The sequence below is a fragment of the Allobosea sp. BH3 genome, from assembly GCF_025499465.1.
GTDB lineage: Bacteria > Pseudomonadota > Alphaproteobacteria > Rhizobiales > Beijerinckiaceae > Allobosea.
Window position 1 is genome coordinate 1 of record NZ_JAIMCA010000008.1, and the last position, 56,613, is coordinate 56,613.

The window sequence follows — 56,613 nt, forward strand, 5'->3', positions numbered from 1 at the left end:
GGTGGTGCCCGCGACCAGCAGATGCGGCATGCGGGCGAGATCGGCGATGACCGGCTCGCCGCCGATGGTCTTGCCGAGGCAGAGCGCCAGCTTGTGCTTGGTCGATTCGAAATCCTGGCTCGCGATCAGCTCGCGCAGGAAGACGGTCTCGCGCTTGTTGTTGGGCAGCTCGATGCCGATGGCGTTCTTGCCCTGCACCACCGCGACGCGCGCCGAGATCGCGCTCATCGAACGCGCGATGTCGTCGGCCAGTGAAATCACCCGCGAGGACTTCGTGCCCGGAGCCGGCTCAAGCTCGTAAAGCGTCACAACCGGGCCGGGGCAAGCCTGAACGATCTCGCCCCTGATATTGAAGTCTTCCAGCACGCCCTCGAGCAGGCCGGCATTCTGCTGCAGGGTCTCGATCGAAACCTCGATGCCCTCCTGCTGCTGCGGCTCGGCGAGAAAGGTGATCGGCGGCAGCTCGAATTCATGGGACGGCGACGAGACGGGAACGATCTCAGCCAGACGGGGCCTGACATGGGTCGCGACGGGGTGAGACGCGGGGGCGGCTCCCGGCTCCTCGGCGGGGAGCGCAGGCTCGACCACGGCCCTTTTCCGGACGAGCACGCCTCTTTTCTGCGCCGATACGCGCTGGGCAACGGCTGCGGCGGGTTCCGGCGGCGGAGCGGTCTCGGCCGGCACCTCGACGCCGCGCGTCGGCTCGCCCAAGCCGCCAAGCGAGACCCTCAGGCTTACGCTGTAGGATTGCGTCCAGGCAAAGCTCGGAGCCACAGGAAGCCGCGTCCCGCGCGGCGTCGCGGCAGCGGGCCTCGGAGCGATCTGTTCCGTCTGATCGGAACCGTCGTCACGCCATTCTTCCACTGCCTCGAAAGGCCGGGCGTCTTCCGCGCGGCCACCCGGCGCGAGATCGGCGCCTTCGATGACGGGATCCGGCCCGAGTTCCCAGAATGCGTGATCCGAGATGAAGGCGAAGGGCTGGCTGGCAGGGTCGGCGGCCTCGTCCGGGCCAAGACTCGCTGCCTCATCCCACGCCTCAACGTCCGACGCTTGTTCGAATTCTGCGAACGGCTGCTCGTTCTCCGCATCGGCGTCCGGTTGCGCATGCCCGCTGACCGGTGCGGCCTCCGACTGCCCGTCGCCCCAGACCTGCTTGAACAGATGGTTCGGCGTGCGGGTATAGCGCACGCGGCTCGGTGCCGCGGAAGCCGGTTCCGCGGCAGCCTCGACCGCCGGCTCGCTCGCCGGCGCGCGCTGCGACAGGCGGGCCTTGTCGGGCGTCCGGGTGAAACGCACGTTCGGCGCGAGGTAGAAGGCTGAATTCTGGGCGGCTTCCACCCCTGCGGAGACGGAGCCGCGCGCCTGCCGAGACAATGTCGGCGGCTGCTCCGCTTCATCCGATCGGCCGTGATTCTGACTATCGCCGACTATTCGCAGACCAGATCCAAGATTACGCATAGAAATCCACAAATACTGATGGTCATCGACGGCGGCGCCCAATTCCTAGTCCGGCACGGTTAAGAGGGTATGAACCCGGCCACCGAAAGGCGCCCGCGCCACCGGCCATCGGGCGGCAGGACGCGCCCGAGAGGCCGAAATGCCATGCGCTATCACCGCTTGACCGGCCTCGCCGTTCTCCCGTTAGATTTGCGCGGGGGGCGTCGTAGGGCCATTCATGCTACGCGCCATCGCACTCGTCGTCGCCATCCTCACGCTCTCGGCACCAGCCAGAGCCTATGAGAACCCTCTCAGCCGGGCGCTGTCGGACTTCCTGAACGTCTTCAGCGAACAGGCGATCCCGCGCCGGACTGTCCCGTGGAGGGGCCGGGAGACTCCCGGCACCATCGTGATTTCGACCAGCCAAAGGAGGCTCTACTACATCCTGGGAGACGGGCAGGCGCTGCGCTACGGCGTCGGCGTCGGGCGGCGCGGCTTCAGCTGGTCCGGCACCAAGACCGTCACGATGAAGCGCGAATGGCCGGATTGGCGGCCTCCCGCGCAGATGCTCAAGCGCCGCCCCGATCTGCCGCGCTACATGCGTGGCGGGATCGAGAACCCTCTCGGCGCCAGGGCGCTCTATCTCGGCTCCAGCCTCTATCGCATTCACGGCTCCAACGAGCCGGACACGATTGGCGCAGCCGTCTCCTCGGGCTGCATCCGCATGACCAACCGGGATGTGACCGACCTCTACGATCGCGTCAGAATTGGAACCAAGGTCATCGTGCTGGGCTGATCCGCGGCTGCGAATCCTGAAATTGAGGCTCAGGATCCGCGCGCCCCATGAACATGGCTGTCGCGCTTGATGCCGGCGCGGTTAATATCGCCCACCGCGGCAGCGATTGGGGGGGCGGCGCATGACGTCTCAAGCAGTGGGTCGGTCTCCTGCGGGCGCGATCACGGTCCTGCTCGTCGAGGACGACGCGCCGACCCGCTGGCGGCTGCATGATGCCCTTGCCGCCGCGCCGGAGTTCGAAGTCGTGACTGCGGCGACGCTGGCCGAGGCCCGCGCCGCGCTGGTGGCCGCTGCGCCTCAGGTGCTGCTGAGCGATCTCCAGCTTCCGGACGGCCACGGCTCCGAACTCATCCGCGAGACCCGCCAGCGCTACCCCAAGACCGAGATCATGGTGATTTCGATTCTTGGCGACGAGGAGAGCGTCATCTCCGCGATCATGGTGGGTGCCACGGGCTACCTGCTCAAGGACGCCTTCCCGACCGACATCGCCGCCACGGTGCGGGATCTGGTCGCAGGGCATTCGCCGATCTCCGCCTCGATCGCGCGCTTTATCGTGCGGCGGACGCAGGGGCAGCCGGCGAGCGCGCCGGCACCGGCGCTCAACACCGCCAGGCTGACGCCCCGCGAGATCGACATCCTCTGGGGGATCGCCAAAGGCTTCAGCTATGCCGACATCGCCGAGCATCTCGGCCTGTCGCGTCAGACCGTGCCCGGCCATATCAAGAACATCTACCGCAAGCTCGAGGTCAACACGCGCGGCGAGGCGGTGTTCGAGGCGCTCCAGCAGGGTTTGATCCGGCTGTGACGGCGGGCACGGCCGAAGGCATTCCGAGCGTGGCAGGCAACCGGGTCTACCGCGCCGGCGGCTACGTTCTGGTCCAGGCGCTGATCGCCCTCTGCTGCGTGCTCCTGCTGCGCCAGTCGCCGCCCGAGGCGCCGGCACGCTACCGGCTGACCGAGGCGATGCTCGTCGAAGCCGGCGGCACTCAACCTGCCAACCTGCCGCATCACTATCCATCCCGCTTCACGCTGAACGATCCGCCGCTCTACCGCCTTACATTCGAGCGGCAGGCGGGCGAGGCGGGGCAGGCCTGGTCCGTCTTCCTGCCGCGCTTCACCAACGGCGTCGAGGTCGCAGTGAACGGCGCCGTCGTCCTCGACAGCCGGCGAAATCCCGATGCGAACCGGCCGGATCGCAACACGCCGGAGATCGCCTCCATCCCGGCGCCTCTCCTGCGCGAAGGCGCCAACGAACTGACGGTCAGGCTCTTCGTCTGGGGGCCGCTCACCGGCTTCCTCGACCGCCTCTATGTCGGCCCCGACGAAGCGCTGCGTCCCGCCTATAGCCGGCGGGCTGCGCTGTTTTTGACCCTTCCGGTGGTGTTCTCCTCCTGGCAGGCGATCCTCGCCGTGATCCTCGGCATCATGTGGCTGAAGCGACGTCATGAGCCGGCCTATGGCATCCTCGCTGCGGCCATGGCGCTCGGCACTGTCCAGGCTTTCGTCTCGGCCCCGATGGGGCAATCGCTCTTTGCCGGGCTGAATGCCCTCCTGGTCGCCTCGGCGCCACTGGAAAGCGCCTTCGTGCTGGTCTTCGTCCTGCTCTTTCTCGGGCTGAAGCCGCCGCCTTACGTGGCGGCGATCTTCATTCCCGGGTTGCTGATCGTCGCGATCGGCCTTCTTGGCTCGCCTGACATGGTGCGCCGCGCCTATCTTCTGCTCGGCCCGCCGACGGTCGGCTTCTGCCTCGTCGCGGTCGCGGTCGTCGTCGCCCGCTCGGCCACGACGCGGCGCGATGCGGTGAGCCTGTTCCTCGGCAGCGCCATCACCGTCGTGATGACCTGCTGGGTCCACGACATGCTCTCGGTGCTGAACATCCTGTCGGATCGGCGCATCTTCATTGCCCGCCTGTCATATTCGGCCCTGCTGGTCGCGATTGGAGCCGGGTTGACCTGGCGCTTCGCGAGCGCCCTTAACGAGGTCGACAGCTTTGCCGGCCGCATGGTCGGGCTGGTGCGCGAGGCCGAGGACAAGCTCAGGACGAGCTTCGCGCGCGAGGAGGAGCGCGCCCGCGCCGCCGCGCTCGCCGCCGAGCGAACGCGGCTGATGCGCGATCTTCATGACGGGCTCGGCGGGCAACTCGTCAGCATCGTTGCGCTCAGCGAACGCAACGGGCCGGGCGGCGAGACGATCGGCGAAGCTGCGCGCGGTGCGCTCAGGGATCTTCGCCTCGTCATCGACGCCATGGACGAGATCGATGGCGACCTGATGCTCGCGCTCGGCTCCTGGCGCGAGCGCACCGAGGCCCGGCTGCGGCCGCATGGCATCGTGCTGGACTGGCGCGTGCTGACGCCGGAAGGGCTGCCGCTCCACCCGGAACTGAGGCCCTGGCAGGTCATCCAGATCCTGCGGCTGCTCGACGAGGCGGTCACGAACGCGGTCAAGCATGCCGGGGCACGGCGGATATTCGTCGGTCTGGAAACCGTCGCGCCTGCAGGCGAGCCGGCCTATGGCCGCATCACCGTGGAGGATGACGGCCACGGCTTCGTCCTGTCGCCGGATGGCGAGAGCGCCGCCAATGCGCCGAGGTCGGCCCGCGGCCTGACCAATATGCGCAAGCGCGCCGCAACCTGCGGCGCGCGCCTCGCATTCGCCTCGGGGCCGGCGGGAACGCGGCTCAGGCTCGATCTCCCCCTGCGCTTCCCCGATGCCGAGGAACCGGTTCGCTAGCCTCGGAAGGGAGGCGCGTTCAGCGCCGTCCGACGCGGTTGACCGGGCCGCCGCGGTTCATCGGCGTTCCGGCACGAACGCCGACGCCCGGCGCGCCGACGCCGGGTGTCACGACGGCGGCACGCGCCACCGGAGCGCGGACGACCGGGGCAACAGGGCGCGCGACGCAGCCCTTCGGCACGCCGACCGTCTTGCAATAGACGACGGCTTCGGCCGGCGAGGCGCCGAGCGAAATGGCTGCGAGCGCCGAGAACCCGGCAAGCGCCACACCGGCGCGCGTGAGACCGACATTACCAACCATCGCATGTCCTCCGAATAAGCACGAAGGCCGTCCGGCACGACCGGGCGGCCGCCGTCGCCAACGCGTGACGATCCTGAGGCGAATGCAAGCGAAGCTGTATACCATGAAGATGGGGTGATGGCCGGCCGATTTCCGGGAATGGTGGGCTCGGCCATTTCGTTCCAGGCAGGCATGGAGAACGCAAGATGCAGCTGGGCCAGACCGCCGCACCGACCGTGTCAGCGCCGGGAACCAGCGTGGCGTCGTCGATCGACGCCTTCGAGCGGCTCGCCGGGCAAGCGGAAGGCGAGGCGCTCACGATCATCGCCGCCGCCCCGCGGCTTCCGGGAGCGCTTTGGCAGGTGCTGCCGGGGAATGCAGGCCCGCTGCTGCCGGAGATCGGCCGTGGCCTGTCTGTCGCCGCCGCGGTGGTTCTGGCCTATTGCCTCGTGCGCTATCTGAGCCGAGGCCGCCGCGCCCGGGCAGCGAAGGCGCGCCATGCTCTGGCCGGCATGGTGGTGCTGGCCGGTTTCGAACTGCTCGCCGTGGTTGCCGCGGGCGTGACGGCTCGCGGGTTGCTGGTGCGCGGGCTGGGCATCGCGCCTGGAAGCGGGGGCTTCGCGCCGGAGCTGGCCATCGCGACCGTGCGCTGGCTGCTGGGGCTGACACTGGCGCTGATCCTGCTCCAGCCGACCGTCCCTCGGTTTCGCCTGGCGGAACTCGACGACGAGGGCGCGCGCAAGGCGGTGTGGCGCATCGCCGTCCTCTTCGCCATCGGCCATGCCCATGTCGTGCTGCTGAATGCGGCGCAGCGCGCCGGGCTGGAAGCGCCGATGGTCAGGCTCCTGTCCTGTATCGTCGCCATCGGCATGGCGGCGAGCGCGCTGCGGCTGCTCGGCCGCCTCAGGCGCCACGGGCTGCGGCCGGCCACGCACGGAATCGCGGCCACGCTGGTGTCGGCCGCGCTGATGCTCTGGATCTGGGGGTGGCTGACACACGAATTCGATCTGTACTATGGGGCGATCGGCACGATCACCGTCATGCTGCTCGCAATCGCGCTCGACCGCGCGATCGTGGTCAGCATCCGCGATTCGCGCCGCCGTTCGGCCATGCGTCTGCTTTTCCTGCTGCGCGTCGTGGTCGACGCAGTAGCAGCCGCTTTCGTCATCCGGATCCTCGTCGACTTCTGGGCGATGGATACGTTCGGCCTGATCTCCGCGGCGGAATGGCCGGGCTTCGCGCGCCGGCTGAACTTCGCCTCCTTCGTGCTCGTCCTTGGGATCACGCTCGCGGCGGCGATTCACGCCTGGACGGAGGAGAGGCTGACTCCGCCAGAAGCCGGAATGAGCCTCGATGAGCGCCAGCAGCGGGCCGCGCGGCTCTCGAGCGTCCTGCCGATCCTGCGTTTCGTCGCGATCGGGCTGATCGGCGTCGTCTTCTCGCTCGTTGCGCTGTCCGCGCTCGGCATCGACACGACGCCGATCATGGCCGGCGCCGGCATCGCCGGCCTGGCGATCAGTTTCGGCTCGCAGACCCTGGTCAAGGACGTCGTCTCGGGCGTGTTCTACATGGTGGATGACGTCTTCCGCCTGGGTGAGACGATCGAGGCCGGCGGGCGCTCGGGACGGCTCGAACGGATCAACCTGCGCAGCGTGCGCCTGCGCGACGATGCCGGGCGGGTGCACACCATTCCGCTCGGCGATCTCGGGGCGGTGACCAACCACAGCCGCCGGCTGCTGCGGCTCACGGTCAGCGTTCCGCTCGAGGCCATGCCAGAGCAGGCCAAGTTCGCCCGCTTCAGCCGCAACGCAGCCGCGGCGCTGCGCAGCGAGCCGATGATCCATGCAGCCATCGCCGGCGACATCGGGGTGAAACTGCGCGAGCCCGGCGAGGACGCCGGCGGCGAGATCGTGCTTTCCTTCAACATGGCCGCGGCGGCGGCCGGCCACGCCCAGGCGTTGGTTCAGCGCCTGGTCGAGGAGGCTATCGAGGAGGCGAGGCTGCCAGCGGTCCCGCAGGCGGTCAGCGTCGCCGTCTCCGATCCACCGGGCGCGCCGGCTCAAGCGCCTCAAGCGGACGGTCCAGCCGCGGCGGCGCAGCCGCAAGCGATGCCATGAACATGGCATAGGCCGCGGCGCCATCTTCGCCGATGGTCGGCTCGCCCATGGCCGAACCGATGCCGGGGCGCGAGGCACTCCCATGAAAGGATCAGCCATGAACAGGTCGCTTCTCCTGGCGTTCGCGCTCGTCGTCGCGAACGGCTCCGCCGCCCTGGCGCAATCGGGGCCGAGCTCGGACGAGCGGGCCGCCTGCCGCTCCGACGCGGGCAAGTTCTGCTCCTCCTTCGTTGGCAAGCCGGCGCAGATGAACGGCTGCCTGCGCGACAACAAGGCGAAGCTCTCCGAAAATTGCCGCAAGGTCGTCGAGGCGCGCGGCGGCTGAAGCTGGCGGCGGCCGGGAGGGCGGATCGAGGCGGGATCATCATGGCCTATGCGACGAAAGGCACCGGCGCGGCGGTTCTGCTCGTCGCAGGCTTGCTCATGGCCGGCTGCGTCGGCCCGGGGAGGGGGCTGCTGGTTCCTGTCTACGATGCTGGTGCAGGGCAGAAGCGCACCATCCTGGCCGTGACGACCCGGAGCCCGGCCCCAGAGCCGCCAGGCCATCTCTTCTCGGGCGAGCGGGCCGAACGAGCTCGCTTCGCCAGCCTGACCCTGTCACTGCCGCCGGATCGCGCGCCGGGGTCGGCCCCGGCCGATGCCGACAGCCCCGACCCGGCCAGGCACATCGTCCTGATCTCCTCGCACGACCTCGACCAGGCCGGCTTTGCCGCACAGGTCCGAGCTGCCGGGCCGGGGAGGCGACGGGCGCTCGTCTTCACCCATGGCTACAACACCGCGTTCGATACAGCCGTGATCCGTATGGCGCAGATCGCCGAGGATACCGGCTTCAAGGGGGTGCCGATCCTGTTCAGCTGGCCCTCGCGCGGCGGGATCGCCGATTACGGCTACGACAAGGATTCCGCCAATTACAGCCGCGACGCGCTGGAGAAGCTGCTCGCGACGCTGGCGCGCGAGCGCTCGATCGAGGGCATCGACATCTTCGCCCATTCGATGGGCAACTGGCTGACGATGGAGACTCTGCGCCAGCTCGCCATCGCCGGAGATCGCAAGACGCTCGGCCGGCTTGGCAGCATCGTTCTCGCCGCGCCCGATGTCGACATGGATGTGTTCCGCACCCAGATCGCCCGACTTGGTCCACTCGCCGCGCATATGACCGTCTACGCCTCGAAGGACGACTACGCGCTGCAGATCTCGCGCCGGCTGTTCGGCGGCAAGATCCGGGCAGGCGAGAACACCGACCTCGCCCAGTTCCGTGCGCTCGGGCTGTCGGCGCATGACCTCTCAGCGGTCGAAGGCGGCATCGGCCGCAACCATGGCAAGGCCTTCGGCGACGGGGCGACCATCGCCGCGATAGGCAAGGCGCTCGCGAATGGCCAGGAGAAGGGGCAGAATAGCGCGCTTCTCGCCGGCAGCCTGCAGCAGCTCGGGCAGTCGGTTTCCACTTTCGGGGAGGCCCTGCTTCCTTTGCCAATGCCGGGGAGCCTGCGCTGATGGCCGGATCGACGACTCGCAACCTCGCGGCCCTGCTGGGTCTGACGTCAGCCCTGCTGGGCTGCAACGACAAGCAGGCCTATCAGCCTCCTCCGCCGGCCGAGGTTGGAGTGGCGCTCCCGGTGCAGCGCAATGTCACCAGATGGATCGAGGTGACCGGCCAGACTAATGCCGCCAAGCGGGTCGACCTCGTCGCCCGTGTTCAGGGCACGCTGACCGAGATCCGCCACAAGGACGGCGACGCCGTGAAAAAGGGCGACGTGCTCTTCGTCATCGAGCAGGACAATTACAGGCTCAACCTGCAACTCGCCGAGGCTTCCGAGGCCCAGCAGAGTGCTCTTCTCGCCCAGGCCGAGGCCGACCTCGCCCGCCAGCGGCAGCTCGCCAGCCGGCAGGCCGCCTCGGAAGCGGCGCTCGACAATGCTCTCGGCAAGCGCGATTCGACCGCCGCCGCGCGCGACCAGGCGGCGGCGCAAGTGGCGCAGGCCAGGCTCAACCTCGCCTATACAGAGGTGAAGGCGCCATTCGACGGCATCGTAACGGCGCGCAAGGTCGATGAGGGCGCGCTGGTCGGCGTCGGTGGGCCGACCCTGCTCGCGGCTGTCGTCCAGAGCGATCCGATCCAGGTGAAGTTCTCGCTCGATGAGCAAATCGTGCTGCGCATCCGCGAGGCGATGCGCCAACGCGAGCTGACCCTGGCGGGTCTGGGGCAGATTCCGGTGGAGATCGGGCTGAACACGGATAAGGGCTATCCCTATCGCGGCCGGCTCGATTATGTCGCGCCCGAACTCGACGGCGCCAGCGGCACGCTCGGCGTGCGGGCCGAGATCCCGAACCCGGACCGGGCGCTTCTGCCCGGTCTGTTCGTGCGCGTGCGGGTGCCGCTGCAGCGGGACGTGCCCGCACTGCTCGTCCCGGACAGCGCGCTCGGTGCGAGCCAGGCCGGCCGCCATTTGCTCGTCGTCAACGATCAGGATGTCATCGAACTGCGTCCGGTCGAGACCGGTGATCTCGCCGAGGGCGGACTCAGGGTGATCGCCTCCGCCATCACGGCTCAGGATCGCGTCGTGGTCGGCCAGGCCGACCGTGCCTTGCCCGGCGCCAGGGTCCGGCCGGTGACGGCGGCGGCCGCGACGGCGAGGCATTGATGACGCGGTTCTTCATCGAGCGGCCGGTGCTGGCCAACGTCATCGCGGTGCTGACCGTCATCCTCGGGCTTGTGGCGCTGCTGGGCCTGCCTGTTTCGCAATATCCGAATGTGGTGCCGCCGACGGTGCAGGTCACGGCGCGTTACCCCGGCGCGAGCGCGGCCGTGATCGCGCGCGAGGTGGCATTGCCCGTCGAACAGAAGGTCAATGGCGTCGAGGGCATGATCTACATGTCCTCGACCTCGACCAGCGATGGGCTGTACACGCTGACCGTCACCTTCCGTATCGGGACGGACGCGGACAAGGCGCAGATCCTGGTTCAGAACCGGGTCGCCTCGGCTCTTCCGCAACTGCCCTCCGTGGTCCAGAGCCAGGGCGTCCAGACCAACAAGCGCTCGACAGCGATCCTCGAGATCGTGGCGCTGACCTCCAGCGACCCGCGCCATGACAGCCTGTTCCTGTCGAACTATGCGACGCTGAACCTGCTCGACGAGATCGCGCGGCTGCCGGGCGTCGGCAATGTGAGCGTCTTCGGCGCGGGCCAATACGCGATGCGCCTTTGGCTGGACCCGCAACGGCTGCAGGCGCGCGGTCTGCTGCCGGTCGACGTGATCAACGCGGTCAACCAGCAGAACCGCTCGGTCGCCTCCGGCCAGCTCGGCATGCCGCCGACGGCAGGAGAGCAGGCCTTCCACTACACGCTGCTCACGCCCGGCCGGCTGGACGAGGTCGCCGATTTCGAGAGCATCATCGTCAAGGCAGACGGCACGAATGGCGGCCGCATCACAAGGCTGAAGGACGTGGCGCGAGTCGAGCTCGGCGCGCAGGCATACGGCCAGGACTTCAGGCTCGACGGGAGGGCGGCGGCCGGTCTCGCGGTCTTCCAACTGCCGGAGGCCAATGCTCTGGACGTCGCCAGGCGCGTCGAGGCGAGGATGGAGGTGCTCGCCGGGCGCTTCCCGCAAGGCATGAGCTGGAGCGTGCCGTTCGACACGACGCGCTTCGTCGAAGCCTCGATGGCGGCGGTCTACCGGACGCTGATCGAAGCGGCGGTGCTCGTCCTGCTGGTGATCCTGATCTTCCTGCAGGATTGGCGCGCGACATTGGTGCCGGCGACCACGGTGCCGGTCACGATCATCGGTGCTTTCGCGGCGATGGCGGCGCTTGGCTTCACCGTCAACATCTCGACCCTGCTCGCCGTCGTGCTCGCCATCGGCATCGTCGTCGACGACGCCATCGTCGTGGTCGAGGGGGCGACCAAGCACATGGAGCGTGGGCTGGACGCGCGCGAGGCTACGATCGCCGCGATGCAGGAGCTGATCGGCCCGATCATGGGCATCACGCTGGTGCTGATGGCGGTGTTCCTGCCGGCCGCCTTCCTGCCCGGCTTGAGCGGGCAGATCTACCAGCAATTCGCTCTCGTCATCGCTGCGACCGCGCTCATCAGCGCCGTCAATGCGGTGACGCTGAAGCCGGCACAATGCGCGCTCTGGCTGCGCCCGCCCAGGCATCTGCATGAGCGCGCGCTGGTCTTCCGCCTGTTCGAGCGCGGCTATCTCGCCTGCGAGCGCGCCTATGCTCGCCTTATCGCCGGGCTCGTCCGCCGCAGCCGGCTGGTCTTCACGCTCACGCTCATGCTCGTCGGCCTGTCGGGTTTCGCCTTGAGCCGGATTCCGACTTCGTTCCTGCCGGTCGAGGATCAGGGCTATCTGCTCGCATCGGTCCAGTTGCCGGACGGCGCTTCGCTGGCGCGCACGACGCGGGCGCTGGAGGAGGTCACAAGGCGGGCCAAGGCCGTGCCCGGCGTCGACAAGGTCATCGCCATCGCCGGTCTCTCGGCGATGAACGACAATGCCAGCCTCGCCAATGCCGGCGTCGCCTATGTCATGCTCACCGACTGGAAACTGCGGAAAAGAGGCGAGGATCTGCTCGGCCTCCACACCGCGTTGTCCGAGGCTTTGTCCGGGCTCGATGACGGCAACGTCCTGGTGTTGCCGCCCCCGCCGATCCAGGGCATCGGCAATGCTTCGGGCTTCACCATGAAGGTCGAATTGCGCGACGGCAGCTTTGACTATCAGAAGCTCCAGCGCCTTGCGGACGCGATCGCCGAGCGCGCCCGCGAACAGAACCTGTTCCAGGCGGCGCGCAACACCTTCAGCGCCAGGGCGCCCCAGGTCGAGGCGGTGATCGACCGCACCAAGGCAGAGACGCTCGGCATCTCCTTCGGCACGGCGACGGATGCGCTCGGCGCCTATATCGGTTCGGCCTATGTCGGCCAGTTCAGCAAGGCGGGCCGCGTCTTCCAGGTCTATGCCCAGGCCGAGGCCCCGGCGCGGATGGAGGCGGGCGATGTGCAGAGCCTCAAGGTCCGCAGCAAGAGCGGCGAGATGGTGCCGGTCGGCGCCTTCGCCGACATCCGCAGTACCGTCGGTCCTTCGCTGATCAGCTTCCACAACCTCTATCCCGCTGCGACGCTGATCGGCGCGCCGAACCGCGGCGTCAGCTCCGGCCAGGGCCTCGCCATGCTCGACGCAATCGCGGCCCAGACGCTGCCGCCCGGCACGGACTATGAATGGAGCGCGCTCTCCTATCAGGAGAAGGAACTCGGCGGACAGGTCTTCATCGTCTACGGCCTGAGCCTGCTCCTGGTCTATCTGGTCCTCGCCGGCCAGTATGAGAGCTGGATCGCGCCGCTCGGCGTCATCCTGTCGGTGCCGCTGGCGCTGCTCGGCACCGCGGGCGCGATGCTGGCGCTCGGCCTCTCCAGCAATCTCTACACCCAGATCGGCCTCGTGCTGCTGGTCGCGCTTTCGGCCAAGAACGCCATCCTGATCGTCGGTTTCGCCCGTGACCTGCATCTCAAGGACGGCATGGCGCTGGCCGATGCGGCGGTCGAGGCGGCACGGCTGCGTCTGCGGCCGATCGTGATGACCTCACTCGCCTTCATCCTCGGTCTGGTGCCGCTGGTGCTGGCAAGCGGAGCGGGGGCCAACGCCCAGAAGTCGATCGGCTTCGCGACGCTGACGGGGATGCTCGGTTCGACCCTGCTGACGATCGTCGTCGTGCCCTCGGCGTTCGTGGTGCTGCAGCAGCTCGAGGTACGCCTGGGCAGGGGCAGGGCGCAACCGTCGCCGCTGCCATGGGGCGGGCCTGTGCCATAGCGGCGCGGCTCCGAGTGCTCGTTCAGACGCTCTGCAAGAGGAGCTTGTCGCGAAGGGCGGCAGGCTGTCCGTCATTTGCGGCGGGCGGATGCATGAAAAGAGGCAAACTACGGTTCCGGTGGCTGCTGATTCTCATGAGGATCCAGCTGCGCAAACGGGTGCTGGCGAGCAGGAAGTCATGGTGCCGGCGGAGAGGATCGAACTCCCGACCTTCGGTTTACAAAACCGCTGCACTACCGCTGTGCTACGCCGGCCCGCTTCCGGCCTTTCGGCCGGGCCTGCCCTCTCGCGGAATTGTCGTTCCGCCAGCGGGCTGCGTTAGCGGTTAGCAGCAGGCGCTGGCGAGGGCAAGCCACTCCGGTTCGCGGCAGTGTCGGCCCTGGACGGCTTGCCACGTGAACCTCCCTTGCAGGAACGATCGTCGGCCCCAGCCGTTCTCGACCGAGGAGGGCAGGTCATGAAAGCCGCGAAGCCATCGAGTCTCTTTGCTGGGATTTGCGCCGGGATCATCTGGGGAGCGTTGATCGGGGCGCCGGGAGCACAAGCCCAGAACTCGCCTCATCCGCCGACGCGCCCATCTCCGGATAATGAGGGCCTGAACCAGGGCGGGTCCATCGGACAGGAGGGAACCGGTTCGCTGCCGCAGCAGATTCAGCCGAACCAGGACAGCCCGGTCCTGGGCCGGGGCGAGACCCCGCCCTCGAAACAGGACCCCGGCCATCAGCATTCCGGCCCTGCGCAATCGCTGGAAGAGAGCAATCCGCCCAAAGCGCCGACGCGGTAGCGCTGGCGCCTATGTCGTTTCCGCGGGCGGGCTGCAGTCCGGGCCCGCGCATGCGCGTTGCGGCTGAATTCCGCTGAACGAAAAAGGCCCCGCCTCGGAAGGCGGGGCCTCGGATGACAGACCTTCTCAGGTCAATTGTTGTCGAAGGTCATGATGTCGCGATCCTTGGTCTCGGGCACCAGCAGCAAGCCGATCACGAAGGTCGCGAGGGCAAAGACGATCGGGTACCAGAGGCCGTAGAAGATGTCGCCCGTGCCGGCCACCATGGCGAAGGAGGTGGCTGGCAGGAGACCACCGAACCAACCGTTGCCGATATGGTAGGGCAGCGACATGCCGGTATAGCGGATGCGGGTCGGGAAGAGCTCGACCAGCGCCGCCGCGATCGGCCCGTAGACCATCGTGACGTAGATGATCAGCACCGTCAGGATCGCGATGACCGTCAGCGACTGGCCGCCGAAGAGCGCGCCGAAGAAGCCGGTCTTGACGATGCGGGCGTCACCGGCGGCGGGATAGCCGGCAGCGACCGCCTCCTTGGCGATGTTCGCTGCGAAGCTGCCGTCGATGGCGACATCCTTGCCGTTGACGGTGACCTTGGCGGCGGTACCCGCCGGGGCCGGCGCCTGGGTGTAGACGATCGCCTGCGTCGCGAGCGTGCGGCGGGCGATGTCGCAAGGCTGCGTGAAGGTGCGCACGCCCACCGGATCGAAGACCGAACCGCAGGTGGCGGGGTCGGCGACGACCTGCACCTTGACGTTGTCATGCGCCGCGGCGAGGCCGGGGTTCGCTGCCCTGGTCAGCGCGCCGAACAGCGGGAAGTAGGTCAGCGCCGCGATCAGGCAGCCGGCCAGGATGATCGGCTTGCGGCCGATCTTGTCCGAGAGCGAGCCGAAGAAGATGAAGCCGCCGGTGCCGATGATCAGCGCCCAGGCGATCAGCACGTTGGCCGAGTAGAGATCGACCTTCAGGATGCTCTGGATGAAGAACAGCGCGTAGAACTGGCCGGTGTACCAGACCACGGCCTGGCCCATGGTGAGGCCGAACAGGGCGATCAGCGCGATCTTGGCGTTCTTCCACTGGCCGAAGGCCTCGGAGAGCGGCGCCTTGGAGCCCGTGCCCTCTTCCTTCATCTTCTTGAAGGCCGGCGATTCCTGCATCTGGAGGCGAATCCAGACCGAGATGGCCAGCAGGAAGATCGAGAGCAGGAACGGAATGCGCCAGCCCCAGGCGGCGAATTCCTGCTCGCCCATGTTGACGCGGATCACCAGGATGACGATCAGCGAGAGCAGCAGGCCGAGTGTCGCGGTGGTCTGGATCCATGAGGTGTAGAAGCCGCGCCGGCCGACCGGGGCGTGCTCTGCGACATAGACAGCCGCGCCGCCATATTCGCCGCCGAGAGCCAGGCCCTGCAGCATGCGCAGTGCGATCAGGATGACCGGGGCGATCCAGCCGATGGAGTTGTAGCTGGGCAGCAGGCCGACCAGGAAGGTCGAGGCGCCCATGATCACGATGGTGACGAGGAAGGTATATTTGCGGCCGATCAGGTCACCCAGGCGGCCGAAGAACAGCGCGCCGAAGGGGCGGACCAGGAAGCCGGCGGCGAAGGCCAGCAGCGCGAAGATGGCGCGGGTGTTGGCGTCGAAGGCCGAGAAGAAGTGCGCGCCGATCATCACGGCGAGCGAGCCGTAGAGATAGAAATCGTACCACTCGAAGACGGTGCCGAGCGAGGAGGCCAGGATGACCTTCTTCTCCTCCTTCGTCATCGGGCGCGGTGCCGCCTTCGAAGCCACTGATTGCGATGCCATGCTCATGGCGTGTCTCCCCTTGTGAAGCCCTGAAGCCGGGGGCCGCCCGGCTGGTTCCTCGATCTGCCTCGTCCGCATTTCTGACGTGCGGTGAACGGGCTGCCGGATGACGGACGAATCCCTTCATGCCGGCTTGCGCGAGAGGTTTGCGCGCGGATGGTTGCGGGAGCAATCAAGCACTTGGTCTTGCACCTTTCGTCTTAAGACGAACGGCGGAAGGGCCTGGGAGCTGCACGGAGAGGGCGGAAGCGGGCCGCAATGGCGGCTTCCCAGCGGGTGCGCGCTCACTATAATGATGAGTCGAAGGCCTGACGAGATGCTTTCCGAGCTTGGTCGAGGAGAAGCGCGATGCCCCGCCTGATCGTCACTCTATCCTGCATTGTTCTGGCCGTCGGCGCGGCGTCCGCTGCGAACGCCGCCGGCCGCGGCGGAGCGCCGGGAGGCTCCATGGGGTTTGGCCCTGCGCGAGGCTTCGCCGCGCCTCCTATGCGCGGGGCGCGGGCCTTTCGCGGGGAGCATCCCAGGCGCATGTTCGGACATGGCTCGCCCGGCAGGCCTCACCGCTACGCCCGCGGGGGAGGCTACGGCGCTCCGTGGCCCTGGTACGACTCCGATGCGCAGGCAGGAGGCGTCACCGTCATCGTGCGGCAAGAGCCGCCGCCGATTGTGGATCCCTATTCCTTCGAGAACCTGATCGCGCGGACCGGGATCAGGCCGGCGCCCACGCCGGAGCCCGTCATCTATCGCCTCGAAGGTCCGCGCGACCGGCCGACCACGCGCGTGATCCGGATCGGCGCCGACCTTGAGCAGTCTGGCCATGGCGAGCGTCGCGCCCGCAGCCGCGTCGGCCAGAACCGCATCGCCTCTGCCGAGACGGGCGCGGTGCTGCTGCGCGTGCCTGCGCGCTAGAGCCCGCGCCGATCAGATTGCGCAGCAATCCGATCGGGCCACGCCTTCTCTATCCATAGTTTAGAGGCGGATTCACCGATCAGGTTGATTCAACCTGATCGGATCCGGCTCCAGATTGCCGCGCGTTCCGTCAGGATGCGATAGCGTCGCTCAGCGGCGGCTGGCGACGTAGAGCGCGATCGCGGTTGCGTTCGAGACGTTGAGGCTGGTGATCGCGCCCGGCACTTCCAGCCGTGCGACATGGTCGCAGAGTTCGCGCGAGCGCTGGCGCAGGCCCTTACCCTCGGCCCCCATCACCATGACGAGCGGCCGGCGGAGCGTGACCTCGTCGAGCGCGATATCGCCGTCCGAATCGAAGCCGACGCGCAGGAAGCCGCGCTTGCCGAGCGTGTCCAGCGCGTCGCCGAGATTGCGCACGGCGATGAGCGGGACATGTTCCAGCGCGCCCGAGGCCGATTTCGCCAGGACGCCGGTCGCAGCCGGGGAATGGCGGATGGTGACGATCACCGCCGCGGCGCCGAAGGCGGCCGCCGAGCGCAGGATGGCGCCGACATTGTGCGGGTCGGTGATCTGGTCGAGCGCCAGAACGACCGCATCGTCGGGCAAGCTGTCGAGATCGGGCGAAGGCAGGGGATCGCAGACGAGATAGAGCCCCTGATGCACCGAATCGGGCGTCAGCAGCCGATCGATCTCGGAGGGGCGCACGATCTGCGCCTCCAGCGGAAGCGCGCCGACCAGCTCTTCGAGCCGTCGCAGCCCGTTCTCGGTGGCGAGCAGGCGGCGGTGGCGGCGCTGGGGGTTGCGCAGCGCCTCGACCACCGGGTGGACGCCGTAGAGCACGGCCTCGCCGATGTCGCCCGGCCGATGCGGCGGCGGCCCGTCGGGCCTGCGGCCGCCTGTGGGCCTTGTGTGCTTGGGACGGAACGGCGGGGCCATCGGTGTCTCCGGAATTCGTCCGCCTGCCGTGCCACGGCGCGGCGCGCTTGGCCAGAGCCTGCGCGGGATCGAGGCCGAAAGCCGAGTGCGATCCGATGCTTTGATAAGGGATGGTGGTGGGGGAAGCAGGACTCGAACCTGCGAAGGCATAGCCAGCGGATTTACAGTCCGCCCCCTTTGCCGCTCGGGACATTCCCCCGCCTGCGCCCGTGACCGGCTGCTGGAGCCGAGGGCTGCCGATATGTCACTTTCGCGACGAGCGGCAGGCGCGGGCGGACTTATGGGGACCGGGCCGCACCCTGTCAACGGCAAAAAGCCAGCGGAGCCGAATTCGTTCCCGAGGGCTGCCGGCGCGGCGAGGGAAACGCCTCGCCGAGGTGCGCTCTAGCGGATCATCTTCGGCAGCCAGAGCGTCAGCTCGGGCCAGATCGTGATGATGAAGAGCGAGACGAAGAGCGGGATGTAGAAGGGCATCACCGCCTTCAACACTGCCGACATCGGCGTCTTCGCGATGTCGGACAGCAGGAACAGCGCCAGCCCCATCGGCGGTGTCAGCAGGCCGATCATCAGGTTGAAGACGAAGATGATGCCGAGATGCACCGGGTCGACGCCCGCCATGGTCAGGGGCGCCATCACTAGCGGCGCGACCAGCAGCGTCGCCGTCGTGCTGTCGAGGAACATACCGACGATCAGCAGCAGCACGTTGACGACGAACAGCAGCATCAGGGGGTCTGTCGAGATCGACAGCAGGCTGCGGGTGAAGATCTGCGGCAACTGCTCGATCGTCATCACCCAGCCGAACAGCGCCGCGGCCGCGACGATGATCAGCACGGCCGAAGTGGTCTTGACCGTGTCGAACAGCGCGAAACGCAGCCGGGCCCAGCTCATGCCGCCATAGAAGACCGTCGCGATGAGGAGGATGTAGGCGACGGTGATCGAGGCGGCCTCGGTCGGCGTAAAATAGCCGAGCAGCATGCCGCCGACGAGCAGGAGTGGCGTCATCAGCGCCGGTGCCGCCGGCCAGAAGGTGTCCCAGAGCTCCTGGAAAGTGGGCCAGCGCTTCGAGCGCGGGTGGCCATATTTCTTCGCAAGCCAGGCGACCGTGAGCATCAGCAGCGCGACATAGAGCAGCGCGGGCATGATGCCTGCGATCAGGAGCTGGACGATCGAGACGCTCGTCGCCGAGCCATAGATGATGAGCGGGATTGAGGGCGGGAAGATCGGCCCGACCACGGCGGAGGCGCCGGTGATCGCCGCCGAATAGGGGCGGCTGAAGCCGGCCCGGACCATGGCGCGGATCTCGATGCGCCCCAGCCCGCCGATGTCGGCGAGCGCCGCGCCCGAGGTGCCCGAGAAGACCAGCGATCCGATGACGTTGACCTGGGCGAGGCCGCCGGGAACGCGTCCCCCCAACGTGTGGGCGAAGCGGTAGATGTCGGAGGTGATGCCGCTCTGGTTCATCAGGCTGCCGACGAAGATGAAGACCGGCACCGCGACGAGCGGGAAGGAGTCGAGCGCATAGGTCATGCGCTGCGCCACCAGCTCCAGCGGGAAGCCGGAGAACAGGACATAGAGCAGCGCTGGGACGGCGATCGCGACGACGACCGGAAAGCCGATGATGAACAGCGCGACGAAGGCGAGGATGATGGTGATGGCCATGGTCGGGCTGCCTTCTCAGTGCCGCATGTCTTCGGGCAGATCGAGCGCTTCCTCGGGCTCGTGCTCCTGCGGGAAGGTGACGTAGAGGGGGCGATCCTGGATGACCTTGACCAGCAGGATGCCGCATTCGAGCGTGCTCATCATGAAACCGAGAGCGGCCGCGCCGAGGAATATCCAGTAGGGGATGCCCAGTGTCGGCGTGGCATTGTCGAGATTGGTGCCGATGGCGATGAGGCTCGCCACCGCCATCGCCCCGAAGGTCGCCGTGGAAACCGCGGCGGCGGAGAGCTTGGCCAGGCGTGTCATGCCGGCGGGCATCAGCCCGACGAACTCGTCCATGCGGATGTTGGCCCCGGCCGAGATGACGTAAGGCAGGGCGAGGAAGGTCGAGCAGATCAGCATGAAGCGCGCGAGTTCCTCGACGCCGATGATCGGCAGGTTCAGGATTTCGCGCGAGACGACCTGGATGAAGGGCAGCGAGACCATCGCGACGAGCATGACGAGGCTGCCCCAGCGAAAGACCCAGCGCAGCGGCTCGACGGCGCGATCGATCGCATAGGTGCGGCTGTCGACGGCGCCCACCAGGATGGGCGCGTCGACGACGATATTCGGAGTGTGCACGAGGCGCCTCTCTGGCAGGTCGGGCTGTCGGATCAGTCGAGGATCGGCTTTGGCGACAGGGGGCGCCGGAGACGGGCTCCGGCGCCCCGCCCGTCACTTCACGTCGGCGATGCGCTGGGTGATCGGTCCCCAGGTCGGGAAGTCGGCATTGACCTGGGCACCGACCGATTTGCGGAACTCGTCGACCTTGAGCCCGTCCTTGTCGGTGATGAAGGTCATGCCCTTCTTCTTCAGCTCGTCGATGAGCTTGACCTCGGATTCGAGTCCGAGCTTCAGCGTGTCCTCTCCGACCTCCGCCGCGACGGCGGCGACGATCGCGCGGTCCTTCTCAGGGATGGCCTGCCAGCTGCGCTCGTTGATGAAGACCGGGAGCACGTTCTGCATGTGGCTGGTCAGCATCGCGTGGCTCTGCACCTCATAGAGCTTGTTCGCGTTGATCATGGTCAGGGGGTTCTCCTGGCCGATCACCATGCCTGTCATCAGCGCGGTCGGCAGTTCCGCCACCTCGACCGGGGTGGGGATCGCGCCCATGCCCTTGATCATCGTCGTCCAGAGCTGAAGCGGCACGCCGCGGAAGCGCTTGTCCTTCAGGTCGGCCGGAGAATAGACCGCCATCTTCGCCGTCATCTGGCGGGCGCCGCGGTAGAGGCGGCCGATGATGCGGATATTGGCCTGCTTGACCAGCTTCTCCGACATCTCCTTCATGATCTCGGACTTGTTGGGATCGGTCGCCGCCATGGCGTGCGTGCCGTCGCGATAGATGAACGGAGCGGCGAAGGCCGCGATCTCCGGCATCAGCCGCGCCAGCGAGGCGAATTCGTGATGGGCGAGCGGGATGGCGCCGCTGCGCACGCCGTCGACGGTCTCCTGCGCGCCGCCGAGCTGCGAGTTCGGGAAGACCTGGACCTTGACGCGGCCTTCAGTGCGGTCCTGCACGCGCTTGGCGAACTCCTCCGCGTACCAGTACTGGATGTCTCCTTCCGAGCCGACATGGGCGTAGCGAATGGTGACCTGCGCCGCTGCGGGCGCGGCGACGCCGAGCGAGAGCGCCAGCGCCGCTGCGCCGGCCAGACTTTTCAGTGCCTGCCTCTTGTTCATCCGTTCCTCCGTTATCGTTGCCGGCCTTATCGTTGGAATACGGGGTCACAGCCGGTAGATGCGCACCGCATTGTCGTGAAAGAGCTTGTCGCGCTCCCCTTCCGTTCGATCGGCCGTGGCCGCGAGAAAGCCTGAGAAGATCGTGTCGAAATCGCCCACCAGCCCGTCGACCGGGAAGTTGCTGGCGAACATCGCGCGATCGACCCCGAAGATGGCGATGGTATCGCGGATGACGGGGGCGTTGTCCTCGACCGTCCAGGGCCGGCCGGGCAGGCCGATGCCGGAGATCTTGATCGCGACGTTTTCCTGCTCCGCTGCCTTCTCCAGCGCCTTGCGCCAGGCGGAGAGAGCCTCCGGGCTGCGGTCGGCCGGCAGGCCGGTGTGGTTGACGATGAGCGGGGTGCGGGGGAAGTCCTTCGCCAGATCGGCCGCGGCATCGAGATGCCACCAGGGCGTCTGGAGATCGTAGGAAAGGCCGTGGCGCTCCATCAGCGCATAGCCGGCGCGCCAGTTCGGATCGTCCATCGAGCCGGGCGCGCCGCGTCGTGCTTCCTCGGGAGTCTGCGTCGCCTCCGGCTTGTGTCGGACGCCCCGCACGACCGGGATCGAGGCGTGGGAGGCGAGCAGCGCGGCGGCATTCGGTGCGGCGAAGTCGCACCAGGCGACGACCACGCTGGGTACGCCGTGCTTTGACGCCACGGCCGCGACCCAGCGGCTCTCCTCGGCGGCGAGATCGCGGTTCCACTCCGCCTCGACATAGACCGAGCCGACCACCGGCCAACCAGCCGTGTCCCTGCGATAATCGGCCGGCATGTAGTCGTGGCACATGGCCGAATAGTCGCCGTAGCGGAAGGGCTTCCGCTCTTCCTTCAGCCAGGGCAGGTCGTTGGCGAGGTCCCAGACATGGTGGTGCGCGTCGATCACGGCGCGCGGGCGAGGCGGCAGCGTGGTCATGGCCGCGTTCCGCGTTCAGCCGCCTCGTGCTCGTAGAGCTTCACCACGGCGGCGGAGTCCGACATCTCATGGCCGAGCGCGACATAGTCCTTGTAGCGCTGCACGCCCTGCTCGATGACCTTGAGGTCGAGCCCGAGATCGCCCGCGAAGGCGGAGACCGCCTTGAGGTCCTTGAGGAGCTGCCGGGCGTAGGAGGAGGGCGGCTCGAAGGCGCGCTGCTGCATCTGCGGATAGAGCCGCTGCAGCAGGCTCGAATCCGCGTGGCCACCGGCGAGGCATTGCGGCAGGCGGGCGGCGTCGATGCCGGCGGCCTCCGCCAGCATCAGCGCCTCGGCCATGAGGACATAGCCGGTGCCGACAATGGCCTGGTTCAGGATTTTCGTGGTCTGACCGGCGCCGACCGGGCCCATCAGGGTGACATTGCCGGCCATCTGCTCGAGGACCGGCTTCGCCAGCGCGAAATCGGCCTCGGAGCCGCCAGCCATCACCGTCATGCCCCCCGTCCGGGCGAGCTGCGGACCGCCGGAGACGGGGGCGTCGATCCAGCCCGCGCCGGTGAGTGCCTTGAGCTTGGCGGCGGCCTGGCGGGTGCCTTCGGGGTCGGCGGTGGAGAAGTCGATCAGCAGCGAAGGGCCGCGCCCGGCCGCTGCCACGCCATCCTCGGCGAAGACGCAGCGCTCGACGGCCTGCATATGCAGCACGCAGAGCATGACGATGTCACTCGCGGCGGCGACGGCTCGCGGCGATTCAGCCGCCACCGCCCCATGCGGGACGACGGTATCGAGCCGTTCGGGCTCCAAGTTCCAGACCGTCACGGGGAAGCCGAGATCGAGCAGGCGGCGCACCATCGCTTCGCCCATGATGCCGACGCCGATGAAACCGATGCGCGGGCGGGTGGCGGGGGAGTTCAAGAGGCTTGCCTCCGGCTGTTGCGGGACGATGACCTATCCGGCTGCGGACAATTCACGGCTGCCCCGATGAGGGGCCGGCCGTCAGTCCGCGATCAGGCGCTTGCGGTCTGGCGTGCCGGTGCGAGCAGGCCCTTGGCGACCAGTTCCGCGCGGATCTCCCCGCCATGCTGGTCGAGGAGGGGCGGCGGCAACCGGATCTGCTGCGGCGTCTCGCTGAGCTTCACCGGGAAGCCCAGCGCGCGGAATTCGCCTTCGACCGGATGCGGGACCATCTTGACCATCTCGCGCGCGACCGCCTGCTCGCTGACGACGGCCTCGCCATAGTCGAGGATCGGGGCGGCCGGCACGCCGGCCTCCAGCAGTGCGTCGATCCAGTCCTGGGCCTTGCGGGTCAGGAAGGTGGGAGCGAGGGCGTCGATGAGGGCGAGGCGGTTGACGATGCGGTTCGCGTTGGTGGCGAAACGCTCCTCCTGTTGCAGATCCTCGCGGCCGATGGCCTTGATGAGCTTGAGCCAGAGCCCCTGGTTGGCGGCGCCGATGACGAACCAATCGTCCGAGGCCTTCACCGCCTGATAGGGGGCGGACATGCGGTTGGCGGAGCCGATCGGGACGGGCGAGCGCCCGGTGCCCCAGAGCTCGGTCGTCTCCCAGACGGAGAGTGCGAGTGCGGCCTCGAACAGCGAGGCGTCGATGAACTGTCCCTTGCCGGAGTTCTGGCGCCCGATCACGGCGCTCAGGATCGCATAGGCGCTGAAAAGTCCGGCGCCGAGATCGGCCACGGGGATCGAGTTCTTGGCGGGCTCCATGTCGGCGAAGCCATTGGAACTCAGCACGCCCGATACCGCCTGCGCCATCAGGTCGAAGCCCGGCCGCTGCGACCAGGGGCCGGTCTGGCCGAAGCCGGAGATGCTGGCATAGATCAGGCGGGGATTGATGGCGCTCAGCGTCTGGTAGTCCATGCCCAGCCGGCCGGCGACGCCGGGGCGGGCATTCTCGACCAGCGCATCGGCGGTCTTCACCAGCGCGTAGAGCACCTCGCGGTCCGCCGGATCCTTGAGGTCGAGGGTGATGCTGCGCTTGTTGCGGTTCAGCGCGAGGAAGCCGGGGCTGTCCTCCCCCTTCATCCGGAAGCCCATCGACTGGCGGGTCGAATCCCCGGTGCCGGGCGGCTCTATCTTGATGACGTCGGCGCCCATGTCCGCCAGCAGCATGCAGCAGAACGGCCCGGCCATGACCTGCGAAATATCGAGCACCCGGATGCCTGCGAGAGGCAATGCCATGGTCAGTCTCCTTCGTTTCCCCCGTCCCCTGTCGTTTTTCGATGGAGACATCCCGCCATTTCGAGTGCGGGCTTTATGTTTGCAGATGACACGTCGAGGCGTTCTGCATGCTGTATACTATGTAGGATATGTTGGGCTTCGCTGTCCTGTCAAACACCGAATGGGGCGCTAAATCAGGAGGATAGGGCGAAAGCCTATCTTCCTGATTCATGAGCCGGATCAGCGAGCCCAGCGCAGGGCGAGGGGATCGAGCTGCCGGGCGAGTTCCAGCAACTGCGCACGCGTATCGGGATGCAGCGCGGTCAGCGGGTGGCGGACGGCGTCGGAGCGGATCACGCCGCCCTCCTTCATCACCGCCTTGGCCGAGCGCAGGCCGCACTGGCGGTTCTCGAAGTTGATGATGGGCAGCACGCGCGCATAAAGCTCCATCGCCTTGGCGCGGTCGCCGGCGAAGAAGGCGGTGAGGATCGGCTTGATGAGGTCGGGGATCATGCCGCTCGTCATGGTGCCGGTGGCGCCCGCGTCGAGATCGGCCATCAGCGTGATGCCTTCCTCGCCGTCGAAGGGGCCGACGACGGCGTCGCCGCCCGCCGCGATCAGCGAGCGCAGCTTGCCAGCGGTGCCCGGCACCTCGATCTTGAAGTAGCGGACGAGCGGGACCTCCTTCGCCAGCCGCACCATGAAGGGAACGGTGAGCTGCACGCCGGAAAGCGGAGCGTCCTGCAGGATGATCGGAATGCCGCAGGCATCGGCGACGATCTTGAAATGCTCGATCATGCCCTGCTCGTCGGCCTTGAGCAGCGCGCCGTGATAGGGCGGCATCATCATCAGCATCTTGGCGCCGGCCTGGGCCGCCGCCTTGGCGCGGGCTGCGGCGATGCGCGTCGAGAAATGCGAGGTCGTGACGATCACAGGCACGCGGCCGGCGACCTGCTCCAGCGAGAGGCGCATCACCTCGTCGCGCTCGGCGTCGGTGAGCAGGAACTGCTCGGAGAAATTGGCGAGGATGCAGATGCCATCGACGCCCTGGTCGACCATCAGGTCCATGACGCGGCGGTTGCCCTCGATGTCGAGATCACCGTTCTCGTGGAAGATCGTCGGCGCGATGGGCAGGACGCCCTTGTAGGGTTCGGTCATGGCGGCTCTCGTCTGCAAGGCTTGAAGAAGTCGAGTCTTAGGTCAGCGGGGCCAGATCGGCCACCGCGCGGAACTCATCCCCGCGCGGCGCGGGCGGCGGTCAGCCGCCTTGCATTGCGCCACAGCAGCTGGAGCGGATGGAGAAGCAGCAGGGCGAGGCCGATCGCCATCAGGCTCGTCACCAGCGGATTCGACCAGAAGATCGAGAGCGAGCCCTGGCTGAAGATCATCGATTGTCGGAACGCATCCTCCGCCTTGTCGCCGATGACCATGGCGAGGATCATCGGTGCGATCGGATAGTCGAGCTTCTTGAAGCCGTAGCCGACGATGCCGAAGGCCAGCGCGAGCCAGATATCGAAGGGCTTTCCGGCCACGGTGAAGGCGCCGATGAAGCAGATCACCACGATCAGCGGCCCGATGATCGAGAAGGGGATGCGCAGGATCGAGGCGAAGAGCGGCACCGTTGCCAGCACGACGACGACCGCGACGACATTGCCGAGATACATCGAGGCGATCAGACCCCAGACGAAGTCCGGCCGCTCGGTGAAGAGCATCGGGCCGGGGTTGAGGCCCCAGATCATCAACCCGCCCATCATCACCGCCGCGGTGGCGGAGCCCGGTATGCCGAGCGCGAGCATGGGCAGCATGGCGGCGGAGCCGGCGGCATGGTCGGCCGTCTCGGGCGCGATCACGCCCTCCGGCTCGCCCTTGCCGAATTTTGCCGGGTTCCGCGAGGAGCGCTTGGCCATGGCGTAGCTCATGAAGGAGGCGGCCGTCGGCCCGCCCGGCGTGATGCCCATCCAGATGCCGATGATCGAGGAACGGAGCAGGGCAAGCCAGTAGCGCGGCAGCTTGGCGGCCGTGCGCAGCACATCGCTCACCCGGACCTTGGCGGCTATGCCGTTGAACTTCAGCCCATCCTCCATGGTCAGCAGCAATTCGCCGATGCCGAACAGGCCGATCACGGCGATGAGGAAGCTGACGCCGCCGAGCAGGACGTCGAAATCATAGGTCAGGCGGATATTGCCCGAGACGGTATCCATGCCGATCGAGGCCAGCGTGAAGCCGACGCCCATGGCGACGATCGACTTGAAGGCCGAGGAGCCGCCGAGGCCGATGAAGCTCGCGAAGGTGATGAAATAGACCGCGAAGAACTCGGGCGAGGAGAAGCGCAGGGCGAACTTCGCGACCCAGCCGGACAGGGCGGTGATGAGAAGGACGCCCGCGAGCGCGCCGATGCCGGCCGAGAGGAAGGCGAAGGAGAGGGCTTCCGTCGCGCGTCCCTGCTTGGCCATCGGGTGGCCGTCGAAGGTCGTGGCGACGGAGGAAGGCTCACCGGGGATGTTGAAGAGGATCGAGGTCGTCGAGCCGCCGAACAGCGCGCCCCAATAGAGCGACGTCAGCAGGATGATGGCCGAGACCGGGTCCATCGAGAAGGTCAGCGGCAGGAGCAGTGAGACGCCGTTCGGCGCGCCGAGGCCGGGGAGGACGCCGACGAGGATGCCGAGCAGGACGCCGCCCATCATCAGCGCGACATGGTGGAAGGTGAGCGCGACAGAGAAGCCGTGCATCAGCGAGGCGAAATTATCCATGGCGCGCTTTCGTCATGGGGCCACCGAACTCAAAAGCCCAGAAAGGCTTCGAGCGGGCCCTTCATGAGCTGGATCAGGAAAATACGTTCAAGCAGGACGTAGAAGGCGACGGCGGATCCGAAAGCCGTTGCGAGCGAGGCCAGCCAGCCGAAGCCACCCTGCACGCGCATCGCGAAGAGGAGATAGAGGATCGTCGCGACATACATGCCGAGCGTGGCGCAGAGCAGGACGAAGCCGAGGATCGGGAGAAAGAAGCCGATGACGCGGCCCAAGCCGTCGCGATCGAGAATGACCGCTGACAGCGTATCGCGCCCCGTGATGCGCTTCGACCAGGTCACGACGAGGGTGCCGAGACTCGCCAGCGCAACGAGCAGGCCGGCATAGAAGGGGAAGGCGCCGGGCTGCGGCCCGGACGTGTCCCAGCCGATGCCGAACTCGGTCGCGCCCCGCACGATGATGAGCCCGTAGGCCAGCGTGAACAGGGCGATTGCTGTTTCAGCCCAGAAGCGAGTGACCATGCCGGCTGTCTCTCTTGGGTAGGGGACGTCCGGCGCAAGTGTTGCCAGACATTCCGGGACCCGTCGAACGGCAAGCCGCTGTCGACGGGCCCCGGCATTCTGCTTGCTACGGCGGGACCGTAGGGTCCCGGCGCAAACTACTTCACGACCCAGCCTTCGGCCTCGAAGACCTTGCGGTTCGCGGCGTCGTCGCGGGCGACGAACTCGGCGAATTCCTTGCCCTTCATGAAGCGGCCGGTCTGGGCGGTGCGGGCGATGAATTCCTTCCACTCATCGCTCTGGCTGACCTTCTCGAGCACGTCCTCGTAGAACTTGACGGCGTCGGCGGGCACGTCGGCAGGCAGCCAGACGGTGCGCGGCATCTGGAAGGCCTCGAGCGGCAGCCCGGCTTCCTTGCAGGTCGGGATGTCGCCCCAGCCCTTGCCGCCGTGGACCGGCTCGCTCTTGGCGAGGCGGGTCGGCGAGAAGACGCAGAGCGGCTTCACCTGCCCGGCCTTCCACTGGCCGACATTCTCGTTGGGGTTGTTGGTGTTGGAATCGATATGCGCGCCGGCGAGCTGGGTCGCCGCCATGCCGCCGCCCTGGAAGGGCACGTAGATCCACTTCGCGCCCGTCGCCTCCTGGATCATCGCCGTCAGCGTCTGGTCGGTGTCCTTCGACTGGCTGCCGCCCATCTTCAAGGTGCCGGGCTTGGCCTTGGCCGCCTCGATATAGGCCTTGGCGTCGGCATAGGGCGCCTCGCCGTTGACCCAGATCAGGAACTCGTCGAGCGCCATCGAGGCGACGGGAGTGAAATCGGCCGGCTTGAATGCGAGCTTCGCGACATAGGGCAGCAGATAGGCGTTGTTGGTGCCGAAGATAACCTTGTGGGGGTCGCCCTTGCCGGCCTTGCCGTGGACGTAACCTTCGGCGCCGGAACCGCCGCCCTTGTTGACGACGACGATGGGCTGATCGACCAGCTTGTTCTTCTGGATGATCGACTGGACGATGCGGGCGAAATTGTCGGTGCCGCCGCCGGGCCCCGAGGTCACGACGAACTCGATGGGCTTGGTCGGCTGCCAGGCGAGCGCTGCTGCGCCGGGTACGATAGCAATGGCCGCGGCGAGCGCGGCTGTGCGGAACATGGCCATAAGGCGTTCTCCCTACCTAGATTTCCAGTTTGGATGGCGCTCTTCCGGCGCCTTGATGAAGTCTTGTCAGGCCGCGGCGCGGCGCTGCGAACTGTCTCCCGCCATCTTGATGGCCAGCGCGAGCGCTGCGCGCGTCGCGCCGAGATTGGCAATGCCCTTGCCGGCGATCTCATAGGCCGTGCCATGGGCCGGCGTGCAGATCGGGAAGGGGAAGCCGCCGATCAGCGTCACGCCGCGGTCGAAGCCCATGAGCTTCATCGCGATCTGACCCTGATCGTGATACATCGTCAGCACCGCGTCGAAATCGCCGTTGCGGGCGCGCAGGAACACGGTGTCCGACGGATACGGACCCTCGACGGTGAAACCCTTGGCCTTGGCAGCCTTGACCGCGGGCTCGATGGTTTCGATCTCATCGCGGCCGAAATTGCCGCCATCGCCGCAATGCGGGTTGATGCCAGCAACCGCGATCCGCGGCGGATCGAAGCCGGCAGCGCGCAGATTGGTGTCGGCGAGCGACAAGGCCCGCAGGATGCGCTCCTGCGTGATGTTGTTCGCCACTTCCGAGAGCGGGATATGCGAGGTCACCCGCGCATTCCAGAGCTTGTCGAGAACGTTGAACTCGCTCGCCGGGCCGTCGAAGCCGATCGCGTCGCGCACGAAGCGGATCTCGTCGTCATAGCCCTGATAGGCGAAGCGCATCGCCGCCTTGTTGAAGGGCGTGAAGAACACCGCATCGGCCTTGCCGGCGCTGGCGAAACGCAGCGCGCGGCGGAAATTGTCGGTCGCGGCGCGCCCGCCGGCAAGCGTCGCGGTGGCGCGCTGGAGATCGGCCGGATCATGGTTCGCGAGGTCGACGAAGAGCGGGCGGCCGGAGAAGGCAGGCAGCGGGGCGCCCTCGGCCACGACCTCGACATCCGGGTCGACGCCGCTGTCGGCGATGCCCAGATCGAGCAGGCGCTTGTCGCCGAACACGACGAAATGAGCGGCTTCGCGCAGGTCCGGCTCGGCGAGGATGCGGGCCGTCAGTTCCGGGCTGATGCCGGACGGGTCCCCCATCGCGACCGCGATAATCGGCCGTGCGTTCTCCTGATCAGACATCGGCGTTTCCCGCTCCGTTTCGTTTCGGGACGGGTAACACGCACCTACCGACCGTGCAAGTATGCTGTATACAGAATATGACTCAGCGGTTACTCCTGCAGCTAAGAAAACCGCAATGGCGTCTCCGGGAGGAGAGGATACCGTGAATTTCCATCAGCACTATGCGCGCGTTGCGCGCCCCGTCGAAGCCTGCCTCGTCGGCAGCGGCAGTTTCGGTCGCAGTTTCCTGGCGCAGGCCGCGCGCATTCCGCTGGTGAATGCGCGCATCGCGGTCGACATGACGGCTGAGGCGGCGGCCAAGGCCTTCGCCGCGGCCGGAATCGAGGGCCGGGACATTGCCGTCTGCGCAACACCGGCCGAGGCGCGCGCCGCCTGGAACGCCGGCCAGCGCGTGGCGGCAGGCTCCCTCGACACCGTGCTCGACCTGCCTTTCGACATCCTGATCGAGGCGACCGGGGCGCCCGTCGCGGCGGCGCGTCATTCGCTTGCCGCGATCGAAGCCGGGCGGCATGTCGCCCTGGTCTCGAAGGAGGCGGACAGCGTTGTCGGCCCCGGTCTGGCGCGGCTTGCTGCCGAGAAAGGCGTCGTCGTGACGCCTGTCGACGGGGACCAGCCGAGCCTTCTGATCGGCCTCGTCACCTGGGCGGAATTGCTCGGCTTCGAGGTGATCGCGGCGGGCAAGTCGAGCGAGTACGACTTCGTCTTCGAGCCGGCTTCCGGAGACGTCATCTGCAACGGGGTGAGGCGCCCGCTGCCCGCACTCGCGAAGCATTGGCCCAGTAGCGGTGCGGATGCGGTGTCCCGCGCGGCTGCGCGGGCCGAGGTGCTTGGCTCAGCCTTCCCGCTGCGCACGGTGCCTGATCTGTGCGAAATGACGGTGGTGGCGAATGCGACGGGCCTGAGCGCCGATGTCGCGGGCTTCCATGCGCCGCCGGCGCGCATCCCCGAGATCGCGAATCTCTTCTGCGAGCGCGGGCAGGGCGGGCTGCTCGCCGGCACGCGCCGGGTCGACGTGTTCCACCATCTGCGGCTGGCCGACGAGGCGAGCTTCGCGGGCGGCGTTTTCGTGACGGTGCGCTGCGAGGATCCGGTGAGCTGGAAGCTGCTGGAAGAGAAGGGGCATGTCGTCGCCGCCGGCGGCCATACGGCCGCGCTCTATCTGCCGCGCCATCTGCTCGGGCTCGAATGTGCGACCTCGCTGCTCGATGCGGCCGGCTACGGCGTCTCCGGCTATGGCTCCGATTATCGGCCGCGGCAGGATCTCGTCGCGGTGGCCGAGCGCGACCTGCCGGTTGGTACGGTCTTGAGCATGGGCGGCCATCACCACAGCATCGCCGACGTCGGCGGCGGGATGGTGGAGGCGCGGCCGCTTGGCGAGGACGTGCCGGCTCCGTTCTACCTGGTGGCGGATGCGAAGCTCGTCCGGCCGGTCCGCGCGGGCGATGCGATCCGCCTCGGGGACGTGGCGCTGGACGAAACCTCGCCGCTGTTCCAGGCTCGACTCAAGCAGGATGCGATGTTCTTCGCCTAGTTCCCGGCGCGTTGACAGCGCCGGGGGACCGTGTCGTAACGCGGCTGAGGGTCTGCCCTCGCGGGGAGAGCCCTGAAGGAGCAAGCACAGATCATGACCGAGGCTGCCGAGGCCTATCCGCGCATCCAGCGCCGCACCCTCCACGAGGAGGTGCTCGAAAGGCTGCGCGACATGATCATCGAGGGGCGCCTCGAGCCCGGTCAGCGCATCAACGAAGGCGTGGTCGGCGCTCAGCTCGGCGTCTCGCGGACGCCGCTGCGCGAAGCCATCAAGACGCTTGCCAGCGAGGGGCTGGTCGAGATGCAGCCCGCAAAGGGCGCGGTGGTTCGCCGCTTCTCGACCCGCGACCTGCGCGAGATCCTCGAGGTGATCAAGTCTCTGGAACAGCTCGGCGGGCGCATCGCCTGCGCACAGGCGACGGACGAGCAGGTCGAAGGCGTGGTCGCGATGCATGACCGGATGATGGAACTCTACGCGGTGCGCAACCGGCTGGAGTATTTCAAGCTCAACCAGATGATCCATTCGGCCATCGTCGCGGCCTCCGGCAATGCCGTGCTGATGGAGATGCACGAGACGCTGCAGGCCCGCATCAAGCGGCTGCGCTTCATCGGCAATGAGGGCCCGGCGAAATGGGCCGGCGCCGTGGCGGAGCACGAGGCGATGATCGCCGCGCTGAAGCGGCGGGATGGCGAGGCGCTGGCTGCCGAGATCGGCAAGCACATGGACCACACGCTGGATCGTGTGAAGGACGTGCTTTAGGCCGGGGTCTCTTCTGCTATCGCTGCGCGTTCTGCAGCACGCATCGCGCGGCCCGCGCGCAGCGCGGGACGTTCAGCTCGCCGAGAAGAAATAGACGCTCAAGGCGAGCAGAAAGAAGAAGCTGATATAGCGAACCTGCATAGGCCCCCCGAGGCGTGCGGGGAAACCATGCGGAAAATCTCTCAAATCGGCTTCAATTCGATCTCTAAAATTGCGCGTAACGCGGTCTGAGATCTTCACTTTCGCGAAAGGCGTCCCGTCGACAGGGTCGACCCGTATGACGGGGCGAGGTGCCGCTGCCCTCAGGGGCGGACCACCGAAACGACGAGGTAGGTGTGCATGGCCTCGCCGTCGCTGATCGAAACATATTCGCCCGGCACGAAACGCTCCTCGCCGAGCCGGTAGCCGGCCTCATCATCGTCGCGCTCGGTGGCGTCGTAGTCGATGTACCAATGGCCGCCGGGCTTGCGGCGCAAGAGGCCGATCAGGTCTTCCTGGCCGGGCTGGAAGCGCCGGACGCGGCAGGAGGCGCGGTGCTCCTTCCATTCGGCCGGGTCGAGACGGTTCTCGTCGTCGAGCGGAACCATGAGGTCGTAGCCGTTATGGCTGTCGCCCTGAGGCGCGCCCTTTTCGCGCGCCAGCACCAGACGAACATGTCGGAAGATGCGGGGTAGAGCGTTCATGCGTTGCGGCCCTCCATTCGGTTTGCGCAATTCAGCGGTGCAGCCGCACGGCTCATCTGGCGGCGGACAGCGCCTGGCCGATGGCGTCCTTGGCCTGAAGGCGCTGCTTGCGCAGCTCGGTCTCGACGGCATGGTCCACCGGGGCGATGTTCGTCTCGGCGAGGTGCACCTTGTCGTTGATCTCGTCGTAACGGGCGAGCAGGCTCGCGAATTCCGGATCGGCGAGCTTGAGCCGATGGATGGCGTCGCCCTGTCCCGGGAACTCCTCGGCGAGGGTGTGCGGGGTGTTGGACATCTCGGTCTCCTGCTGACTGCGGATGGTCTCGTCCCGGATGTCTAGCCACGCTGCGGCAGATCGGCATTGATCTAGCCCCAGGCCGCGACAGCGCGAGGATCGCTCCGGCAAGGGCCTGCGGATTAACCGTGCCGCGGCAATCTCGCTAAAATCGTCAGCTTGTGCTTTTGTCGTGTCGCGAAATCGGTCATCGATAGCCAAGACGCCTTAACGCAATTTTTACCCTACGAGTGAATCCATGCGACCAGAGCGCGTGCGACATTTCCCGCTGCCTCCCCGCGTCTCGATTCCGGAGCGGGTGCCGCAGGCGGCGAACGACAACGAGCCGGAGATCCGGGAGAGTGCAGCCAGCCTGCTTCTGGGGCGTTCGCTGATGGTGACGGCGGTGCTGGCGACGATCGCGCTCCTGATCGCCTGGGGCGCCTGGATAGGCAGCACGATCTGGCGCAGCTTCTTCTGAGCCTCGGCCTGCGAGGCTCGTCTCAGACCTGAGATTCTGCGTTTTTGGCGAGCAGGCCCCCGGCCGAAAGGCCTAAGCATTTCCTGCCCGGCGCATCAGGCGAGCCGGTGGCGGCTTCGCCTGATGCCGCGCGATTCAGCGCGCGTTCTGGAACGCCTTCGGGCTGAAGACGGTGCGGAACAGGATCGCGAAATCGAGCCACATCGACCAGTTGTCGATGTACCAATGGTCGCAGGCGACGCGCTTGGCCATTTTCTCGTCGGTATCGGTTTCGCCCCGCAGGCCGTTCACCTGAGCCCAGCCGGTGATGCCCGGCTTCACGTTGTGGCGGCGCGCATAATTGGCGATGCGGCTCTCGAAGGCGTCGTCATGCGCCAGCGCGTGGGGGCGGGGTCCGACCAGCGACATGTCCCCGGCGAGCACGTTCAGGAGTTGCGGAAGCTCGTCGAGATTGTAGCGGCGCAGGACATGGCCGATGCGGGTGATGCGCGGGTCGTTGCGCTTGGCCTGCACGACGACCTGCCCGTCGTCCGTGGTGGTCATGGTGCGGAACTTGAAGATGCGGAACGCCTGCTGGTTGAAGCCGTAGCGCCGCTGCCGAAACAGGACGGGGCCCGGTGAGTCGAGCCGGATCAACGCCGCGACCATGACGAGGAGCGGCAGGGTCAGGATAAGGCCGCAGGAGGCCGCGACGATGTCGAAGGCGCGCTTCGCCGCGACCTCGAAGGCGGAGAGCGGCTGGCGCGTCAGGCGCAGGCTGGTCAGGGAGCCGGACTTTACGATGTGCGGGCGCTCGAAGCGCTCCATCACGGGCTCCGGAGCGAGGTGAATCGCGACCGGCAGGTTGGTGAAGGCGTCGACGCAGGCATCGATCAGTTCCTGCTCCGACCAGGGCAGGGCGATGAAAACCGAGTCCGGCCGCTTGCCACGGCAGTTCGCCACCGCGGCGGCGAGATCGGCGGCCAATGCCTTGCGGTTCGCGCTTCTGTCTGATGTCAGGAAGGCGATATCGACGATCGCCAGCCCGGCATGCCAGGGCTTATGCCGGCCGACCAAGGACATGACGTTCTCTTCCCGCCCGATCAGGAAGATCCGCTCGGCGGCAATCCGGCCGGTCTTGCCGGCGCTGGCGATGAGCCGGACGATCAATGAGCGCGACAGGGCGATCATCGGAATGCCGATGAGATAGGTCGTGAGGATGATCGCCCGCGAATAGTGTTCGGAGATCTTGGCCAGGAAGACCAGCGCCAGAAAGGCGACCATGGCCATGTTCCAGACCGCGAAGGCCGAGGCGATCTGCCGGCGGGCCGAGAGATAGTTCCCGATCTGGTAGCGGCCGCGTATCAGGTCGATGAAGACGAACAGCGTCGCCAGCATCAGCGCCAGCTCGGGTGTGGCACGCTCCAGGGTCAGTGTGCCGAAGGAGGCCAGGCCATAGGCTGCGGAGGCGAGGTGGACGATGGCCAGCACCACCAGCCCGTCGACTGCTGCGACCGCCGGCCCGAACCAGTGGCGCCAGATGCGAGACCGTCTCTCGGCGGTTCCCGGCACGATATGGCGCAGCGCGTTGGCAGTCATAGTTCACCCCAGCCTTGCAGTTCAGCCATGGCCGACACTTGTGTCCCGTTTCGGAACATTCGTGTCGATATGGCCTTACGCTCGGTCAAGGGTGGCAAGGCGCGTGCCGGCGGCGCCTGCGTCAGATCGGGCCAGACGGAAACGCGTCGCGTTCAGGCTGGGCCGCGGCGCCGGAGCATGAGTTCGAGGAGGCCGGCGAGGGTGCCGCCCAGGACCGCGCCTGCACATTTCACCAGCGCATCGCGCGGCAGCCCGTGGCGGGTCGCCTCCCAGGTCTGGAGCCATTCGAGCCCGAGCGCCAAGGCGACGATGCCGCCGAGCACCAGCCAGCGCTGGCGCGGATAGGCGAAGCTCAGCAAGGCTCCGGCGGCGAAATAGGCCAGGAAGCGCTCGCCATTGGCGCCGAGCTCCGGGATGTGGGGCCTTGCATCGATCGGTGACAACGTCGCGACCATGATCAGAAGCAGAGCGGCCCAGCCGATCACAATCGCAGCAAGACGCATCTTTTCCAGGGGGGCGTTCAAAAGGACTCCGGGAGCGCTGGCGGGACGGGCAGGCGAGGCAACAGGTAAGCGGCCATGCAGGACGCGGACCAGCGCGGAAGAATCAAGCCGCCAATGCCATGGTCGACCGTCCTATGACGTCGAGAAAATGGCAAGGCGATGACGATGGAGTTCGGGTTTCATCATGGGGCGGCGCGCTCTAGCATGCAGCTCCTGGTCTATGGGGTTGATGATGACGGTTGATTCGGCCGTGCCGGCTTCGGCGCGGATCGCCAAGGGCGGCAAGGCGATCTACGGGGCCCCGCTCGGTATCCTGATGCTGGAGGCGCGCTTTCCGCGCATCCATGGCGACATGGGCAACGGCACGACTTGGCCCTTCCCGGTGCTTTACCGCGTCGTCGGCGGGGCGAGCCCGGAAAAGGTGGTGCTGAAGGGTGCGGCAGGCCTGTTGCCGGATTTCATCGAGGCCACACGCGATCTGGTCAGGCTCGGGGCCGAGGCGATCACCACCAATTGCGGCTTCCTCTCGCTTTTCCAGCGCGAGCTAGCTGCCGCCGTCGGCGTGCCGGTCGCGACTTCCTCGCTGATGCAGGTGCCCTGGGTGCAGGCGACGCTGCCGCCGGGCAAGCGCGTCGGCGTCGTCACGGTGTCGTCCACGACATTGACCCCGGCTCATCTCGAAGCGGCGAACGTGCCGCTCGACACGCCCGTGACCGGCACGGAGAACGGCCGCGAGTTCTTCCGCGTGCTGATCAAGGCCGAGAAAGACGACATGGATGTCGAGCTCGCCCGGCAGGATGTGGTGCAGGCGGCGCTCGATCTCGTGGCGCGCCACCCCGAGGTCGGCTCCATCGTGCTCGAATGCACGAACATGCCGCCCTATGCGGCTGATGTGCAGGCGGCGACGGGGCTGCCTGTCTACGACATCTATTCGCTGATCACCTGGTTCCATGCCGGCCTGAGACCGCGCCGCTTCGGCTGATCTTATCCCCGGCGCCGAAAGCGCCGGAATAATGCGCCTCGCTGAAATCCCTGTCCGCGAGGCCCCATGACAGACACGCCCCGTCTCAGCCTGCCGCTCCTTGCGGCCGGCCAAGCGCAGAAGCACGTCACCCACAACGATGCGCTGACCCGGCTCGACGCATTGGTCCATCTTGCCGTCCAGAGCCGGACTCAAGCCGATCCGCCGGTGTCTCCGACAGAGCTTTCGGCCTATATCGTCCCGGCGGACGGCACGGGCGTCTTTGCCGGCCGGACCGATCAGCTTGCGCTCTACGAGGATGGCGGCTGGGCCTTTGTCACGCCGCGCGCGGGCTGGCAGGCCTGGGTGGCGGACGAGGCCGAGCACAATCTCTGGACCGGCACGGAATGGCGCCGCGACAGCCCGCTCAGCGGCCTTGGGGCCGAAAGCTGGGGCGTCAACGCGACCGCGGATGCGACGAACCGCCTTGTCGTTTCCGGCGAGGCGAGCCTGTTCAATCATGCCGGCAGCGGTCATCAGCTGAAGCTCAACAAGGCTGCTGCCGGGGCGACGGCGAGCGTGTTGTTCCAGTCGAACTGGTCGGGGCGGGCCGAGTTCGGGCTCGCAGGCGACGACGATTTTCGGGTGAAGGTGAGCGCGGATGGCTCCGCCTGGCACGATGCACTCGCCATCGACCGGGCTACAGGCGCGGCCGCCTTGCCCGGTTCGCCCTGGGCCTCGGGAGCGAACCTGCTCGTCAATGGCGACATGGCAATCAATCAGCGCGCCTTTGCAGGCGGTGCACTGGCGGCCGGGAGCTACGGCTTTGACCGCTGGAAGGCGGATGCGGGCGGCGCGAACCTCTCGGCTGGCAGCTTCGCGATCACGCTGAATTCGGGCGCCATCGTCCAGCCGGTCGAGCCTGCACTCTGGGGGCTCGCTTCCTTTGCGGGCGTAACGCTGACGCTTTCGGTCGAGAACCTCAGCGGCGGAGACCTTTCGGTCACTGTCGGGAGCCAGTCCGGCACCATCGCTGCGGGCTCCGGCCGCCGTTCCTTCACGCTGACGCTGGCCATGGGCGATGTCGGAGCGCTGGCAGTGAAGCTTTCGCCGAGCGCGGGGGCGGTCAGCTTCGGGCGGGCCAAGCTGGAACACGGGCCGCTTGCGACGGGTTGGACGGCGCGGCCGCTCAGCGTCGAGCAGATGCTCTGCCGGCGCTACCACACCCGGCTCGACGGGCAGATCCTGATCGATGCCTATCAGGCGGCTACGGCTGCATCCCGACAAGCCGTCGTGCTGCCGGCGCCGATGCGGACGACGCCTGTCGTGAGCTTCGCCGTTTCGTCGGAGATAAACGTGCAGGGCGTGGATCGTGGTGTGGTCGCCCAGTCGTCGCAGAGTGCCTATGCCTATGTCACGGCGCTGGCGCTCGGGCGGGTGCGGGCGGCTTTCGACGCCATCGCCTTCGACGCGGAGCTTTAAAGCGAGCCGCATTGCGATGAGCGCAGCGACGAAGCAATCCAGGTGACGTAGCGCTCTGTCGCCTCTGGATTGCTTCGCTGCGCTCGCAATGACGGCTCGGTCTCAATGGATCTCCGGCTCGGGGATCTTCGCCGTGCCTTCGAGGTAGTCGAAGTCGCAGCCCTTGTCGGCCTGGCGGATATGGGCGGCGGACATCTTGCCCCAGCCGCGGGGATAGTCGCGGTTCGGCGGAGTCCAGACGGCGAGGCGCTCGGCGATTTGCTCCTGCGTCAGGTTGACCGAGATGCTGCGGGCCTCGACATCGACGGTGATGATGTCGCCGGTCTTTACCGCGGCGAGGGGCCCCTTGATATAGGCCTCTGGCGCGACGTGGAGGATGCAGGCGCCATAGCTGGTGCCGGACATGCGCGCGTCCGAGATGCGCAGCATGTCGCGCACGCCCTGCTTCAGGAGCTTCTTGGGGATCGGCATCATGCCCCATTCCGGCATGCCGGGACCGCCGACGGGGCCGCAGTTCTTCAGCACCATGATATGGTCCGGCGTGACGTCGAGGCTCTCGTCGTTCACGGCCTTCATCATGGCGTCGTAGTCCTCGAAGACCAGCGCCGGGCCTGAATGCTTGAGCAGGTGAGGGGCGGCGGCCGAAGGCTTGATGACGCAGCCATCCGGCGCGATGTTGCCCTTGAGGACCGCGAGGCCGTTGGCGGTCGATACCGGCTTTTCGAGCGGGCGGATGACGTTGTCGTCATAGACGTTGGCGAGCGCGATGGTCTCTGCCAGCGGCTTGCCCGTGACGGTCATCGCATCGGTGTGGAGCTTGCTCTCCAGCTGCTTCAGCAGGGCCGGCAGGCCGCCGGCATAGAAGAAATCCTCCATCAGGAAATCACCGGACGGGCGCAGATTCGCGATCACCGGGACCTTGCGGGAGAAGGCGTCGAAATCGTCCGGCGTCAGCGGCACGCCGGCGCGGCCCGCCATGGCGACGAGGTGGATGATCGCGTTGGTCGAGCCGGCGACGGCCATATGGACCGTCAGCGCGTTCTCGAAGCTCTTTCGCGTGAGAATCTGGTCGGGCGTCAGGTCTTCCCAGACCATCTCGACGATGCGCTTGCCCGCGGCCGCGGCCATGCGAGGATGGGCGGCGTCCGCGGCAGGGATGGCGGAGGCGCCGGGCAAGGTGAGGCCCAGCACCTCGGCATGGCTCATCATCGTGGCGGCCGTACCCATCACCATGCAGGTGCCATAGGAGCGGGCGATGCCGCTTTCCATGTCGCGCCACTGGTCGTCGGTGATGTTGCCGGCTTCCTTCTCGGCCCAGTATTTCCAGACGTCGGCGCCGGAGCCGAGCACCTTGCCGGCCCAGTTGCCGCGCAGCATCGGCCCGGCCGGCACGAAGATGAAGGGCAGGCCGGCGCTGCAGGCGCCCATGATCAGGGCAGGCGTGGACTTGTCGCAGCCACCGAGCAGGACGGCGCCGTCGAGCGGGTGGGAGCGGATCGATTCCTCCGTCTCCATCGCCAGGAAGTTGCGATAGAGCATGGTCGTTGGCTTCTGGTATTGCTCCGAGACGGACATCACCGGGATCTCGATCGGGAAGCCGCCTGCCGCCCATACAGCGCGCTTCACCGCCTCGGCGCGGTCTCGCAGATGAGTGTGGCAGGGGTTGATCTCGGACCAGGTGTTGATGATGCCGATGACCGGCTTGCCCATGAACTCCTCATGGGCGAACCCCATCTGCAGCGCCCGCGAGCGATGGCCGAAGGAGCGCAGGTCGCTCGCCCCGAACCAGCGCTTCGAGCGCAGCGTATCGGGCGTCTTGCGGGGGCGGGGCGGCATGGGCGTGTCCTCGAATGTTCTTTGTTGATTCAACGGTCTGTCATTCCGGGGCGGCCCGCAGGCGGAGCCCGGAACCCGCGACTGGGTGAGAGGCCACCTACAGATGATGAAGGGATCGCCCGGTCGTGGGTTCCGGGTTCATCGCTGCGCGATGCCCCGGAATGACGAAGGTTACTCCGCCGCCGCTTTCGCCGCGCCCCAGCCGGAGACGATGGCGCGGAGTTCCGCCTTCTCGGCGGCGTTCAGTTCCGGCAGGCCGGGCAGGCGAACGGGGCCGACATTGGTGCCGAGCAGGCCGAGCGCCTCCTTGACCACGGTGACGTTGGCGCCGTTGCCGTATTTGGTGCGCAGCTTCTCGAAGCCGGCAATGGCGTCGACCTCGCGCCTCGCCACCTCATAGTCACCAGCCTCCAGCGCGCGCCAAACGGCGAGCGAGCGCTCCGGCGCGACGTTGATCAGCCCGGAGGTGAAGCCACGGGCGCCGAGCGCATAGAAGGGCGCCGCCCAGCCTTCAGCCAGTCCGCAGATCCAGTTGGCGCTGGTGCCCTCCGTCTCGCGGACGCAATCGGCAAGCAGCATCATGTTGCTCGAAGCGAACTTCACGCCCGCGACATTGGCATGGGTCGCGACGCGGATCAGGTCCTGCACGCCGATGGCATCGGAACGGATATAGGCGACGAGCGGGATCGGCAGCGCATCTGCGATGGCGAGGATGTAGTCGGCCTGGGATTGCGGCGCGGCGAAGGGGTCGAGCGGGTGATGCACCATCGCCGCGTCGCAACCCGCCTTGGCAGCGAGCTTGCCGGTCGCGATCGCCTCCCGCAGCGAGCGGCCGATGCCGGCGGTGACGAGCGCCTTGCCGGAGGCGGCTTCGGCCGCCGTCGCGTGGGAGCGCTCAACCTCGGCGGTGGTCATCGGGTAGAACTCGCCGGTGTTGCCGGCCGAGACGATGTTGTGGATGCCGGCCTCGGCGATGCGCCGGACGATCTTGCCGGTCAGCGCCCAGTCGGCCTCGCCATCTGCCTTCCAGGCGGTGACATGAACGCCGGAAATGCCGCGGAGGCCCGCGCGCAGCTTGTCATTCGTCATAGTCCAGTCCCTCCGCATCCGCGCCGAACACCAGCCGCACATGGGCCTTCGCGGAGCGGACGATGTGACGGCGCATCCTGAGCTCGGCCAAAGCCGGCTCTCGCGCCAGAAGCGCCTCGTAGATGGCGCGGTGTTCTTCGAAGCCCTGGCCGCGCTCGGCCGGCGCCGAATGCAGGGAGATGCGCTGGGCGTGATCGTACATGCGCTGGCCGTCGAGGCGACGCTCCAGATAGCTGCAGCCCGAGATCCGGTGGATCGCCCGGTGGTAGTCCTCGTTGCGGGTGACCAGCTCCTCGAGGTCGCCATGCAGCGTCGCGTGTTCCATCACTGCAATGAGCCGGCCGAGCTCGGCGGCGGCTGCGTCGGTCATGCGGTTGGCCGCAACATGGGTCATGACGCTCTCGATGGCCGCGCGGCCCAGCGCCATCTCCAGCGCCTGCCGGGCGGAGAACTCGACGAAGACGCCGCGCCGCGCCTCTGTCCTGACCAGCCCCTCGCTCTCCAGCTTGCGGATCGCATCCTTCACCGGGGTGGTGCTGACGCCCAGCATCTCGGCGAGGTGGCGTTCGTTCAGCCGCTCGCCGTCGCGGAAATTGCCAGCGACGATCGCGCGGCGCAGTCGCTCATGGACGTGCTCGCGCAGCGAACGCAGCAAGTGAGGGGCGACGGGTTCGACGGCCGGTTGCAACATGTTTCTTCCGTGGCTGCGAGCTGGCGAAGCCGCATTTGTCCCGGTTCGGGGCTCGTGCCTCATTGATATCAAACAGCACAATCCGCCTCGCCGAGCAATCTGAAATTTCAGATTTCAAATTCCAAATCCTGTGCTATGTCCGTCTGCAAGCGCCCGCCATGAGGCGCCAGAGCGGCCTGTCCGCGTCCCGGGAGGAATTGACGAAATGAGCATCACCCGCAGAACCATGCTTGCTGCCACCTGCCTCGCCGCGGGCTCTCTGGCCTTGGCCGGCTCGGCCTCCGCGCAGGGCGACTATCCCGGCAGCAAGGTCGTCACCATCGTCGTGCCCTTCGCAGCGGGCGGCACCACGGATTTGCTCGGCCGCATCCTGGCCGACCGGCTGGGCCAGCGGCTCGGCGGCAAGTTCATCGTCGAGAATAGGCCTGGCGCAGGTGGCAATACGGGCGCGGCCGCCGTGGCACGGTCGCCGGCGGACGGCTACACGCTGACGATGGGCACGGTCTCGAGCCATGCCATCAATCCGGGCGTCTACGCCAAGATGCCCTATGACCACATCAAGGACTTTGCGCCGATCTCGCAGGTGGCGAGCGTGCCGAATATCCTGATGGTCAATATCGACCTGCCGGCGAAGACCGTGCCGGAGCTGATCGACCTGCTGAAGAAGAACCCCGGCAAGTATTCCTTCGGTTCTTCGGGCGCCGGCACCTCGACCCATATGGCGGCGGAGCTGTTCAAGGTCTCGACCGGCACCGATATGGTCCATGTGCCGTACCGCTCCAGCGGGCAGGTGACGCAGGACCTGCTCTCCGGCCAGATCCAGATCACCTTCGACAACATCACCATCGCCTGGCCCCATGTGGAGGCGGGCAAAATCCGGGCGCTCGCCACCGCGACGCCGAAGCGGCTGGCGGTCGCTCCGGACCTGCCGGCGCTGTCGGAGTTCATCCCCGGGTACGATGCCAGTTCCTGGCACGGCTTCTTCGCGCCGTCGGGCGTCCCGAAGGAGATCGTCGCCAAGCTCTCGACAGAGACCCAGGCGATCATGAGGGAGCCGGCGGTGATCGAGCAGCTCAAGAAGCTCGGCGTCGATCCGGTCGGGTCGAGCCAGGCCGAGTTCACCGCGCATATCGCCTCCGAGACGAAGCGCTGGGCTGATGTGGCGCAGAAGGCGAACGTCAAAATTGAATGACAGAAGACTTTGCCGCTTCGCGAGCCCTCATCCTGAGGAGCCGCGGAGCGGCGTCTCGAAGGATGCTCCAGCTTGCGCAGGGAGCCTCCGGAAGCATCCTTCGAGACGTGCTCCCATGGAGCACTCCTCAGGATGAGGGCTCGTTTCCATCCAGCCGAAGGTTTGCCTTTCTCATGACATCCAATGCCCTCACCGACGAGAACCGCCGCAAGCTCAGGCGCGTCTCGACCGCGACGCTGACCACGGCCCTGTTCAAGCGCGGCTTCCGCAACCAGTTCATCCAGGATGTGCGGCCGCTTGCGCCTCTGAAGGAATCGGTCGTCGGAGAGGCCTTCACCCTGCGCTACATCCCGGCTCGCGAAGACCTCGACGTGCTCTCTTCCTTCGAGGGAACGAGCCACCCGCAGCGGCGGGCGGTCGAGGATTGTCCGCCCGGGCATGTCATGGTCATCGACTCGCGCAAGGACCCGCGGGCGGCCTCGGCTGGCGGCATCCTGGTGTCGCGGCTGATGCAGAGGGGCTGTGCCGGCGTCGTCACCGATGGCGGCTTCCGGGACAGCCCGGAGATCGCCGAGATGGGCTTTCCCGCCTATCACAACCGGCCGAGCGCGCCGACGAACCTGATCCGCCACCATGCGCTCGACATCAACGCGCCGATCGGCTGCGGCGATGTCGCGGTCTATCCCGGCGACATCGTCGTCGGGGACAGCGAGGGCGTCTGCATCGTGCCGGCGCATATCGCCAACGAGATCGCGCCCGAGGCCTATGAGCAGACGGCCTATGAGGATTTCGTCGCCGAGCGGGTGAGGGGCGGGCAGGGCATCTTCGGGCTCTACCCGGCCAATGAAGAGACCAAGGCCGCCTTCGCGAAATGGCGGCCCAGCTGGTCCTGAGGCGTTTTAGATCATCGCGCGTCCCAACGGACGCGGTCACGACGATCTACTTCGTCGTTATCGCATCGGATTTTTTCGAAAAGTGGAATCCACTTTTCGGTCCGATGCCATAGCCGGCCAGCTTGCAGAAGAGTCCGGCCCGGGCGACCGGGCCGCACGGAACGGTGCGACGCAACGACGTCGTGCCGCGATCAGTCACAACCAAATGGGAGGGAACAACATGGAGATGTCGCGCCGTCATCTGTTGGGGGGAGGGCTGGTTGCTGCCGGCTCGGCACTGGCAGGCACCGCTTTGGCACAAAGCTTTCCGTTCAAGCCGAACCAGCGCTATCCCGATCCCGCGGTCGAGATCCTGGATTCGAGCTTCGCGAAATACCGGATCTATTCGAGCACGGTCGAGCAGGTCGCCACGGGGATGCGCTGGGCCGAAGGGCCGGTCTATTTCCCTGAGGGGCGCTATGTCCTGCTGAGCGATATCCCCAACAACCGCATCATGAAATATGACGAGGTGAAGAACAGCTTCACCGTGTTCCGCGACGATGCGAACTACGCCAACGGCAATGCCCGCGACCGCCAGGGCAGGCTGGTCACCTGCGAACATTCTGTGACGCGCCGCATCACCCGCACGGAGAAGAACGGCAAGATCACCGTGCTGGCAGACCGCTTCGACGGCAAGCGGCTCAACGCGCCCAACGACATCGTGGTCCGTTCCGACGATACGATCTGGTTCACCGACCCGCTCTTCGGCATCAACGGCGAATGGGAAGGCTCCCGCGCTAAGCCGGAGCAGGCGACCACGAATGTCTATCGCATCGGCCGGGACGGCAAGCTGACGGCGGTCATCACCGATCTGGTCAATCCGAACGGCATCGCCTTCTCGCCGGACGAGAAGAAGCTCTACGTGGTCGAATGGCGCGGCACGCCGAACCGTTCGATCTGGGGCTATGATGTCGATGCCGACGGAAAGGTCTCGAACAAGGCCAAGATCGTCGATGCGGCTGATTTCGGTGCTCTCGACGGCTTCAAGGTCGACCGCGACGGCAATCTCTGGTGCGGCTATGGCAGCAACGGCGCGCTCAACGGCGAGGCGAGCGATGTCGGCGGGCGAAAGGTCTTCGGGCTGAGAGGCAAGCCGGAGGATCTCGACGGCGTCATGGTGTTCAGCCCTGCGGGCAAGCCACTCGCCTTCATCCGCCTGCCCGAGCGCTGCGCCAATCTCTGCTTCGGAGGGCCGAAGGGCAACCGCCTCTACATGGCGAGCTCCCATTCGCTCTATTCGCTCTATGTCGAGGCTCACGGAGCGGTTTAGCTGAGTCTCGTCAGAGCGTTGCGGCGCGGCGTTCAGGCCGCGCCGTAAAACGCTCGATACCATTCGACGAAGCGGGCGATGCCGGTTTCGATCGGCGTGTCCGGGTGGAAGTCCACCTTGGCCGTCAGGTCCGAGACATCGGCGTAGGTCGCCGGGACATCGCCGGGCTGGGCGGGCAGGTGGCGCTTGATGGCCTTGCGGCCGCAGGCCTGCTCGACCACCGCAATGAAGCGGTCAAGCGCGACCGGCGTGTGGTTGCCGATATTGTAGAGCCGCCATGGCGCGGAGGCGCTTGCAGGGTCTGGCGCGGCGGCGTCGAAAGTGGCGCTTGCGGTCGGCGGCTTGCCGGCGAGACGCACGATCGCCTCGCGGATGTCGTCGACATAGGTGAAGTCCCGGCTCATCTCGGATTCGGCATAGACCTCGATCGGCTGGCCTTCGAGGATCGCCTTGGTGAACTTGAAATAGGCCATGTCCGGCCGGCCCCAGGGGCCGTAGACCGTGAAGAAGCGCAAGCCCGTGGTCGGGATGCCGTAAAGATGCGCGTAGGAATGGGCCATCAGCTCGTTGGCCCGCTTGGTCGCCGCATAGAGCGAGACGGGATGGTCGGCGCCGTCATGCTCCGAGAAGGGCACCTTGGCGTTGGCGCCGTAGACCGAACTCGACGAGGCATAGACGAGATGGCCCACCGGGTTGTGCCGGCAGGCCTCCAGGATCGAGAGGAAGCCGTCGAGATTGGCGTGGGCATAGGCGCGGGGATTGTCGAGGGAATAGCGCACGCCGGCCTGTGCGGCGAGATGGATCACCACTTGTGGGCGAAAGCTGGCGAAGGCCGCCTGGACGCGGTCGTAATCGGCGATGTCCAGCTTCTCGAAGGAGAAGCCGTTGCGGGGCGTCAATCTGTCCAACCGGGCCTGCTTCAGCGCCGGGTCGTAATAGGGCGTCAGATTGTCGATGCCGAGGACGGTGACGCCGCTGTCGAGCAGGGCCTCGGTGACATGCAGGCCGACAAAGCCGGCGGCCCCGGTCACGATGGCGCGTTCGAAGGGCAAAGTCCGGTCCAAGCGCTTCCCCGCGGATCACGGGCGCGCGGCCCTTCCGTCCGGCGCCGGTAGTGGAACGCTTCGCCGGCTGTGGCAAGGGGTTTCCGGCCCTTGACCAGCCGCCCGCCCGCGCCGAGCCGTGCACATCTCGCGAGCGGGGACGACGAAATTTGCGTCTTGCAGGGAGCTTTTTGTGCCTCGCTGGGGCTTGGAGGAAGGGGGCCGCGCGTGCTTACCTCGGCCGTTCCTGAAAGGAAGCCTTGATGTCGCCCCGCATCGCCTTCGGCGGTTTTCTCCACGAGACGAATACGTTCGCGCCCAGCACCGCACCTCTGGAGGCCTTCCTGCATGGCGGCGGCTGGCCGGCGCTCTCCCGGGGCGAGGAGATCTATGCCGCGCTGAAGAACGTGAATATCGGCGCCTCCGGCTTCATCGAGAACGCCCGTGCGCGGGGCTGGGAGATGGTGCCGACGCTCTGGTGCATGGCCAGCCCCTCGGCCGAGGTCACGGCGGGGGCCTTCGAGACGCTGACCGACGAACTGGTGGAACGCATCAAGGCCGCGCTGCCGGTGGACGGCGTCTATCTCGATCTGCACGGCGCCATGGTCGCGGAGAATCATCCCGACGGCGAGGGCGAGGTGCTGCGCCGGGTGCGCGCCGCAATCGGCCCCGATATCCCGCTCGTCTCGAGCCTCGACCTGCATGGCAACATCACGCCGCTCATGATGGAGGCGGCTGACGCGCTCGTCGCCTACCGCACCTATCCGCATGTCGACGCGGCGCTGACCGGCAGCCGCGCGACCGATCTGCTCGCGAGCCTGCTCGGCACCAAGGCGCGGCCGGCCAAGGCCTTCCGGCAGGTACCCTATCTCATCCCCATCGCCTGGCAGGCGACCGCGATGGAACCCTGCAAGACGATCTATGCGGAGCTCGCGGCGCTGGAGAGCGAAGCGGTACCGACGCTCTCCTTCCTGCCCGGCTTTCCCGCCGCCGATTTCCCCGATTGCGGCGCGACCGTGCTGGCCTATGGCGCGACGCAGGAGGATGCCGACCGGGCGGCCGATGCGATCTTCGCCCGTGTCATGGCGAGCGAGGAGGCCTTCAAGGGCAAGGTGTTCACGCCGGATGACGGGGTGAAGGAAGCGATCCGCCTTTCGCAGGGCGCGAGCAAGCCGATCGTGATCTCCGACACGCAGGACAATCCGGGCGCCGGCGGCAACTCCGACACGATGGGCATGGCCCATGCCCTCGTCGGCAACGGCGCCGAGCGCGCCGCCATCGGCGTCATCGTCGATCCGGCGGCGGCCGAGGCGGCGCATGCGGCGGGCGAGGGGGCGACGATCCGCGTCTCGCTCGGGGCCAAATCCGGCATTCCGGGCGATGCTCCGCTCGAAGCCGAGTTCGTGGTCGAGAAGCTCTCGGACGGGCGCTTCGTCGCGCCGGGGCCGTTCTATGGCGGCTCGCGCATCAATCTGGGCCCCAGCGCCTGCCTCAGGATCGGCGGGGTGCGCATCGTCATCGGCTCGCGCAAGGCGCAGATGGCCGATCAGGCGATGTATCGGCAGGTCGGCATCGAGCCGACCGAGCAGGCTATCCTCGTCAACAAGAGCTCGGTGCATTTCCGCGCCGATTTCGAGCCGATCGCCGCGGCGATCCTCGTCTGCGCCGCGCCCGGCCCGATGCCGGTCGATCCCGCCTCGCTGCCCTGGCGGCGGCTGCGGCCCGGCCTTCGCACCTCGCCGCTCGGCACCGCCTTCGCCTGAATCACGCTTTCGGAGTTCCCATGCCAGTCCTGCCGCAGATCGAGTCCTTCAAGGACGACCTCACCGCGATCCGCCGCGATCTCCACGCCCATCCCGAGATCGGCTTCGAGGAGGTCCGCACCTCCGGCGTCGTCGCGGAGAAGTTGAGCGCCTGGGGCATCGAGGTGCATCGCGGCATCGGCAAGACCGGCGTCGTCGGCATCCTCCAAGGCACGGGTGGCCCCGGAAAGCGCATCGGCCTGCGGGCCGACATGGATGCGCTGCCGATCCAGGAAATCACGAACCTGCCCTGGCGCTCGACGATTCCCGACCGCATGCATGCCTGCGGCCATGACGGACACACCTCCATGCTGCTCGGCGCGGCGCGCTATCTCGCCGAGAACCGCAACTTCAAGGGCACGGCGATCTTCGTCTTCCAGCCGGCGGAAGAAGGGCTCGGCGGCGCGCGCAGCATGATCGCCGAGAAGCTGTTCGAGCGCTTCCCTTGCGACGAGATCTACGGGCTGCACAACGCGCCCAATCTGGAACCCGGCCAGATCCAGGTCTTCCCGGGCCCCGCCATGGCGGGCGCCGATTTCTTCGACATCAAGATCACGGGCAAGGGCAGCCACGGAGCCATGCCGCATATGGGGCGTGATCCCGTCATCGCGGCGCTGACGCTGGCGGGTGCGCTGCAGACCATCGTCAGCCGCAACGCCGATCCGCGCGAGGCTGCCGTGCTCTCGATCACCAAGGTCCATGCCGGCTCGGCCTATAACGTCATCCCGGAGGAAGCGGAGCTCGCCGGCACGATCCGCACCTTCTCCCAGGAGACCGGTGAGCTGGTGCGTGCCCGCATGCGCGAGATCGCGGCCGGCATTGCTGCGACCTTCGGTGTCACGGTCACGGTGGACATCCGCAACATCTTTGATGTGCTCGTGAACCATGAGGAGCAGTCCGAAGCCGCGGCGGCGGTGGCGGCCGAGATCGTCGGCGCGGAGAACGTGCTCACCGAACCCAAGCCGGTGATGGGCAGCGAGGATTTCGCCGACATGCTGCGCGTCGTTCCCGGCGCCTATGCCTGGGTCGGCCATGCCGGCAACGTGCCGGTGCACAACCCGGCCTATGTGCTCGACGACGGCATCCTGCCGGTGGGGGCGAGCCTGCTGGCGCGCCTCGTCGAGACGCGTGCGGCTGCGTGAGGATGGCCGATATGGACGTCAAGACGCTGCCGCTCGACACCGAAGCCCTGCTCGCCGGCCTGAAGCCCTGGATCGAGTGCGAAAGCCCGACCTTCGACTCCGCCGCCGTCAACCGGATGATGGACCTCGCCGCCGCCGAAACCGCGGCTGCAGGGGCGACGATCACCCGCATTCCCGGCCCGGCCGGGCTCGGAGATTGCGTGCTGGGGGATTTCCCGCATCCGCGGCGTGGCGAGCCCGGCATCCTGGTGATGTCGCATCTCGACACGGTGCATCCGGTCGGCACGCTTTCGAAGCTGCCCTTCCGCCGCGAGGGCACGCGCTGCTACGGGCCTGGCATCCTCGACATGAAGGGCGGCGCCTATGCCGGGCTGCAGGCGATCATCGCGCTCGCGAAGGCCGGCGTCGAGACGCCGCTTCCGGTCAGCGTGCTCTATACGAGCGATGAAGAGATCGGCAGCCCTGGCACGCGCGAGATCATCATGGAGGCGGCCCGCAAGCACCGCTTCATCCTGGTCCCGGAGCCCGGCCAGCCTGCGCAGGCCGGCGATAACGTCGTGACGGGCCGCTATGCCATCGCCCGCTTCAACCTGCTGGCGGAAGGCCGGCCGAGCCATGCCGGCTCGAAGCTGAAGGATGGGCGCTCGGCCATCAGCATGATGGCGCGCCAGTTGCTCGCCATCGAGGCGATGACCGACGAGGACTGCACCTTCTCGGTCGGCGTCATCCAGGGCGGGCAGTGGGTCAATTGCGTGCCGACGACCTGCCACGGCGAGGCGCTCAGCATGGCAAAACGACAGGCGGATCTCGACCGCGGCGTCGAGCGCATGCTGGCGCTGACGAGCCGCGACACGGACGGCACCGGCTTCACCGTGACGCGCGGCGTCACCCGCCCGGTCTGGGAGCCGGACGAGGCGACGCTGACGATGTACGGGCTCGCCCGCGAGATCGCAGCCGAGATCGGCTGGGAGCTCGGCCATGTCTCGTCCGGCGGGGGCTCCGACGCGAACTTCACCGGCGCGGCCGGCATCCCGTCGCTCGACGGTCTCGGCGTGCTCGGCGCCGGCTATCACACGCTCGGCGAATATATCGAGATCGAGAGCCTGCCGCGGCGCATCCGCCTGCTCGCAGGCCTGCTCTCGCGCCTCTCCGCGTGAGCGATTGACACCCGCTCCCGTTTCGCGGGAGCCTCCCGACCATGGCACGGCGCCTGCATAGGCGCCGCCGCAACAGCAGGACAGGATCGGAGCGCCAAAAAGAACGACCGACAACAGCTCACGATTGGCAACATCACGATCAGCAAAGACGGGCCGCTCGACCGGCCAGAGGGGAGATCAGCTTATGATGTCGCGTTGGACTATCGCTACCGCAGCCGCGGCCCTGCTCGCAGGCAGCAGCATGGCGCAGGCGCAGACGACCATGAAGGTCGTGATGCATTCGGACGTGAAGATCGTCGATCCGATCTGGACGACCGCCTATATCGTCCGCAACCACGGCTACATGCTCTACGATACCCTGTTCTCGATGACCGAGAAGGGCGAGATCAAGCCGCAGATGGTCGACACCTTCACGGAGTCGCCCGACAAGCTGACCTACAAGTTCACCCTGCGCGACGGCCTGCTCTGGCATGACGGCAAGCCCGTCACCTCCGAGGACTGCATCGCCTCGATCAAGCGCTGGGCGGCGAAGGACCCGGTCGGCCAGAAGCTGATGACCTTCGTCGACGCGATGACCGCCGACGACGCCAAGAGCTTCACCGTGAAGCTGAAGTCCCCGACCGGCCTGCTGATCTTCGGCCTGGGCAAGCCCTCGTCCAACGTGCCGTTCATGATGCCGAAGCGCGTGGCGGATACCGATCCCAACACGCAGATCTCGGAATTCATCGGCTCCGGCCCGTTCGTGCTCAAGACCGACGAGTGGAAGCCGGGTGACAAGATCGTCTACACCAAGTTCAAGGACTACAAGCCGCGCTCCGAGCCGGCCGACGGCCTTTCCGGCGGCAAGGTCGTCAAGATCGACCGCATCGAGTGGCTCGCGGTCACCGACCAGCAGCAGGCGGTCAATGCGCTGCTCGCCGGCGAGATCGACATGGTCGAGCAGCCGGCCTTCGACCTGATCCCGCTGCTCAAGAGCGACAGCAAGATCAAGCTGTGGAACTACAATCCGCTCGGCCTGCAGTACACGATGCGCTTCAACAGCACCCAGCCGCCCTTCGACAATGCGAAGGTGCGCCAGGCGGTGACCTATGCGCTCAACCAGAAGGACTTCCTGGAGGCCACTGTCGGCAACCCCGACTACTACCAGGAATGCAAGGCGATGTTTGTCTGCGGCTCGCCGCTCGCCACCGAGAAGGGCATGGACGGGCTGCTGCAGTCCAACTTCAAGAAGTCGCAGGAACTGCTCAAGGAAGCCGGTTATGACGGCAAGCCGATCGTGCTGCTGCATTCGACCGATCTGCAGTCTCTGACCAATCTCGGCCCCGTCGCCAAGCAGCTGCTGGAGAAGGGCGGCTTCAAGGTCGATATGCAATCCTCCGACTGGCAGACGGTGGTCTCCCGCCGCGTCCGCAAGGACCCGGTGGACAAGGGCGGCTGGAACCTGATGCAGACCTCCTGGGTCTCGGCCGACATCCTGAACCCGGTCATGGCCGGCTTCTTCAACGCGAGTTGCGACAAGGCGGGCTTCGGCTGGCCCTGCGACGAGAAGATGGAGAAGCTGCGCGACGACTTCGCCCGCGAGCCCGACCCGGCGAAGCAGAAGGCGATCGCCGAGGCGGTGCAGGTGCGCTGGGCCGAGTCGCCGACCCATGTCCATCTCGGCCAGTACAACGTGCCGATCGCCGCGCGCTCCAACATCACCGGCATCCTGACGGCGCCGGCCCCGGTGTTCTGGAACGTCGAGAAGAAGTGAGGCGGCTGAGGCCGCCCGCGGGCGGCCTCGCAGGCTCGACCCGGCTCTCTGCAAAGAGAGAGCCGGGCGGCCCAACGACATCACAATAAAGGACGCCTGATGCTCGGCTACATCCTGAGGCGCCTCATCTCGGCGATCCCCGTGCTGGTGATCGTCGCGGTGCTGGTGTTCCTGATGCTGCGTTTCACGCCCGGCGACCCCGCCGCCGTGATCGCCGGTGATAACGCGACCTCCGAGCAGATCGCGCTGATCCGCAACCGGCTGGGCCTCGACCAGCCGATCCTCACCCAGTTCACGATCTGGGCCGGCAACCTGCTGACCGGCAATCTCGGCGAGAGCTTCTTCTTCAAGAAGACGATCGTCGAGCTGATCTCGAGCCGGATCGAGCCGACATTGTCGCTCGCCTTCGCTACCATGCTGATCGCGATCTGCGTGGCGATCCCGCTCGGCGTGCTCGCCGCCTATAAGCACGGCTCCTGGATCGACCGCGTCGTGATGGGCTTCTCCGTGCTCGGCTTCTCGGTGCCGGTCTTCGTCATCGGCTACCTGATGATCTATCTCTTCGCGATCACGCTCGGCTGGTTCCCTGTGCAGGGCTACCAGCCGCTTTCGCAGGGTTTCGCCGGCTATGCACAGCGGCTGGTGCTGCCGGCGCTGACACTCTCCGTCATCTACATCGCGCTGATCGCCCGCATGACCCGCGCCAGCGTGCTCGAGGTGTTGAACGAGGACTATATCCGCACCGCCCGCGCCAAGGGGCAGGTGGAACGGAAGATCCTGTTCCGCCACGCGCTCAAGAATGCGGCCGTGCCAATCGTCACCGTCGTCGGCATCGGCATCGCCCTGCTGATCGGCGGGGTGGTCGTGACGGAGAGCGTCTTCGCGATCCCCGGCCTCGGGCGCCTCACCGTCGATGCCGTGCTGGCGCGCGACTATCCCACCATCCAGGCCGTGATCCTGCTGTTCTCCGGCGTCTATGTCGGCATCAACCTGCTGATCGACCTCGCCTACAGCCTGTTCGATCCGAGGATCAGATATTGAGCGCCGAACCGACCATTCTCGCACCCGTTGCCGCCGAGCCGCCGGCCTCGCGCCGCCGCCTCTTCGGCCGGCTGCTGACCAACCCTTCGGTTGCCATCGGCGGCTTCGTGCTGATCGTCATGGCTGTGATCGGGCTTCTCGCCCCCGTGCTGGGGACGCTCGATCCGACCGCGATCAACCCGAGCACGCGCAACCGCGTGCCCGGATTCGAGCGCACCATCCGCGCCGATGACGGCTCGAACTCCACATTCAAGCACCGGATGGGCACGGATTCGCTCGGTCGCGATGTTTTCAGCCGCGTCGTGTACGGGGCGCGCATCTCGCTGGTGATCGCGATGACCGTGGCGCTGGCGAGCGTCGCCATCGGCCTCGTGATCGGGCTCGTCGCCGGCTATGTGCGCTGGCTCGACGGGCCGATCATGCGAGTCATGGACGGGCTGATGGCGATACCGGGCATCCTGCTCGCCATCGCCGTGGTCTCGCTGTTCCGGGCGGGGCTGGCGGCAGTGGTCGTCGCGATCATCGTGCCGGAGATTCCACGCGTCGTGCGCCTCGTGCGCTCCGTCGTGCTGTCGGTGCGTGAGGAGCCTTATGTCGAGGCCGCCATCATGGCCGGCACCCGCGTGCCCCTGCTGATGGCGCGCCATATCCTGCCCAACACGGTCGCGCCGCTGATCGTGCAGGGCACCTTCATCGCCGCCTCGGCCATTCTCGTCGAAGCGATCCTCTCCTTCCTCGGCATCGGCATCCCGCCCGAGACGCCGAGCTGGGGCAACATCATGGCCGAGGGCCGCAACCTCTTCCGCGTCTTCCCGCACAACATCCTCTATCCCGGCGTCTTCCTGGGGCTGACGGTGCTGGCGGTGAACATGCTGGGCGATGGCCTGCGCGACACGCTCGACCCGAAGATGGCCGGCCGATGAACGACGCTTCCACTCCCGAAACACCCACTCCAGTCCTGGAAATCTCCGGGCTCTCCATCGCCCTGCCGGGCGGCGGCGACCGGGCGCGCGCGGTCGACAACGTCTCCTTTTCGGTGGGCGCGGGCGAGATCGTCTGTGTCGTCGGCGAATCCGGCTCCGGCAAGTCGGTCACCGCTTTTTCGGTGATGGGTCTGCTGGCCAAGGTGCTGAAGCCCGTCGCCGGCGAGATCAAGCTGGAGGGCGAGAACGTTCTCGCCGCCACACCCCAGAGGCTCAGGGCGCTGCGCGGCGACCGCATGGCGATGATCTTCCAGGAGCCGATGACGGCGCTCAACCCGGTGCTGACCATCGGCGACCAGATCGACGAGGTGTTGCGCATCCATACCGAGCTCGGGCCGGCGGAGCGCCGCGCCAAGGTGCTCGGCATCCTGGAGGCGATGCGACTGCCGGACCCGGAGCGCATTCACGCCTCCTATCCGCACCAGCTCTCGGGCGGGCAACGACAGCGCGTGATGATCGCGGCGGCGCTCATCCTCGATCCGGCGCTGCTGATCGCCGACGAGCCGACGACCGCGCTCGACGTCACGACCCAGGCGCAGATCCTCAAGCTCATCAAGGAGATGCAGGAGCGGCGCGGCACCGGCGTGCTCTTCATCACCCATGATTTCGGCGTCGTCAGCGAGATCGCCGACCGGGTGGTGGTGATGGAGAAGGGCAGGGTGGTCGAGCAGGGGCCGGCCGAGCAGATCCTGAAACGGCCGCAGCATCCCTACACCCGCATGCTGATCGCCGCCGTGCCAAGCCTGAAGCCGGCGGTGCGGCCGGAGCCGACCGGGACGCTCGCGCTGGAAACAGCCGGGCTTGGCAAGACCTATCGTTCGGGCGGGCTGTTCAAGAAGGACCGCGTGGTGCGCGCGGCGACCGATGTCGCGATCCGGGTGCGGCGCGGCGAGACGGTGGGGATCGTCGGCGAGTCCGGCTCCGGCAAGACCACGGTGGCGCGCTGCGTCGCCCGGCTGATGGCGCCGAGCGAGGGGCAGATCATGGTGTCGGACATCGACATCGCACAGATGCCCGAGCGCAGGCTCAGGCCCTATCGCCGCAAGATCCAGGTCGTATTCCAGGATCCGTTCCGTTCGCTCAACCCGCGCCGGACCGTCGGCCAGTCGATCGTCGAGGGGCCGGTCAATTTCGGGCTGACGCCCGCCGCTGCCCTGGTGCGGGCGCGCGAGTTGATGACCTTGGTGGGGCTGCAGCCAGACGCGCTGGAGCGCTATCCGCACCAGTTCTCCGGCGGCCAGCGCCAGCGCATCGCGATTGCGCGCGCGCTCGCCATGGAGCCGGAGATTCTGATCGCGGACGAGGCCGTCTCGGCACTCGACGTCTCTGTGCAGAAGCAGGTGCTCGCCCTGCTCGACGACGTGCAGAAGCGTTTCGACCTCGCCATCCTGTTCATCACCCATGATCTGCGCGTCGCGGCGCAGATCTGCGACCGCGTCGTGGTGATGGAAAAGGGGCAGGTGGTCGAGCAGGGCGTCACGTCCGAGGTGTTCTCGGCGCCTGCCCATCCCTATACGCGCAGCCTGATCGAAGCCGCGCCGGGGCGGGATTTCGCGACGGGCGAGGGTGGCTAGCGCTCCGTCATGGTCGGGCTTGTCCCGGCCATCCACGTCTCCGCTGGTCGAGCGTCGCGTTCAAGACGTGGATGCTCGCCACAAGGGCGAGCATGACGCAAGCGGGAACTGCGTCGGGGCGCTCAAGCCCGCCCGTGAATGAGCCTCCAGATCGCCAGCGGGGTCGCCGGCATGTCGACATGCTTCACGCCATAGGGCGAAAGCGCGTCGACGATCGCGTTCATCACCGAGGGCAGGGAGCCTGCGCATCCGGCCTCGCCGCAGCCCTTGGCGCCGAGCCGGTTGGTCTTGGCCGGGACGCCCTGGCTGGCGAAGGAGAAGAACGGCACGTCGTTGGCGCGCGGCATGGCGTAGTCCATGTAGGAACCGGTCATGAGCTGGCCGGAGTCGTCATAGGTCGTCATCTCGTAGATCGCCTGGCCAATGCCCTGCACGACCCCGCCATGGAGCTGCCCCTCGACGATCATCGGGTTCACCACCGTGCCGAAGTCGTTGACCATGATGTAGCTGGCGATCTCGATGCGGCCCGTATCAGGATCGATCTCGACTTCGGCAATGTGGCAGCCATTCGGATAGGCTGACGGCGCGGCCTTGAAGACGTGGTCGACATCGAGCGTGCGGGGCAAATCCTCGGGCAGGGACGGGGCGGTCCGCAGCCTGGCGGCGATCTCCATGACGCCTATCGAGCGGTCGGTGCCCGCAATCGCGAAGCGGCCCTTGGCGAACTCGATGTCGGCGACACCCGCTTCGAGGAAATGGGCGGCGAGCAGCTTGCCCTTCTCGATGACGAGGTCGCTCGCCTCCAGGATCGCCGAGCCGCTCGCCATGATCGACTTGGAGCCGCCCGTGCCGCCGCCGGCGATCAGGCGGTCGCTGTCGCCCTGCACGAGGCGGATCTTGTCGAAGGGCACGCCGAGCGCACTGGTCAGCACCTGTGCGAAGGGCGTCCAGTGACCCTGCCCGTAGTCGAGCGTGCCGGTAACGATGGTCACGGTGCCGTCCGGCTCGAAATGGATGCCGCCCATCTCGTTGCTCGGGGGCGCGGTGACCTCCAGATAGCAGCCGATGCCGCGGCCGCGCAGCTTGCCGGCCTTCCGGCTCTGGCGCAGGCGGGCCTTGTAGCCCTTCCAGTCCGCCGTCTCGAGCGCCTGGGCGACGAGGGCCGGGAAATCGCCGCTATCGTAGACCGTTCCGACCGGCGTGGCCCAGGGTAGCTTCTCCGATGGGACCAGGTTGCGCTGCCGCAGCACGGCCTGGTCGATCC

General features: G+C 67.1%; 49 protein-coding genes and 2 tRNA genes (1 of these 51 only partly in view). 25 read left to right on the forward strand and 26 right to left on the reverse strand.

The features are described from left to right. Window positions 1-1,374: DNA translocase FtsK (locus BoBH3_RS23425; protein ID WP_262333280.1), on the reverse strand; the 1,374-nt coding region annotated here is incomplete at its 3' end. Between the two features lie 301 nt (window positions 1,375-1,675). Between BoBH3_RS23425 and BoBH3_RS23430 the strand changes: the two genes are divergently transcribed. The 3 genes from BoBH3_RS23430 to BoBH3_RS23440 all read left to right on the forward strand — a co-directional run bounded on the left by BoBH3_RS23430 (window position 1,676) and on the right by BoBH3_RS23440 (window position 4,963). Next, window positions 1,676-2,233, forward strand: coding sequence for a L,D-transpeptidase (locus BoBH3_RS23430; protein WP_262333281.1), 558 nt, complete (start codon window positions 1,676-1,678; stop codon window positions 2,231-2,233). Between the two features lie 121 nt (window positions 2,234-2,354). Next, window positions 2,355-3,038 (forward strand): response regulator, encoded by a 684-nt coding sequence (locus tag BoBH3_RS23435; protein WP_262333282.1) that lies wholly within the window; start codon window positions 2,355-2,357, stop codon window positions 3,036-3,038. Continuing rightward, window positions 3,035-4,963, forward strand: coding sequence for an ATP-binding protein (locus BoBH3_RS23440; RefSeq protein WP_410050647.1), 1,929 nt, complete (start codon window positions 3,035-3,037; stop codon window positions 4,961-4,963). Before BoBH3_RS23435 ends, BoBH3_RS23440 begins: the two co-directional genes overlap by 4 nt. Window positions 4,964-4,982: 19 nt before the next feature. On the opposite strand, the gene BoBH3_RS23445 is transcribed toward BoBH3_RS23440, so the two are convergent. Continuing rightward, on the reverse strand, window positions 4,983-5,264 hold the full coding sequence (locus tag BoBH3_RS23445; RefSeq protein ID WP_262333283.1) for a hypothetical protein: 282 nt from the start codon (window positions 5,262-5,264) through the stop codon (window positions 4,983-4,985). A gap of 185 nt (window positions 5,265-5,449) precedes the next feature. Here BoBH3_RS23445 and BoBH3_RS23450 point away from each other — a divergent pair, with 185 nt between their 5' ends. The 5 genes from BoBH3_RS23450 (at window position 5,450) to BoBH3_RS23470 (ending at window position 13,163) form a co-directional block, all read left to right on the forward strand. After that, window positions 5,450-7,360, forward strand: coding sequence for a mechanosensitive ion channel family protein (locus BoBH3_RS23450; protein WP_262333284.1), 1,911 nt, complete (start codon window positions 5,450-5,452; stop codon window positions 7,358-7,360). A 97-nt stretch (window positions 7,361-7,457) separates the two neighbouring features. After that, on the forward strand, window positions 7,458-7,685 hold the full coding sequence (locus tag BoBH3_RS23455) for a cysteine rich repeat-containing protein (protein WP_262333285.1): 228 nt from the start codon (window positions 7,458-7,460) through the stop codon (window positions 7,683-7,685). Between the two features lie 41 nt (window positions 7,686-7,726). Further along, the gene (locus BoBH3_RS23460; protein WP_262333286.1) at window positions 7,727-8,854 is read left to right on the forward strand and encodes an alpha/beta hydrolase; all 1,128 of its coding nucleotides are present in this window, start codon (window positions 7,727-7,729) and stop codon (window positions 8,852-8,854) included. Next, window positions 8,854-10,002: an efflux RND transporter periplasmic adaptor subunit gene (locus tag BoBH3_RS23465; RefSeq protein WP_262333287.1), complete on the forward strand. Its 1,149-nt coding sequence runs from the start codon at window positions 8,854-8,856 to the stop codon at window positions 10,000-10,002. The genes BoBH3_RS23460 and BoBH3_RS23465 overlap by 1 nt, the downstream gene beginning before the upstream one ends. After that, window positions 9,999-13,163, forward strand: a complete 3,165-nt coding sequence (locus BoBH3_RS23470; RefSeq protein ID WP_262333288.1) for an efflux RND transporter permease subunit — start codon at window positions 9,999-10,001, stop codon at window positions 13,161-13,163. The genes BoBH3_RS23465 and BoBH3_RS23470 overlap by 4 nt, the downstream gene beginning before the upstream one ends. 179 nt (window positions 13,164-13,342) lie before the next feature. Here BoBH3_RS23470 and BoBH3_RS23475 read toward each other — a convergent pair. Beyond that, window positions 13,343-13,417 (reverse strand) — tRNA-Thr (locus BoBH3_RS23475). A gap of 203 nt (window positions 13,418-13,620) precedes the next feature. On the opposite strand from BoBH3_RS23475, the gene BoBH3_RS23480 reads away from it, so the two are divergent. Beyond that, window positions 13,621-13,947, forward strand: coding sequence for a hypothetical protein (locus BoBH3_RS23480; RefSeq protein WP_262333289.1), 327 nt, complete (start codon window positions 13,621-13,623; stop codon window positions 13,945-13,947). A gap of 131 nt (window positions 13,948-14,078) precedes the next feature. Here BoBH3_RS23480 and BoBH3_RS23485 read toward each other — a convergent pair whose 3' ends face one another. Then, complete coding sequence (locus tag BoBH3_RS23485) at window positions 14,079-15,755, reverse strand: MFS transporter (RefSeq protein WP_262333290.1); 1,677 nt, start codon at window positions 15,753-15,755, stop codon at window positions 14,079-14,081. Between the two features lie 522 nt (window positions 15,756-16,277). On the opposite strand from BoBH3_RS23485, the gene BoBH3_RS23490 reads away from it, so the two are divergent. Continuing rightward, complete coding sequence (locus tag BoBH3_RS23490; protein ID WP_262333291.1) at window positions 16,278-16,658, forward strand: hypothetical protein; 381 nt, start codon at window positions 16,278-16,280, stop codon at window positions 16,656-16,658. 150 nt (window positions 16,659-16,808) lie between these two features. Here the strand turns inward: BoBH3_RS23490 and rlmB are convergent, their stop codons facing one another. From rlmB to BoBH3_RS23555, 13 genes are all read right to left on the reverse strand, one after another. Next, window positions 16,809-17,594, reverse strand: coding sequence for a 23S rRNA (guanosine(2251)-2'-O)-methyltransferase RlmB (rlmB, locus tag BoBH3_RS23495; protein WP_262333292.1), 786 nt, complete (start codon window positions 17,592-17,594; stop codon window positions 16,809-16,811). Between the two features lie 114 nt (window positions 17,595-17,708). Continuing rightward, window positions 17,709-17,793: transfer RNA gene (locus BoBH3_RS23500), tRNA-Tyr, on the reverse strand. A 185-nt stretch (window positions 17,794-17,978) separates the two neighbouring features. Beyond that, window positions 17,979-19,253, reverse strand: coding sequence for a TRAP transporter large permease (locus tag BoBH3_RS23505; RefSeq protein ID WP_262333293.1), 1,275 nt, complete (start codon window positions 19,251-19,253; stop codon window positions 17,979-17,981). Window positions 19,254-19,268: 15 nt separating this feature from the next. Next, window positions 19,269-19,874, reverse strand: coding sequence for a TRAP transporter small permease (locus BoBH3_RS23510; protein ID WP_262333294.1), 606 nt, complete (start codon window positions 19,872-19,874; stop codon window positions 19,269-19,271). A gap of 93 nt (window positions 19,875-19,967) precedes the next feature. Next, window positions 19,968-20,972 (reverse strand): TRAP transporter substrate-binding protein, encoded by a 1,005-nt coding sequence (locus BoBH3_RS23515; RefSeq protein WP_262333295.1) that lies wholly within the window; start codon window positions 20,970-20,972, stop codon window positions 19,968-19,970. Between the two features lie 45 nt (window positions 20,973-21,017). Then, window positions 21,018-21,926 carry an amidohydrolase family protein gene (locus BoBH3_RS23520; protein ID WP_262333296.1) on the reverse strand — a complete coding sequence of 303 codons (909 nt, stop codon included), beginning with the start codon at window positions 21,924-21,926 and terminating at the stop codon, window positions 21,018-21,020. Beyond that, the gene (locus BoBH3_RS23525) at window positions 21,923-22,837 is read right to left on the reverse strand and encodes an NAD(P)-dependent oxidoreductase (RefSeq protein WP_262333297.1); all 915 of its coding nucleotides are present in this window, start codon (window positions 22,835-22,837) and stop codon (window positions 21,923-21,925) included. The genes BoBH3_RS23520 and BoBH3_RS23525 overlap by 4 nt, the downstream gene beginning before the upstream one ends. 92 nt (window positions 22,838-22,929) lie before the next feature. Next, window positions 22,930-24,117, reverse strand: coding sequence for a CaiB/BaiF CoA transferase family protein (locus BoBH3_RS23530; protein WP_262333298.1), 1,188 nt, complete (start codon window positions 24,115-24,117; stop codon window positions 22,930-22,932). A 219-nt stretch (window positions 24,118-24,336) separates the two neighbouring features. Beyond that, on the reverse strand, window positions 24,337-25,254 hold the full coding sequence (locus tag BoBH3_RS23535) for a dihydrodipicolinate synthase family protein (RefSeq protein ID WP_262333299.1): 918 nt from the start codon (window positions 25,252-25,254) through the stop codon (window positions 24,337-24,339). Window positions 25,255-25,328: 74 nt separating this feature from the next. Then, the gene (locus BoBH3_RS23540) at window positions 25,329-26,846 is read right to left on the reverse strand and encodes a tripartite tricarboxylate transporter permease (RefSeq protein WP_262333300.1); all 1,518 of its coding nucleotides are present in this window, start codon (window positions 26,844-26,846) and stop codon (window positions 25,329-25,331) included. Window positions 26,847-26,875: 29 nt separating this feature from the next. Continuing rightward, entirely contained in the window at window positions 26,876-27,364 is a 489-nt protein-coding gene (locus BoBH3_RS23545) for a tripartite tricarboxylate transporter TctB family protein (protein WP_262333301.1), read from the reverse strand. Between the two features lie 137 nt (window positions 27,365-27,501). After that, window positions 27,502-28,494 carry a Bug family tripartite tricarboxylate transporter substrate binding protein gene (locus BoBH3_RS23550; RefSeq protein WP_410050648.1) on the reverse strand — a complete coding sequence of 331 codons (993 nt, stop codon included), beginning with the start codon at window positions 28,492-28,494 and terminating at the stop codon, window positions 27,502-27,504. 66 nt (window positions 28,495-28,560) lie between these two features. Beyond that, on the reverse strand, window positions 28,561-29,592 hold the full coding sequence (locus BoBH3_RS23555) for a 4-hydroxythreonine-4-phosphate dehydrogenase PdxA (RefSeq protein WP_262333303.1): 1,032 nt from the start codon (window positions 29,590-29,592) through the stop codon (window positions 28,561-28,563). A 142-nt stretch (window positions 29,593-29,734) separates the two neighbouring features. On the opposite strand from BoBH3_RS23555, the gene BoBH3_RS23560 reads away from it, so the two are divergent. Together BoBH3_RS23560 and BoBH3_RS23565 are read left to right on the forward strand one after the other, a co-directional pair. Further along, complete coding sequence (locus BoBH3_RS23560; RefSeq protein ID WP_262333304.1) at window positions 29,735-31,123, forward strand: NAD(P)H-dependent oxidoreductase; 1,389 nt, start codon at window positions 29,735-29,737, stop codon at window positions 31,121-31,123. A gap of 93 nt (window positions 31,124-31,216) precedes the next feature. Next, the gene (locus tag BoBH3_RS23565; RefSeq protein ID WP_262333305.1) at window positions 31,217-31,882 is read left to right on the forward strand and encodes a GntR family transcriptional regulator; all 666 of its coding nucleotides are present in this window, start codon (window positions 31,217-31,219) and stop codon (window positions 31,880-31,882) included. Between the two features lie 302 nt (window positions 31,883-32,184). Here BoBH3_RS23565 and BoBH3_RS23570 read toward each other — a convergent pair whose 3' ends face one another. Both BoBH3_RS23570 and BoBH3_RS23575 read right to left on the reverse strand, forming a co-directional pair. Beyond that, window positions 32,185-32,565, reverse strand: coding sequence for a hypothetical protein (locus BoBH3_RS23570; protein WP_262333306.1), 381 nt, complete (start codon window positions 32,563-32,565; stop codon window positions 32,185-32,187). A gap of 52 nt (window positions 32,566-32,617) precedes the next feature. After that, a complete protein-coding gene (locus tag BoBH3_RS23575) occupies window positions 32,618-32,860 on the reverse strand; it encodes a YdcH family protein (protein ID WP_262333307.1) in 243 nt (80 codons plus the stop codon). A gap of 238 nt (window positions 32,861-33,098) precedes the next feature. On the opposite strand from BoBH3_RS23575, the gene BoBH3_RS23580 reads away from it, so the two are divergent. After that, complete coding sequence (locus tag BoBH3_RS23580; RefSeq protein WP_262333308.1) at window positions 33,099-33,320, forward strand: hypothetical protein; 222 nt, start codon at window positions 33,099-33,101, stop codon at window positions 33,318-33,320. A 135-nt stretch (window positions 33,321-33,455) separates the two neighbouring features. Here BoBH3_RS23580 and BoBH3_RS23585 read toward each other — a convergent pair whose 3' ends face one another. Then, on the reverse strand, window positions 33,456-34,898 hold the full coding sequence (locus BoBH3_RS23585; RefSeq protein ID WP_262333309.1) for an undecaprenyl-phosphate glucose phosphotransferase: 1,443 nt from the start codon (window positions 34,896-34,898) through the stop codon (window positions 33,456-33,458). A gap of 152 nt (window positions 34,899-35,050) precedes the next feature. After that, entirely contained in the window at window positions 35,051-35,401 is a 351-nt protein-coding gene (locus BoBH3_RS23590; protein ID WP_262333310.1) for a VanZ family protein, read from the reverse strand. A gap of 232 nt (window positions 35,402-35,633) precedes the next feature. Here BoBH3_RS23590 and BoBH3_RS23595 point away from each other — a divergent pair, with 232 nt between their 5' ends. Further along, a complete protein-coding gene (locus tag BoBH3_RS23595; RefSeq protein ID WP_262333311.1) occupies window positions 35,634-36,383 on the forward strand; it encodes an aspartate/glutamate racemase family protein in 750 nt (249 codons plus the stop codon). 66 nt (window positions 36,384-36,449) lie between these two features. Further along, the gene (locus BoBH3_RS23600; RefSeq protein ID WP_262333312.1) at window positions 36,450-37,844 is read left to right on the forward strand and encodes a DUF2793 domain-containing protein; all 1,395 of its coding nucleotides are present in this window, start codon (window positions 36,450-36,452) and stop codon (window positions 37,842-37,844) included. Window positions 37,845-37,946: 102 nt separating this feature from the next. Here BoBH3_RS23600 and araD read toward each other — a convergent pair whose 3' ends face one another. The 3 genes from araD to BoBH3_RS23615 form a co-directional block, all read right to left on the reverse strand. Next, window positions 37,947-39,680 (reverse strand): L-arabinonate dehydratase, encoded by a 1,734-nt coding sequence (araD, locus tag BoBH3_RS23605; protein ID WP_262333313.1) that lies wholly within the window; start codon window positions 39,678-39,680, stop codon window positions 37,947-37,949. Between the two features lie 171 nt (window positions 39,681-39,851). Further along, entirely contained in the window at window positions 39,852-40,769 is a 918-nt protein-coding gene (locus tag BoBH3_RS23610) for a dihydrodipicolinate synthase family protein (protein WP_262333314.1), read from the reverse strand. Next, the gene (locus tag BoBH3_RS23615) at window positions 40,759-41,460 is read right to left on the reverse strand and encodes a GntR family transcriptional regulator (RefSeq protein ID WP_262333315.1); all 702 of its coding nucleotides are present in this window, start codon (window positions 41,458-41,460) and stop codon (window positions 40,759-40,761) included. The genes BoBH3_RS23610 and BoBH3_RS23615 overlap by 11 nt, the downstream gene beginning before the upstream one ends. Before the next feature lie 205 nt (window positions 41,461-41,665). On the opposite strand from BoBH3_RS23615, the gene BoBH3_RS23620 reads away from it, so the two are divergent. The 3 genes from BoBH3_RS23620 to BoBH3_RS23630 all read left to right on the forward strand — a co-directional run bounded on the left by BoBH3_RS23620 (window position 41,666) and on the right by BoBH3_RS23630 (window position 44,854). Next, a complete protein-coding gene (locus BoBH3_RS23620) occupies window positions 41,666-42,652 on the forward strand; it encodes a Bug family tripartite tricarboxylate transporter substrate binding protein (protein WP_262333316.1) in 987 nt (328 codons plus the stop codon). Between the two features lie 173 nt (window positions 42,653-42,825). After that, on the forward strand, window positions 42,826-43,545 hold the full coding sequence (locus BoBH3_RS23625; RefSeq protein ID WP_262333317.1) for a ribonuclease activity regulator RraA: 720 nt from the start codon (window positions 42,826-42,828) through the stop codon (window positions 43,543-43,545). 220 nt (window positions 43,546-43,765) lie between these two features. Beyond that, a complete protein-coding gene (locus BoBH3_RS23630) occupies window positions 43,766-44,854 on the forward strand; it encodes an SMP-30/gluconolactonase/LRE family protein (protein ID WP_262333318.1) in 1,089 nt (362 codons plus the stop codon). A gap of 32 nt (window positions 44,855-44,886) precedes the next feature. Here BoBH3_RS23630 and BoBH3_RS23635 read toward each other — a convergent pair whose 3' ends face one another. Then, window positions 44,887-45,918, reverse strand: a complete 1,032-nt coding sequence (locus BoBH3_RS23635) for an NAD-dependent epimerase (RefSeq protein ID WP_262333319.1) — start codon at window positions 45,916-45,918, stop codon at window positions 44,887-44,889. A 242-nt stretch (window positions 45,919-46,160) separates the two neighbouring features. Here BoBH3_RS23635 and BoBH3_RS23640 point away from each other — a divergent pair, with 242 nt between their 5' ends. From BoBH3_RS23640 to BoBH3_RS23670, 7 genes are all read left to right on the forward strand, one after another. After that, window positions 46,161-47,660, forward strand: a complete 1,500-nt coding sequence (locus BoBH3_RS23640; RefSeq protein ID WP_262333320.1) for a M81 family metallopeptidase — start codon at window positions 46,161-46,163, stop codon at window positions 47,658-47,660. Between the two features lie 20 nt (window positions 47,661-47,680). Next, the gene (locus tag BoBH3_RS23645) at window positions 47,681-48,841 is read left to right on the forward strand and encodes a M20 aminoacylase family protein (RefSeq protein WP_262333321.1); all 1,161 of its coding nucleotides are present in this window, start codon (window positions 47,681-47,683) and stop codon (window positions 48,839-48,841) included. A gap of 11 nt (window positions 48,842-48,852) precedes the next feature. Beyond that, a complete protein-coding gene (locus BoBH3_RS23650) occupies window positions 48,853-49,998 on the forward strand; it encodes a M20/M25/M40 family metallo-hydrolase (RefSeq protein WP_262333322.1) in 1,146 nt (381 codons plus the stop codon). A 187-nt stretch (window positions 49,999-50,185) separates the two neighbouring features. Beyond that, entirely contained in the window at window positions 50,186-51,751 is a 1,566-nt protein-coding gene (locus BoBH3_RS23655; RefSeq protein ID WP_262333323.1) for an ABC transporter substrate-binding protein, read from the forward strand. A 99-nt stretch (window positions 51,752-51,850) separates the two neighbouring features. Further along, complete coding sequence (locus tag BoBH3_RS23660; protein WP_262333324.1) at window positions 51,851-52,792, forward strand: ABC transporter permease; 942 nt, start codon at window positions 51,851-51,853, stop codon at window positions 52,790-52,792. Beyond that, the gene (locus tag BoBH3_RS23665; protein WP_262333325.1) at window positions 52,789-53,715 is read left to right on the forward strand and encodes an ABC transporter permease; all 927 of its coding nucleotides are present in this window, start codon (window positions 52,789-52,791) and stop codon (window positions 53,713-53,715) included. The genes BoBH3_RS23660 and BoBH3_RS23665 overlap by 4 nt, the downstream gene beginning before the upstream one ends. Next, entirely contained in the window at window positions 53,712-55,349 is a 1,638-nt protein-coding gene (locus BoBH3_RS23670; RefSeq protein ID WP_262333326.1) for an ABC transporter ATP-binding protein, read from the forward strand. Before BoBH3_RS23665 ends, BoBH3_RS23670 begins: the two co-directional genes overlap by 4 nt. Before the next feature lie 122 nt (window positions 55,350-55,471). Here BoBH3_RS23670 and BoBH3_RS23675 read toward each other — a convergent pair whose 3' ends face one another. Continuing rightward, window positions 55,472-56,613, reverse strand: partial view of a xanthine dehydrogenase family protein molybdopterin-binding subunit gene (locus tag BoBH3_RS23675; protein ID WP_262333327.1) — the end only. The gene runs 1,210 nt beyond the window's last position; 1,142 of the gene's 2,352 nt are visible here — the last part of the coding sequence; its start codon lies off the right edge, out of view; it ends in the stop codon at window positions 55,472-55,474.

Excerpts from the sequence above, each read along its gene's own strand:
- BoBH3_RS23430 (WP_262333281.1), top strand. The coding sequence starts at position 1,676 with ATGCTACGCGCCATCGCACTCGTCGTCGCCATCCTCACGCTCTCGGCA.
- BoBH3_RS23435 (WP_262333282.1), top strand. The coding sequence starts at position 2,355 with ATGACGTCTCAAGCAGTGGGTCGGTCTCCTGCGGGCGCGATCACGGTC.
- BoBH3_RS23445 (WP_262333283.1), bottom strand. The coding sequence starts at position 5,264 with ATGGTTGGTAATGTCGGTCTCACGCGCGCCGGTGTGGCGCTTGCCGGG.
- BoBH3_RS23450 (WP_262333284.1), top strand. The coding sequence starts at position 5,450 with ATGCAGCTGGGCCAGACCGCCGCACCGACCGTGTCAGCGCCGGGAACC.
- BoBH3_RS23455 (WP_262333285.1), top strand. The coding sequence starts at position 7,458 with ATGAACAGGTCGCTTCTCCTGGCGTTCGCGCTCGTCGTCGCGAACGGC.
- BoBH3_RS23460 (WP_262333286.1), top strand. The coding sequence starts at position 7,727 with ATGGCCTATGCGACGAAAGGCACCGGCGCGGCGGTTCTGCTCGTCGCA.
- BoBH3_RS23465 (WP_262333287.1), top strand. The coding sequence starts at position 8,854 with ATGGCCGGATCGACGACTCGCAACCTCGCGGCCCTGCTGGGTCTGACG.
- BoBH3_RS23480 (WP_262333289.1), top strand. The coding sequence starts at position 13,621 with ATGAAAGCCGCGAAGCCATCGAGTCTCTTTGCTGGGATTTGCGCCGGG.
- BoBH3_RS23485 (WP_262333290.1), bottom strand. The coding sequence starts at position 15,755 with ATGAGCATGGCATCGCAATCAGTGGCTTCGAAGGCGGCACCGCGCCCG.
- BoBH3_RS23490 (WP_262333291.1), top strand. The coding sequence starts at position 16,278 with ATGTTCGGACATGGCTCGCCCGGCAGGCCTCACCGCTACGCCCGCGGG.
- rlmB (WP_262333292.1), bottom strand. The coding sequence starts at position 17,594 with ATGGCCCCGCCGTTCCGTCCCAAGCACACAAGGCCCACAGGCGGCCGC.
- BoBH3_RS23505 (WP_262333293.1), bottom strand. The coding sequence starts at position 19,253 with ATGGCCATCACCATCATCCTCGCCTTCGTCGCGCTGTTCATCATCGGC.
- BoBH3_RS23515 (WP_262333295.1), bottom strand. The coding sequence starts at position 20,972 with ATGAACAAGAGGCAGGCACTGAAAAGTCTGGCCGGCGCAGCGGCGCTG.
- BoBH3_RS23520 (WP_262333296.1), bottom strand. The coding sequence starts at position 21,926 with ATGACCACGCTGCCGCCTCGCCCGCGCGCCGTGATCGACGCGCACCAC.
- BoBH3_RS23530 (WP_262333298.1), bottom strand. The coding sequence starts at position 24,117 with ATGGCATTGCCTCTCGCAGGCATCCGGGTGCTCGATATTTCGCAGGTC.
- BoBH3_RS23535 (WP_262333299.1), bottom strand. The coding sequence starts at position 25,254 with ATGACCGAACCCTACAAGGGCGTCCTGCCCATCGCGCCGACGATCTTC.
- BoBH3_RS23540 (WP_262333300.1), bottom strand. The coding sequence starts at position 26,846 with ATGGATAATTTCGCCTCGCTGATGCACGGCTTCTCTGTCGCGCTCACC.
- BoBH3_RS23545 (WP_262333301.1), bottom strand. The coding sequence starts at position 27,364 with ATGGTCACTCGCTTCTGGGCTGAAACAGCAATCGCCCTGTTCACGCTG.
- BoBH3_RS23550 (WP_410050648.1), bottom strand. The coding sequence starts at position 28,494 with ATGGCCATGTTCCGCACAGCCGCGCTCGCCGCGGCCATTGCTATCGTA.
- BoBH3_RS23555 (WP_262333303.1), bottom strand. The coding sequence starts at position 29,592 with ATGTCTGATCAGGAGAACGCACGGCCGATTATCGCGGTCGCGATGGGG.
- BoBH3_RS23565 (WP_262333305.1), top strand. The coding sequence starts at position 31,217 with ATGACCGAGGCTGCCGAGGCCTATCCGCGCATCCAGCGCCGCACCCTC.
- BoBH3_RS23570 (WP_262333306.1), bottom strand. The coding sequence starts at position 32,565 with ATGAACGCTCTACCCCGCATCTTCCGACATGTTCGTCTGGTGCTGGCG.
- BoBH3_RS23575 (WP_262333307.1), bottom strand. The coding sequence starts at position 32,860 with ATGTCCAACACCCCGCACACCCTCGCCGAGGAGTTCCCGGGACAGGGC.
- BoBH3_RS23580 (WP_262333308.1), top strand. The coding sequence starts at position 33,099 with ATGCGACCAGAGCGCGTGCGACATTTCCCGCTGCCTCCCCGCGTCTCG.
- BoBH3_RS23585 (WP_262333309.1), bottom strand. The coding sequence starts at position 34,898 with ATGACTGCCAACGCGCTGCGCCATATCGTGCCGGGAACCGCCGAGAGA.
- BoBH3_RS23590 (WP_262333310.1), bottom strand. The coding sequence starts at position 35,401 with ATGCGTCTTGCTGCGATTGTGATCGGCTGGGCCGCTCTGCTTCTGATC.
- BoBH3_RS23595 (WP_262333311.1), top strand. The coding sequence starts at position 35,634 with ATGACGGTTGATTCGGCCGTGCCGGCTTCGGCGCGGATCGCCAAGGGC.
- BoBH3_RS23600 (WP_262333312.1), top strand. The coding sequence starts at position 36,450 with ATGACAGACACGCCCCGTCTCAGCCTGCCGCTCCTTGCGGCCGGCCAA.
- araD (WP_262333313.1), bottom strand. The coding sequence starts at position 39,680 with ATGCCGCCCCGCCCCCGCAAGACGCCCGATACGCTGCGCTCGAAGCGC.
- BoBH3_RS23610 (WP_262333314.1), bottom strand. The coding sequence starts at position 40,769 with ATGACGAATGACAAGCTGCGCGCGGGCCTCCGCGGCATTTCCGGCGTT.
- BoBH3_RS23615 (WP_262333315.1), bottom strand. The coding sequence starts at position 41,460 with ATGTTGCAACCGGCCGTCGAACCCGTCGCCCCTCACTTGCTGCGTTCG.
- BoBH3_RS23620 (WP_262333316.1), top strand. The coding sequence starts at position 41,666 with ATGAGCATCACCCGCAGAACCATGCTTGCTGCCACCTGCCTCGCCGCG.
- BoBH3_RS23625 (WP_262333317.1), top strand. The coding sequence starts at position 42,826 with ATGACATCCAATGCCCTCACCGACGAGAACCGCCGCAAGCTCAGGCGC.
- BoBH3_RS23630 (WP_262333318.1), top strand. The coding sequence starts at position 43,766 with ATGGAGATGTCGCGCCGTCATCTGTTGGGGGGAGGGCTGGTTGCTGCC.
- BoBH3_RS23640 (WP_262333320.1), top strand. The coding sequence starts at position 46,161 with ATGTCGCCCCGCATCGCCTTCGGCGGTTTTCTCCACGAGACGAATACG.
- BoBH3_RS23645 (WP_262333321.1), top strand. The coding sequence starts at position 47,681 with ATGCCAGTCCTGCCGCAGATCGAGTCCTTCAAGGACGACCTCACCGCG.
- BoBH3_RS23650 (WP_262333322.1), top strand. The coding sequence starts at position 48,853 with ATGGACGTCAAGACGCTGCCGCTCGACACCGAAGCCCTGCTCGCCGGC.
- BoBH3_RS23655 (WP_262333323.1), top strand. The coding sequence starts at position 50,186 with ATGTCGCGTTGGACTATCGCTACCGCAGCCGCGGCCCTGCTCGCAGGC.
- BoBH3_RS23660 (WP_262333324.1), top strand. The coding sequence starts at position 51,851 with ATGCTCGGCTACATCCTGAGGCGCCTCATCTCGGCGATCCCCGTGCTG.
- BoBH3_RS23670 (WP_262333326.1), top strand. The coding sequence starts at position 53,712 with ATGAACGACGCTTCCACTCCCGAAACACCCACTCCAGTCCTGGAAATC.